Here is a 57,671-nt window from a genome sequence, read left to right as displayed (position 1 = left end):
GCAGTCTCTCCTTGGGCTGGAAGGCTGTGTAGTCGTTGCCCGATAGTTGAACGGCCAGGACCAGCCCTAGTTGTGCCACCAACAGGGCGCCAAGCCATTTGATCCAATGCTTCATCATACTCTCCTCCCCTTAACTCATTTGACTCAGCAAGGCCGTATAACGCCCTTGTGACCGCTGCTTGATCTGGTGGCGAATCAGCCCAACCAACAGCAGCCCAAACAGCGCCAGGCCGTAGTTGAGGTACTCCCAGAATACCCGCTGATCCCGATCCATCGGGTCGAGGGTACGGGAGAAGTGGCCCCGTCCACGCAGGACGAGCAGGCCGCGATCCTCCAGTGCCCAGTCGATGGCGTTCTCCACCAGTTGCACCGGTTTGAGATAGCGGGTGCCCAGGCCGGAGGTGGCTAGGTCCAGCATGGTATCGGTGAGGAAGCTGTTGGAGGCGAAGAGGATGATCCGCGCCGAGTCGGGAGAGTGGTCGATCACCCGGCCAATCACCGGTTTGTCGGCCTTTGCCGCATCCTCCTCTTTGGCATCATCCTCTCCGGCCTTGCTCTCCTCCTGCTTCAGCAGCGGCGACGCCTTGCCCTTGAAGAAGGAGTCGAATTTCCCCTCCACCACCACCGCCAGCAACTGGCGTTCCGTCGTTCCCCCCTGGGGAAAGCCGAGTTCGCCATTGCGCTGGAAGTCGGGCTGGATCTCCAGGTCGCCGGAGGTCCAGGCCTGGCCGGAGCTCTGCAGCAGCCGGGTCACCCTGCGCCCCTGGTTCTTTTGCCCGTCGAGCTGGATCGGCGATGGCCAGGTGAGGGTCACCTGGTTGACGCCGCTGGCGATGCCGCTTTCGCTGTCGATGCCGTCACCCCGCACATCGACAAAGTAGGGGTAGTCCACCATCCGGGTCTCCCGCACCAGGAAGCCGCCGATGCGCCGGTTGACCGGGATCGGGAAGGCCGTGTTTTGCGGATCGAGCACCATCTTCTGCTCCAGTTCGATACCGTTGTGGGCCAGCCACTTGTCCAGGCCCGATTTGTGGGACTTGGCGGAGAGCGCCCCTTTGGTGTCGATATCGAAGGGTGAGGTCGCCACCACCAGGGTGCCGCCGCGCATCAGAAACTGGTCCACGGCAAACAGCTGCTTCTCATCCAGCTTGTCGGGGGCGGCGAGCAGCAACAGGTCGGCCTGATCGGGGATCTGACCGTTTTTTAGATCTGCGTCGGCCAGATTGTGCTCCTCCGCAAGGGTCTGGCGCAGCCAGTCGAAACGCTTGCCGCCGCCCATGCCAAACTGGCCGAGGGCCGGGGCAGCCTTGGGGATGTGCAGAGCGATGGTCTTCTGGAAGCCCTTGGCGAAGCGCTTGATGCCCGCCTGCATGGCCCGTTCCAGCCCCGCCTTGTCGAACTTCTCTGGCAGTGGGATCTGTACGATCCGCTCACCGCTCTCCAGGGTCATGTAGAACCAGAAGGGCTGAGTGTCGAGCAGGCTGGCGACCATCGGGCGGAAGCCATAGTCGCCCTCCAGTCGTTTCGCCAGGGCGCCGCCGTTGGCCTCCGGATCCTCGATGGCGACGCTCAGCTTCTCCCCGGCGCGCTTCCGCCAGTCGGCGAGCAACTCATCGAGCCCTTTCCGTAGCGGTTTCAGCAACTCGGGCAGTTGCGTTTCGGGGGAGATGTAGCCCTTGAAGGCGACCGGCTGGTTCAGGCTGGCGAAGATATCGCCGCCGCCCTGGTAGGCGTAGAGCACCTTCTTCAGCGCCTGGGTTAGGTCATACTCCGGATTGCGCAGATCCACATCCAGATCGGTCTCGCTCTGCACCTTCACGTCGATTAGATCGCGGAAGCCGAGCACCTCGTGCTGGTCCCCATACTGCACCAGGATATTGAAGTAGGAGTTGACCACCGAGGCCTGATACTTGCTGGCGAACTGGAAAGGCACCGGCTTAATGTCGTACTTCTCGTTGGCCTCCCGCTCCAGATCGGGGTGCTCCAGGGGGTCGATGAACTCTACCCGCACCCGGCCCTCGCCGGCCACCGCGTACTCTGCCAACAGATCCCGCAGCCGCGGCACCAGCGGCGCCAGCAGGGGGTGGGTCTGGGCGCTGAAGTAGCCGCGGATCAGCAGTGGCTCTTGCAACTGGGCTAGATAGCTGCGGGTAGCGTCGGAGATCGAATAGAGCTGGCCATCGGTCAGATCGGCGCGCACTGTCGAGACCGGCGCCAGCCAGAAGTTGGCGGCCAGGAAGTTGGCCGCCAGCAGGCCGGTCAGCCAGCCCCAGCGGCGGTGGTTGGGGTTGCCCCGGTTACCGGACCAGCGCAGCCACTCCAAGCTGAAGACGTTGAGGGCGAGGAAGACCCCCACCAGGCTCAGGTAGTAGTAAAGATCCCGCAGGTCGATCACCCCCCGGGTGATGGAGGCGAAGCGGGAGCCGGAGCCGAGCAGTTTGAGCCACTCCGAAGCCTGATTGCCGAACAGTCCGGTGAGGGCGTCGGAACCGAGCAGATAGAAGAAGCCGCAGACTGCCGCAGTGAGGATAAGGCTGACGATCTGGTTGGCGGAGCGGGCGCTGATGAAGAGCCCAATGGCCACGTAGGCCGCCGCCAGAAAGAGGGAGGCGAGGTAGCCGCCGATCACCGGCCCCCAGTCCAGCGGTCCCATCAGGCTGACCGTCACCGGCAGGGGCAGGGTCAGCAGCAGCGCCACCCCCACCAGCCCCAGGCAGGCAAGAAACTTGCCCAGCACCAGTTGGTAATCGGCCACCGGCGCGGTAAGTAGAAACTCCAGGGTGCCGGCGCGGCGCTCCTCCGACCACATCCGCATGGTGATGGCCGCCACCAGGAAGATCAGCAGCAACGGCATCCAGTCGAACAGGGGCCGCACGTCGGCGATATTACGGGCGAAGAAGGTCTCCACCCAGAAGAAGATGAACAGACTCACCGCCAGGAAGGCGCCGAGGAAGATGAAGGCGATGGGCGAGGAGAAAAAACCAGCGAACTCCTTGCGTGCGATACGGATAATGGAATTCATGGTGCCCCTCCTACTGTGCTGAGATCTCGCCGAAGACCGTCTCTAGGTCGCGGCGCTCGGGTTGCAGGCTGTAGAGTTTCATCCCCTGCTCCGCTACCCGGCTGGCCACCTGGGGGGCGGTCTCGAACAACTCACCACCGGTGGCTAGATTGAGGGCGTAGCCATAGCCGCTTTCCTGCCCCTCCAAGGCCTCCACCGCGGCCACCCCGTCCACCCCCTGCAATAGGGGTAGGGCCTGCTCTGGAGCGGCGTCCAACGCCACCAGCAGCCGCTTGCCGGCACGCAGTTCATTCATGCTGGCGTCCAGGGCGATCTGGCCGTTGCGGATGATGATCACCCGGTCGCAGATCGCCTGTACCTCCTGCAACACATGGGTAGAGAGGATCACCGTTGCATGCTCCGCCAGGGCGCGGATCAGGCTGCGCATCTGCTGCACTTGGGTTGGGTCGAGGCCGTTGGTGGGTTCGTCGAGGATCAGTAGCCGTGGCAGATGGAGGATCGCCTGGGCGACTCCCACCCGTTGCCGGTAGCCCCGGGAAAGATTGGCGATAGGATCGGTCGCCTTGGCAGTCAGGTCGGTGCGCTCGATGGCCTCGCGGATACGCGCATTACGCTCGGCTTCGGCGACCCCATGCAGAGAGGCGGCGTAGTCAAGGTAGTCGATTACCGTCATCTCGGGGTAGACGGGGTCATTCTCCGGTAGGTAACCGATGCGGGCCTGCACCGCCTCGCGCGTTTGGGCAATGTCGTGACCGTCGATCTCAATGGTTCCGGCGCTGGGTTCCAGGTAGCCGGTGAGCATCTTCATGATGGTGGTCTTGCCGGCGCCGTTGTGGCCCAGCAGGCCGACGATCTCGCCCTGGCCGATCTCGAAAGAGACCCTATCCACCGCCGTAAAATCACCGTAGACGCGGCTCAAAGCTTCAACTCGAATCATCCGTAAAGCTCCCGTTTGTTATTGATTGACAGATTCCCTAAAGAATCAAACGGTTTTAGTGACCACGGTTTTTACGGAGAGTTCAACTGGTGAGCAACAATAGAGCTAGGAGGGAACTACTATCGATTTGAGGGTTGAATAGGTCGGAGTCAAATCGCTTAACCATGCCGCTTTTATCGCCAAAAGAACTGGTTTCAGAGAGCCGGTTTTTTTGTGAGTTGGCAGAGGGGGAGGGATTCGAATATTGTCCGCGAGATCTCAAGCCTCATGGAATTCCACGTGCCTCGGCGAAGGTTTCGACGACGCACGTCTGGATACTCTGTTCCTTTCATTGCCGGCACCCTGGAAGAGTGCACTCGGGCAAGCACGAAGTCAGATGTGTGAAAGAAGACTTTGTGGCTATCGTGCGATGGGAGTCATGGCGCCACTGCCCAGTCTCTTAACGTCCAGGCTGCGCCATCGGAGGTCTCGCCTTCCGTTTGGGCTATTCGGTTGTCTTGTGCCTGTGCAGCAGCGGAATCAGCCAGCCTGATTTCTGCATCCCTCTCAAAAACAAACCCCGGTAAAAATACCGGGGTTTGTGATCAAGCTGACGGCCTCCGAAGAGGCCGTTTCTGTTTCGGGCGTTTGATGACCCGAAGTTGGCTCAGCTCCCTTTAATAGACATAGGCAGCACCGGAGGTGGCGGCAGTTTCATCGGGGGTCGAATCGACCCCGGTGGTGCCGCTGTCCTCATCCTTGGCGCCGACCACGAGGGTGTTGCCATCCCCGCTCAAGGCTACGGAGTAGCCGAAGTGGTCGCCGATAGTGTCATCCGGGGCCGGATCGTTCACAGGATCGCGGGGACCTGGGTTGGAGGCCTTGACATAGTTGGTTTGGCTCCAGGCTCCAGTACTGTTGGTGAAGATGTAGACGGCGCCAGCATCCGGCCCACCATCATCTTCCAGACGCCCGACCCCGGCATATTTTCCGTTCTCATGGTCTGCGCCAACTGCGAGGATGGCCCCATCACCGCTCAGGGATACAGACTGGCCAAAGTAGTCTAGATTGTCTGGGTTGCTCGCCTTGATGTAGGCCGATTGGAGCCAAGTGCTGCCGCTGCGGGTGAAGATATAGGCTGCGCCCGCACTCTCATGGGTTTCCAGGGCATTGTCTGCCGCAGAGTTGACCCCGGAGGAGTTGCTGTCCTCTCCAGTCGCACCTACGGCAAGGGTGTTGCCATCATCGCTCAGGGCAACGGCGTGGCCGAAGTGGTCTTGCGCGTCGGCGTTGTCAGAGAAGAGCTCGGCCTGCTGTGCCCAGCCGGAGGCCTGGGTGAAGATATAGGCCTTGCCGGTTGAGCTTGCATCCACAGGAGCGCCGGCGCCGACCGCGAGGGTGCTGCCGTCGCCGCTGACGGCGACGGAGAAGCCGAAGCCATCGTTCGCTGTCGGTGTGCCGGCCTTCAGCTTGGTCTGTTGTGACCAAGTGGTGCCAGAGCGGGTGAAGAGGTAGGCGGCGCCGGAGTTGCTGGCGCTGCTGTCCTCCTGATCGGCACCCACGGCCAGGGTGTTGCCGTCGTTGCTGAGGCTGACGGCGATGCCGAACTGATCCCCGGCGCTGGGTGTGGCGGCCTTGATGTAGGCCTGTTGCGACCAACTGCTACCGGTGCGAGTGAAGACATAGGCGGCGCCGGCGTCGGCGGCGCTATCGTTGGCGGCGCTATCGTTGGCGGTGGGGTCGATACCGCCGACACTGCTGTCTTCCAATTGTGCGCCCACGGCCAGGGTGCTGCCGTCGCTGCTCAGGGCGATGGAGAAGCCGAACTTGTCGCCAGCCCCTCCTGCGCTGACCCGGCCTTGCTGTGACCAGACCGGCGGGGTGACGCTGGTGTCTCTGACGAAGATGTAGACAGCGCCACTAGCCTGATCCGGCGCTCCTACCGCCATGGTGGTGCCATCTTCACTCACCGTGGTGCTGTTGCCGAACTGTGCCCCGGCTGTAGTGTCGCTGGCCTTGAAGTAGCTGATGATGTCGACCGAATAGCCGGCGTTGAAGAGCTCGTTCTCTCCCCTGAACCTGCCGAGCGGCGAGCCGAGGCAGTTGTTCTCAGCCGCGTCGCAGGATTCGACCCGGTAGAGGGCATCGTTCCAGTTGAACAGATGAGCGCTGGTATCGACGCTGTGGCTGGTGCCGGCGATGGATCTGGAGGCCGCATCCGCCGCGCTGAAGGTGCCGCTACCATCCCGGTCGAACAGCAGCCGGTAGTGGTCGTGGTTGGCATAGAGGGTGGTGTTGGCGGGCAGGGGCCAGTCGAAGTTCAACTGTTTCTTGCCCGCAGTCATGGTTACCGCCGGGCCGACGATCACCTGTCGGTTCAGGGTGGCGACATTGCCCGCCGCATCGGTAGCGGTATAGACGCGGGTGTACTGGCCCATCACGTTGGTGTCGACATCGTTGGTTTTGGTAATGTCTTTGGGATCAGTGGCGTCGAGCGCGGTGTCGAAGCCCGCGCCATCCATCGCATCGACGCCCTCAGCACCAGGTTCCGTATAGTTTTCGCCAACCGCCACATAGATGGGGTCGTCCCCTCTGAGGCTGATCACCGGTGCGGTGGTATCGACGACGTTGACGGTGCGGGTGACCGTGGTGGCGGCGTTGCCTGCGGTATCGGAGACGTTGTAGGTCAGGGTGTAGTTGCCGACAGCCGTTGGGTCCACCGAGCCGCTGGTCACGACCCTTGCGCTGATGTCTCCGTCCACATTGTCGTTAGCGCTGAAGCCGGGGTCGGTGTAGGTGGCGGCAGCGCTGCCCTCGATGGTTTGTGGATTATCGCCCGTCAGGGTAATGGTCGGCGGGGTTGAGGCTAGCACGGTCACCTGGCGGGTCACCTGTGTGGCGGCATTGCCTGCGGCATCCGTTACATCGTAGGTCAGAGTGTAAGTGCCTGGGGTGGTGGCGTCGACACTGCCGCTGGTCTGGATCGAGGCAGTAAGATCACCGTCGATGTTGTCGTTGGCGGTGGCGCCAGGGTCGCTGTAGGGCGTCGGGCCTGCCTCCAGGGTGACCTCAGCCTCACCGCTGAGGGTGATCACTGGTGCGGCGGCGGCCTGAATGGTGACCGTGCGAGTTACCTGGGCGGCGGCATTTCCAGAGGTGTCTGTTACGTCATAGGTGACGGTGTAGCTACCGGCGGTGGTGGCATCAACCGGGTTATTGATAACGATGTTGGCGGTGATGTCGCCGTCGATGTTGTCGCTGGCAGTGGCGCCGGCATCCGTATAGGCGACGCTGCCGGCCTCTCGTGTCACCGTGGCATCCCCGAGCAGGGTGATGCTGGGTGGGGTCGCGGCAATCACATTGAGTGTACGGGTGACGGGTATTGCGGCGTTACCGGAGGAATCGCTGACATTGTAGGTGAGGGTGTAGCTGCCGGGGGTGCTGGTGTCGTATGTGCTGCTTGTGTCCACATTGTTGGTGATGTCGCCATCCAGAGCATCGATGGCGGTCACACCTGGATCGATGTACTCGTAGGGGCCGGTCTCCCAGGTGTGTGGGTTAGGTGCGTTGACGGTGATGGTCGGCGGAGTCAGGTCGGCGGTGACGTTGACTGTGCGGGTCACCTGGGTGGCGGCATTGCCTGCAGCATCGGTGACACTGTAGGTCAGGGTGTAGGAGCCGACGGTGGAGGTGTCGACGCTGCCACTGATGTCGACGCTGCCACTGATGTCACCATCGAAGCTGTCGTTGGCAGAGGCGCCTGGGTCGGTGAAGGGTGTGGCGCTCGCCTCCAGGGTGATGACGTTGTCGCCGGCCAGGGTAATGGTCGGCGCTGCGGCTGCTACCACAGTTACGGTGCGGGTCACCTGGGTGGCGGCATTGCTGGCGGCGTCTGTCACGTTGTAAGTGACCGTGTAGGTACCAGGAGTGGTGGGGTCGACCGGGTTGTTGACAGTGATGTTGGCGGTTATGTTGCCGTCCGTGTCATCGGTAGCGGTGGCGCCAGCGTCAGTGTAGGTGGCAGTTGGTCCCGCCTCTAAAATGACGGTAGCATCGCCGCTCCGGCTGATGGTGGGTGGTGTAGTGTCGGGGGTTGTCCCCCCCCCGCCGCCACAGCCAGATAGTAGCCCGCTGACGGCCACCCCCAATAAGAGCACTCGCTGATTAGGATAAAACATCGCTTCAATTTCCCCGCTGAATTAACTGAATTTGTGCCTGTCTTTTGTTTTTGTTGTCCAAGCCTGGAAGTAACAGGAGACAGGAGCGATAGCGCCTATCGCGCCAGTTGCTTGGTCGAAAAATGGCGTCCATGTTGCCTTTTGTTCCTAATTACTTCAATGAAATTGTGGCTAAACTCTCCTTTTCCGCGGGGACGGTCAACAAGCTCAAGATAAAAAAATTTTGTATCGTGATTTTATTCACACCTTGAAGAAAAACCGGTGTTGCTTAATCAGGAATTTTTATCTTTAGGGCATAATGTCCGATTTCAGGCAGGGTGCGCAGACAGTTATCTGTTAGATGGGATCTGCGCTTGGGTTTAGTCTAGGCAGGTCCGTTTCTGATGCGGATTGATACGCCGAACAGAAACGATACTTGCATGAAAAATATAGAAATAGTTGCGCTTATCGAGGCATTGATCGAATTACCAGTGTGGCTGTAAGAGGTTGGTTTTTCGTCTTAGGTTAGTGCCGGCTCCGGGTGCCGCTCAGCGATCATGATAGAAGGGCGAATTTCGCTGATTGACCCTCTCCTGCGCTAGCATCGTTGTTTAATCTTTGCCAACATGGCCTTGGTTGATCGGCCGGGATCCGGCTGACAAGGACAGGAATGTTGGGAGCTGGGTGAATTGCTTCAGCGATTCGTTCGGGATGCTGATCAAAGAACAGAAGAAATATTAATATGGATATTCGAGCGCTGAATTACTACAGGGGCCAGATACAGATGAACCAGAGTGAGCCGGTTCGGGTGTTGTTTGTTTGCATGGGCAATATCTGCCGATCACCCACCGCGCAGGGTGTCTTTCGCTCTCTGGTTGAGAAGGAGGGGCTCTCGGAAAATATCCAGACGGACTCTGCCGGTACCATCGGTATCCATGCCGGGGAACAACCTGATCGCCGTGCTCGCAGCATTGCCAAACAGCGTGGTGTTGATTTGAGCGACCTTAGGGGGCGACAGGTTTCAAGCAGCGACTTTGAGAAGTTCGACTATGTGATCGCGATGGATCGTTCAAATTATAACGATCTGACTTCAGTCTGCCCCCGGGGATCGGAAGAAAAGCTTCATCTGCTGATGGATTTTGCCTCTCATGTGGGGGTGCAGGAGGTGCCTGACCCCTATTATGGTGGGGCTGCTGGTTTTGAGCGGGTCTTCGATCTGATCGAGACGGCGTCTGAAGGGCTGTTGCAGATGATTCGCGAGAAGCATCTGCTGGACGGTACGGCAAAGGATCCCCGCACTCGCTGCCAGTAGCTGAATCGCTGTGCGTAACACAGCGCCTCGAGTTTCCAAACAACAATCCGGTCAGGGATGACCGGATTGTCTTTTCTTAGTTACTCACCATCACTGCCTTTTTTCGGGGCAGGTTTTTCCTTGCTCTGATCGGGCGTTGCTGGCTTTTTGGTCTCTATCTGCACCAGTTTGGGGCCGGCCTCTGCAAGTTTTGTTTTGGGTGCCGCGGCGGTCTGCCGAGTGGCGGCTTTTTCGGGTGTCGGCGTGTCTGCTTTTTCGCTGGCCGCCGGTTTGGTCGAACGACTGGCAGCTGCTTTTTCAATCGTCGGTGTGTCTGCTTTTTGACTGGCCGCTGGTTTGGTCGAGCGACTGGTAGCTGCTTTTTCAGACGTGCCAGGGGCGTTATCTGCCGTTGTAGAGGCCGCTTTTTGAGGCTTCTTCTGCACCGGCGGCTTGGGCCGGTCAGCAGTGCTCTTCTGCGGGGCCTCAGCCGAAGATGTGTTGGCCGGTGATGGCTTTTCTGCCACAGCAGGCTTATCTGCTTGCGGCGCTTTAGTTGGCTTCTGTGGCTTTTTGGCTGCCGGTTTTTGCGGTTTGTCTGGGGCTTTTTCTGGCTTGGTTGTTACATCCTTTTGTTTCTCATCACCGCGCTTCTTAGCGGGCTTCTCAGCGGGCTTCTCAGCGGGCTTCTCAGCGGGCTTCTCAGCGGGCTTCTCAGCGGGCTTCTCAGCGGGCTTCTCAGCGGGCTTCTGGGCAGGCCCTGGAGCCTTCTCCTGACCGGGAGTCGGTGCAGTTGTCTGCTTCGTTGAATCGCTGACTTTTTTCTGGGGAGCCGGACGGCGCTGACTGCGTTGACGGCCCTGTCCTTTGTCGCCGCTGGAGGCGGTCGTCTCTTTGCTAACCGCTGCTGCGCTGCTATCAGTTGTGGCAGTGCTGTCTGGAGCGTTTGTTTTGGGGGGGGCGCTTTCTGATTGCTGCCCCTGTTTGGCATCACTCTGGCTCTGCGGCTGTTGCCGTTCGCCTGAGGAACGGCGCCGACGACCACCGCGTCGGCCACGGCGTGCGCCCTTGGGCTTGGGAGCGCTCTTCTCTTCATCTGCCTTGGCTGGCTCGTTCGGCCGCTGCTTCTGCTCCGCTGTGCGGGACTCTTGGCTCTTTGGCTCAGCCTGGGGTCGCTGGCCGGCCTCACTGCTTCCAGCTGGTTTTCTATTGCTGTCGCGTCCACCTTGACGCTGCTCACCGCTGGTTGAGCGCTTGCGTCCTCCACGGGAACGCCCATTGCGTTGGCCCCTGCTGCGGGGCTCACGCTTCTCCTCTTCACTCTTCTCCGGTTTGCTGCTCTCGACGGGCTCGGCTGACCCGCTCTTGGGGGAGAAGATGCTGGTGAAGATTTTTTTCAGGAAACCACTCTCTTCGGTCGTTGGTGGGGGGGGCTCTTGGCGCTGTGGGGTGGGGGCGGGCGCTCTGGGGGCGATCGCCTTTACCGCAGGCCGTTCGCTCTTTTTCTGTTCGGAGCGGGCGAAGCTGGGTATCTCCTTCTCGTGGGTTTCGACCAGGCGATAGCTCGCTTCGGTCTCTTGCTCCTCTGCAAGATCAGCCTGTCGGACCCGTTCGATATTGAAGTGGGGGGTTTCCAGGTTGGGATTGGGGATCAGCACCACAGCGATCCCTTGACGTTTTTCTATATCGTGGATCGGCTGACGTTTTTCGTTCAGTAGGAAGGTGGCCACATCCACCGGCAACTGGGCGATGATCTTGCCGGTATTCTCCTTCATCGTCTCTTCTTCGATGATGCGCAGGATCGACAGGGCCAGCGACTCCACGCTGCGGATGGTGCCGTGCCCGCTGCAGCGTGGGCAGACCTGAGCGCTGGCTTCACCAAGCGAGGGGCTCAGCCGCTGGCGTGACATCTCTAATAGGCCGAAGCGGGAGATGCGCCCGATCTGAACCCGCGCACGGTCCTGCTTGAGGGCCTCCTTGAGGCGGTTTTCCACCTCACGCTGGTTGCGTGTGGGGGTCATGTCGATGAAGTCGATGACAAACAGGCCGCCAAGATCCCGCAGGCGCAGCTGACGGGCGATCTCATCCGCCGCCTCAAGATTGGTGTTGAGTGCGGTCTCTTCGATATCGGCACCCCTGGTGGCGCGGGCCGAGTTGATGTCGACCGAGGTCAGTGCCTCGGTGGGGTCGATCACGATGGCGCCGCCGGAAGGCAGGTGCACCTGCCGCTCGAAGGCGGATTCAATCTGGCTCTCGATCTGATAGCGGCTGAACAGCGGTACTTCGTCCTCGTAGAGACGCAGCTTACTGCTGTACTGCGGCATTACCTGGCTGATGAAGCGCTGAGCTTGGGCGTGAACCTCTGCGTCGTCGATGACAATCTCGCCGATATCCGCGCGCAGGTAGTCGCGGATCGAGCGGATGATGATGTTGCTCTCCTGGTAGATCAGGAAAGGGCCGGGTTTGGCCGTGGCCGACTTTTCAATCGCCTGCCAGAGCTGGATCAGGTAGTCCAGATCCCATTGCAACTCCTCGGCGTTCTTGCCGATGCCGGCAGTGCGTACGATCAGACCCATGCTGTCAGGGATCTCGAGCGTGCTCATCGCCTCGCGGAGCTCGGCCCGGTCCTGGCCTTCGATGCGGCGGGAGACGCCGCCGGCGCGGGGGTTGTTAGGCATCAATACCAGATAACGGCCGGCCAGTGAGATGAAGGTGGTCAGTGCGGCGCCTTTGTTCCCGCGCTCCTCCTTCTCCACCTGGACGACGACCTCCTGGCCCTCTTTTATCGCCTCCTGGATGTTGACGCGTCCGCTGGATTGGCGGGCTGCTTCAGTGAAGTAGCTGCGGGATATCTCCTTCAGCGGCAGGAAGCCGTGGCGCTCAGCACCATATTCGACAAACGCAGCCTCCAGACTGGGTTCGACTCGGGTGATCTTCCCTTTGTAGATGTTGGCTTTTTTCTGTTCCCGGCCGGGAATCTCGATGTCGAGATTGAAGAGCTTCTGTCCATCGACAGTCGCAACGCGCAACTCTTCTGGCTGAGTTGCGTTGATCAGCATTCTTTTCATGTTGTGTTGTGTCCATTATCAACTGTCCGAGCTGGAAAGCAGCAGAGCCTCGGCCATGCGGCGGCCTCATCCAATAAATCTCGGGGCCGGTTGCGCATTGTCTGGATTAAGAGCAGGCCAAATTTCACGGCACAGGCTCCCGATCAGCTAGCTGATTTCATGCTAGCTCGGACAGTTGAAAAACTGTTAAAGTTCGCCGTCTGGGGGCCAGTCCCCTGCTCGGAAAAGGCTCGCCACGGAATGGGCGCGTTTGCGTCCCGGGGCGCTACGGCCGCAATCATGCGGATTTCCGGCGCTTTCCCGACGTGGCGCAGCACTGAAGTTGCAGGGGAGGGTGGCCGGGTCAGACGGCACCTCAATTCTTTTCGGTCGATCCCACGGCGGAAACGGCTGAGGGCGGTACGGGCCTCTGAACAGTGCAAGCAGAGGCTGAGGTACCGGCTCGTTAAGGCCTTCCGGCGCGGCTTTGAAATCGTTCCCTCACTCCAAAATTGCGGAGGCTGGGGGGATGAAGTTTCTTGCCGTGCTGACGCTGGAGAGTGCCTCGCATTCACCAGCGTCAAAAAAATCACCTGGAAATATAACAATCTTCGGCGAGGGCATCAATCACCGTGGAACAAAAGCAGAAGCTAAATGCCAGATAGACAAAAGAAAACCCCGACGGTACGGATGGTCTCGGTGGAACAGGGCAGCGAGGGGCAGCGAATCGATAATTTTCTGCTGAGAGAGCTCAAAGGTGCACCACGCAGCTATATCTATCGCATCCTCCGCAAGGGGGAGGTGCGGGTCAATCGTGGTCGGGTGAAGGCCGACTACCGCCTAAAACTGGGTGACCAGGTGCGTATTCCACCGGTACGGCTGGCAGCTTCGCCCGCCCCTCCCAGGTTCTCGCGAGAACAGCGGGAGCGTCTGGAGCGGTCGATCCTGTTTGAGGATGAGCGCATCATGGTGATCAATAAACCGGCCGGCATGGCTGTGCATGGCGGGAGCGGTCTCAGCTTCGGGGTAATTGAGGCGTTGCGGGCGCTGCGTCCCGAGGAGCGCTCGCTTGAGCTGGTGCATCGCCTCGACCGAGATACCTCGGGTTGTCTGCTGCTGAGCAAACGTCGCAGTGCCTTGCGATCCCTGCATGAACTGATGCAGAAAAATCTTGTCGACAAACGCTATCTGGCTCTGTTGGCCGGAAGTTGGCGCAAGGGTAGACAGGAGGTTGATGCCCCCTTGCTGAAGAATACCCTCAAGGGCGGTGAGCGTGTAGTAATAGTCGATGCGGCTGGCAAGCCCTCGCTGACCCGTTTTACACGGGTTCGGCGGTTTAAGCAGGCCACCCTGGTTGAGGCAGAATTGGTGACCGGGCGTACCCACCAGATTCGCGTTCACAGTGCCTGGTTGGGGTCACCGATCCTGGGCGACACGCGTTACGGGGATGAGATCGCCAACCGTCAGTTGCGCCAACTGGGACTGAAGCGGCTGTTTCTGCACGCCCATTCGATAAAATTCCGCTGGCCGGGCGAAAAGCGTGACCAGGAGTTCAAGGCACCGCTACCAGATGTGCTTGAAGCTGTTTTAAATGAACTTGATAAATAAGATGAAGTTTAAGCTGTTAATATTTGATTGGGATGGGACTTTGATGGACTCAGAGGCCCGTATTGTGAACTGTGTGCGGGCTGCGGTGGATGACCTTGGGCTGACCTCTCCTGGCGATGAGGCGATCCGCAATATCATTGGGCTGGGTCTGCGGGAGGCGATTGATATGCTCTTCCCTGGTGCAGACGATCAACTGCATCACGACATTGTCACCCGCTACCGGGTCCACTTCTTGGGCGAAAATTCTACCCCGTCAGAGCTGTTTGAAGGGGCACGGGAGGTGGTCGAGCGTTTGGCTGCTGAGGATTATCTGCTGGCGGTGGCCACCGGCAAGGGTCGGCAAGGCCTTGATATGGTGCTGGAGAGCAGCGGATTGGGCAGCTATTTCCATACCACCCGGTGTGCCGATGAGGCGTTCTCCAAGCCTCACCCTGAGATGCTGGAGCAGATTCTCGATGAACTCGGGGTCCTGCCCAAAGAGTCGCTGATGATTGGCGACACCGAATATGACCTGCAGATGGCCAACAATGCGGGCACTAAATCCCTTGCTGTGAGCTATGGGGTGCACAGTGTGGAGCGTCTGCGACAGCACAATCCGTTGGGTTGTGTTGACCGGGTTAGCGAGATCCCACAGTGGCTCGAAAGCTTTTCTGCGGATATTGCCTGATAGACGTAATTGAAGATTATCAAAAGGATAAGAGGAGTAGTTTATGTCGGATCAGAGTCACGAAAACCCACAGCCTAAGCAGGGCGACCCCTCCAGGTGGGAGCGGGAGTTGCTCAACAAGGTGGTGATGACCTCCCTCAACGAGGGCCGTCGCGCCCGTCGTTGGGGTATCTTTTTCAAGTCCCTTACCTTCCTCTATCTATTCCTGTTGCTGACGATCTGGTGGTCGGATGATATCGACGTGAAGATGGCCGGCAGCGAAAAACACACCGCGCTGGTGGAGGTCAACGGCATCATCGCCCCTGACACCAAGGCGAGCGCCGACAAGGTGGTGACTGGCCTGCGCAATGCCTTCGAGGATAAAAACACCAAGGGGGTGATCCTGCGCCTCAATACACCCGGCGGCAGTCCGGTGCAGTCGCGCTACATCAATCAGGAGATCACCCGGCTGCGGGAAAAATATCCCGATATCCCGCTCTATGCGGTGATCGTCGATATGTGTGCCTCAGGTGGTTACTACATCGCGGCGGCGGCGGATGAGATCTATGCCGATGAGGGTAGCATTGTCGGCTCGATTGGTGTGCTGATGAACGGTTTCGGCTTTGTCGATGTCATGCAGGAGCTGGGCATCGAACGCCGTCTGATGACCGCCGGCGAACATAAGGGGATCCTCGATCCCTTCTCACCGGTGAACGACTATGAGCGGGAACATATCCAGCGCATGTTGGATCAACTGCATGCCCAATTCATCGAGACGGTGAAGCAGGGTCGAGGTGAGCGCCTTAAAGTGGATGAATATCCTGAGCTCTTTTCCGGGCTCTTCTGGAGTGGCGAGGAGGGGCTGAAGATTGGGCTGGTGGACGCCTTCGGCAGCAGCAGTTACGTCGCACGGGAGGTGATCGGTGCCGAGGATATCGTCGATTTCACTCCGGAAGAGGATATCTGGGATCGTTTTGCTGAAAAGCTCGGAACTGGAGCGGCTCAGGCGATTGCCCGCATGGGAGGACTGACCGAAGGCTGGAGTCTGAGGTGATCCGACTGCCACGTATCTGCTGAGTCATCAGCAGATGCGTGGCAGGGGGTCGTCTTCCAGCTCCTCGAGGATGCGCGCACCCCCCAGTTCCGTCTGCAGGATGACATGGGCATCCTCGGCCAGGAGGGTGCCGATGAGTGCTGCATCGCACCCCTCATCAAAACCCCGCCAGCGTTCCAACGCAGTCTCAGCTTGATCAGGTGAAACAATCGCTACCACCCGGCCCTCGCAGGCCAGGTAGTGGGGATCGTAGCCGAGGATCTCGCACACCGAGCGTACCTGATCCCTGACCGGGATGGCGCTGTCATTCAACCGCACCTGCAGGCCGGTAGCGCGGCAGATCTCATGGGCGACGGTGGCCAGACCGCCGCGGGTCGGGTCGCGCATAAAGTGTAGCCCCGGCAGATCGAGCAGCGACTGGGTTAGCCGCAGCACACTGCCGGCATCTGATCTGAGATCACCGTGCAGGCCGAACTGCTCCCGCGCCAGCATCACCGCGATGCCATGATCCCCCACCGGACCGCTGACCAGCACCCGATCTCCGGCCTGGATTCTGTCCAGTGCGGGCCGCACTCCGGCCGGGCGTAGCCCGACACCGGTGGTGGCGAGGTAGATGCCGCCACCCTCGCCACGGCGCACCACTTTGGTATCGCCGGCGGCAATTCGCACATCGATGGCGTTGGCCGCCGCGGCGATGCTCCTGACAATCCGCTCCAGCTGTTCGATCTCGAAGCCCTCCTCGATAAAGGCGTTGAGGCTGAGATAGCGGGGCAGGGCACCGGCCACTGCCAGATCGTTGCAGGTGCCGTGTACCGCCAGTGAGCCGATATTGCCGCCCGGAAACTCCAGTGGCTGCACGGTAAAGCCATCGGTGGTGAAGAGCAGATCGCCGTCCCGTTCCAACGGCAAGGCCACTGCATCAGCATGCACGTCGAGTTCAGGATTGGCCAGGTGGCGCGCAAAGATCTCTTCGATGAGTTCGCGCATGAAACGCCCGCCGTTTCCGTGGGCCAGTGAGATCTGTTTATCCTGCATCTTGTACTAGTGTTGGCTGCAAAACGGCAGCTTAGCAGTGGCGGGTTGGGAAACAAAAGCCCCGCACTGGGCGGGGCTCTGTTGTGGAGTCGGATGTAGTCGGCTCATTTAGCCTTTGCTGCTGGTTGTGCCGGTGCCGCCGGTGCCGCCGGTGCCGCCGGTGCTGCGGGAGCCGCATAGGGATAGCCGTAGTAGGGGGTGTAACCACCCCAGCCTGGATAGCCGCCGCCATAAGGATAACCACCGTAGTAGGGATAGCCGCCGTAGTAGGGATAACCACCATAGTAAGGATAGCCGCCCCAAGGCCCTCCGCCCCAAGGCCCATAACCATCATCAAACCAGTCGAAAGGTCCCCAGAAGGCAGAGGCAGAAGTGGATGCCATCATTGCGGAACCAGCCAGTGCTGCTGCGGCTACAAGTTGCAGGGTTCGTTTCATCTTGCTTACTCCATTGTCACGATCGAGGGTACAAACGGTCTGCGGTTCCCTGGAAAAATAAGGTCAATTGCTACTTGAGGCTTCTTTGCTTTTCCAATGGGAAGAAGCGGACTACAACAACAAATATAGATAAACCGGGTTCCTTTTTTTTTTGATGCAAATCATTAAATAAGTGGATATTAATGGACCCGCTGTGGCGTGCTTTAGCGGATAGCTTTGGTGATCTGCCCGATGACGTTAAAAGCGTCTCCTATCTCATTGGCTGTATTGTAAAAATGTGGAGAGAAGCGAATCCCGCCGCCACGATAGGCGCAGATCACCTGTTGTTGCATCAAAGCCTGCTGGATCTGCTGATTGTCATGACCGGGGATGCGGAAAGAGAGAATCCCGGCGCGGCGGTCCGCTGCAGCAGGTGTCAGGCTCTCAAATCCGTATTCAGACACCTGCTGCAGGGCGAAATCCATATTATGCCTGATGCGGATCGCCACCTGCTCGATGCCGGTCTTCAGCAGCAGCCGCAGGCTCGCCGCCAGGGTGTGGATGCCGAGCATGTTGGGGCTGCCGCACTCGAAGCGCCGGGCGTCCGGAGCGGGTCTCCAGTCGTGTCGATCGAAATCCATCATCGCCTCCACCATGTGCCAGCCAAACTGCTGTAGGCGGAGATGATCGCGCACCTCAGGCCGTACATAGAAAAGCGCCACGCCTTCCGGGCCGAGCATCCACTTGTGGCCATCCGCCACCACAAAGTCGGCCTGGCACGCCTGCACATCGAAGGGAACAGCCCCCAGGCTCTGGATCGCATCGACGCAAAATAGTATCCCCACCTTGCGGCAGGTCTTACCGAGTCGACCCAGGTCGAGGCGCAGACCGGAGGCATACTGAACCGAGCTGACCGATAGCAGCCGTGTGTTTTGGTCGATTGCCTCGGCGATGGCTTCTTCTGGCTCCCCGCTCGAGTGCTGCAGATCGACCAGCCGTAGTTCGACCCCCTGGGAGGCGAGCGACTCCCAAACGATGCGGTTGGATGGGAACTCCTGGGCGATGCTGACGATGTTCTCCCCTGGTTTCCAGGGGAGTCCGTAGGCGATGATCGAGAGTGCCTCGGAGGTGTTTTTTAGCAGCGCAATCTCTGAGTCATCCGCCGCGTTGATCAGGCGTGCTAGCAGTGACTTGAGAGCCAGTTCCTCCTGCTGCCATGCGGGGTAGTTGGTGGCGCCAAGGGTGCCATTCTCCTGGGCAAAGCGCACCACCGCATCGACAGTGCTCTGTGGCCAGGGGGCAACAGCGGCGTGATTAAGGTAGATGATGTCGGGGGCGAGAGAGAATGGTTGCATGGGGATTGTCTCTTGTGGCAGGGGTATGTGTAGGGGTGGAGAGATGGCCTCTCGAAATCGATCCAAATCGCCGCTTTTCAGCAACAGGAGGGGGCGTTTTCCCTGCGTTTCAGTCGCCTTACAGCAATTTCCCAATAAAGATACGAGAAAACAAGTGGGTATGGTATAGTATGCGGCTTGATAAAATGACTTCCTACAAAAGTTGTTAAGAAACAGCTACTTATGGGGTTTTCGGCGGTGATGCCGGATGCTGGCCGCAGTTGCCTGCCATAGACTGTTTCCTGGTCGTTACGGAAGGAAGCGTTGGATCCCGCTGAGTAACGCTCGAGGGTGGTCTCCAGCAACTTTATTTGGGTTTAACTAGAGAGCAGAAATGACAGACCTTACTAAATACCGGAACATCGGCATCTTTGCCCACGTGGATGCGGGCAAGACCACCACCACCGAGCGAATTCTCAAGCTCACCGGCAAGATCCATAAGACCGGCGAGGTGCATGAGGGCGAAGCCACCACCGACTTCATGGACCAGGAGCGCGAGCGCGGTATCACCATCCAGTCGGCTGCTACCTCCTGTGAGTGGAACGGCCACCGCATGAACATCATCGACACCCCCGGACATGTGGACTTCACCATCGAAGTCTACCGTTCCCTGAAGGTGCTCGATGGCGGTGTGGGCGTGTTCTGCGGTTCCGGTGGTGTTGAGCCCCAGTCCGAGACCAACTGGCGCTACGCCAATGAGTCCGAAGTGGCGCGCATCATCTTCGTCAACAAGCTGGATCGCCTCGGCGCCGACTTCTACCGGGTAGTCGATCAGGTCGAGAAGGTGCTGGCCGCCAACCCGCTGGTGATGGTGCTGCCGATTGGTGTCGAAGAGAACTTTATCGGCGTGGTCGATCTGCTGACCCGCAAGGCTTGGGTCTGGGATGACTCTGGGGATCCCGAGAAGTACGAGATCCAGGACGTGCCTGCCGATATGACCGACGCTGTCGAAGAGTGGCGTGAGAAGTTGATCGAAAAGGCCGTCGAGCAGGACGACGATGCGATGGAGAAATATCTGGAGGGCGAAGAGCCTGACCTCGATACCATCCATGCCTGCATCCGCAAGGGCACCATCGCACTCGACTTCTTCCCCACCTACTGTGGTTCCGCGTTCAAGAACAAGGGCGTGCAGTTGGTGCTGAATGCCGTCGTTGATTACCTGCCCAATCCGACCGAGGTCAAGCCCCAGCCCGAGGTGGACCTGGAAGGTAACGAGACCGGAGAGTTCGCCGTTGTTGATGAAAGTAGGCCGCTGCGCGCCCTGGCCTTCAAGATCATGGACGACCGCTTCGGTGCCTTGACCTTCACCCGTATCTACTCCGGTGTGCTGAACAAAGGCGACACTGTGCTGAACACCTTCACCGGCAAGACCGAGCGTATCGGTCGCATCGTGGAGATGCATGCCGACTCCCGTGAAGAGCTCGACTCCGCCCGGGCCGGTGACATCGTCGCCCTGATCGGTCTGAAAAATACCCAGACTGGCCACACCCTGTGTGACCCGAAGAAGCCCGCTACCCTGGAGCCGATGGTATTCCCCGATCCCGTGATCTCCATTGCCATCGCACCCAAGGACAAGGGCGCTGCCGAGAAGATGGGTATCGCGATCTCCAAGATGATCCAGGAGGATCCCTCGTTCCGTGTCGAGACCGACGAAGAGTCTGGCGAGACCATCATCAAGGGCATGGGCGAGCTGCATCTCGACATCAAGGTCGACATCCTCAAGCGTACCCACGGTGTCGAGGTCAACGTCGGCAAGCCCCAGGTGGCCTACCGCGAGACCATCACCAAGCGCATCGAAGATAGCTACACCCACAAAAAGCAGACTGGTGGTTCGGGTCAGTTCGCCAAGATCGACTATGTTATCGAGCCGGGCGAGCAGAACAGCGGCTTCGAGTTCGAATCCAAGGTGACCGGTGGTAACGTACCCCGTGAATTCTGGCCGGCGGTAGAGAAGGGCTTTGCGCTGAGCATGGAGTCGGGCACCCTGGCTGGTTTTCCACTGCTCGATGTCAAGATCACCTTGATGGACGGTGGCTTCCACGCCGTGGACTCATCGGCGGTTGCCTACGAGATTGCCGCCAAGGCGGCCTATCGTCAGTCGATCCCGAAGGCGGGGCCGCAGCTGCTGGAGCCGATCATGAAGGTTGATGTGTTCACCCCCGATGACCACGTAGGTGATGTGATCGGCGATCTGAATCGTCGCCGTGGCATGATCAAGTCCCAAGAGGCCGGTGCCACCGGCGTGCGCGTCAAGGCCGATGCACCGTTGAGTGAGATGTTCGGCTACATTGGTGATCTGCGTACCATGACCTCTGGTCGTGGCCAGTTCTCCATGGAGTTCTCCCACTACGCGCCGTGCCCTGCCAACGTGGCAGAGGCGGTTATCAAGGAAGTGCAGGAGCGCAACAAGTAGGCAGATGGTGATCTGATCCGGGGTTCAGCCCCGGTGGAATCGCAATAAAAAACCGGGGACAGGCTACTGTCCCCGGTTTTTTTGCGCCCGCATATTTTGTGTGGGGGGAGGTTGGAGGGGCATCTGTCGGGTGTTACTCCCAACGAAAGCTGCGCGCCCCGATGGCGAGAAACAGCGCACTGAAGCCGAACAGAGTGACAATCTCTGTCAACACATCCTGAAAGCCGGCGCCGTCGATCATCACTGCGCGGGCTGCATCCAGCATGTGGGTCAGCGGCAGTAGCAGCGCGAACTGCTGCACCAGCGGGTCGGAACCCTCGAGCGAAAACCAGACCCCGGAGAGCAACATCATCGGCCAGCTGATCAGATTGAGGATGCCGTTTGCCGCCTCCTCACTGCTGAAGCGGGCGGCCACCAGCAGTCCGACGCTGATCATGCTCAGGGTGCCGGCGGTGAGGATCAGAAACAGCAGCCAGTAGGCGCCGTGCATTCTGAAGCCCACCAGCAGATTGGTGCCGGTGTAGACCAGCGAGGTGACCAGCAGGATCATCAGCAGGCGCGAGGCGACTTGGGCAGTGAGGAACTCGAAGGCGGTTAGGGGAGTGGCGTGGAGCCGCTTCAGCACCCCGTTCTTGCGGTAGCGCACGATCACGAAGCCGATCCCGAACAATGAGCTGAACATCACATTCATGCCCAGCACCCCGGGCACCACCCAGTCGACGTAGCGGATCTCCTCACCGCTCACCGCCTGGCGCTGCAGCGGGCTGTCGCCCAACAGCCGTTCGAGCACATAGCCGTTGGCGGAGTTGCTGTTGATCCAGTATTGCGCGTCCTGCAGGTCGAGCAGCATGTCGAGTTGATGGCGATCGACCTTGCTGATCGCGGGCTCCAGGGATTGCAGCGCAATGAACTGGATGTGGCGGGTCTGCAGAAAACGCTCAAGCGCCGGCTCCCCGCTGTCATCACCAAATACCCCGACCTTGAAGAGGTGCTGGTCGCCGCTGGTGAAGGCAAAGGCAAAGCCGATCACGATGAAGACCGGCAGCAGGATGTTCCAGGCCATGGCGGTGCGATCGCGCAGAAACTCATTGTTGCGGGCGACAAAGATGGCAAACAAGCGGCGTGGCGACATGTCAGGACCTGAGGTGGTGGCCAGTCAGTTCGAGAAACAGATCCTCCAGGGTGGGGGAGCGGACCTGCAGTTGTCTGAGTGAGATGCTCGATTCGACCAGACGCCGGATGGTGCGGTCAGGATCCTGTGAGAGGATCTCCAGACGATCCCCGACCGGGTGACGCGTCTCACCGTTCTGCAGGGGAAAATCGGCGGGCAGCGCGTCGAGGGGCAGGGTCAGAATGGTATTGTCGTAGTGGTGATCGAGCAGTGCCCGCGGCGAGCCCTGACTGATGATTTTGCCGTGATCCATGATCACGATCTCATCACACAGTTCATAGGCCTCTTCCATGTAGTGGGTGGTCAGCACCAGGGTCTTGTTCTCCGCCTTGATGCGTTCCACCTGCTGCCACAGATTACGCCGGGATTGCGGATCGAGGCCGGTGGTTGGTTCGTCGAGGAACACCACCTGGGGATTGTTGATCAGGGCGATGGCGAGTAACAGACGCTGTTTCTGTCCGCCGGAGAGCTTGTGGGTGTCGCGATCGAGAAATTCCTGCAGGGCGCAGATCTCGATCAATTCGTGCAGCGGCCGGGTTTTTTCATAGAAGCGACTGAATAGCCGCAGTACTTCATCGACCCGGATATACTCCTGCAGCGCGGTGTGCTGGAACATGATGCCGGCTTCGCTGCGGAACCGCTCACCCAAGGGTTCGCCGCGATAGCGGATGCTGCCGGAGCTAGGTTTTTTGATCCCCTCAAGCATCTCCACGGTGGTGGTTTTGCCTGCCCCGTTTGGGCCAAGCAGCCCAAAACAGATGCCTTGGGGGATAGAGAAACTGATGCCGTCCACAGCACGCACGCCGGCATAGTGCTTGCTAAGGTTCTCTACCTCAATCATGCTGATCGGATCCGTGCAGCCTCATCCGAGAAAGATCACCTCGACCTCGGCCACATCCTTTGCCACGCCCTCGATCTCGATTACGCTGACCTCGGGGTCGATGCCAACTTTGGCGAAGGAGGGGATCCTGCTCCAGTCGAGCTTCGCGAGTGGGTGGTCGCTGCCCTGCAGAGTCTGCAAGCGGGCTACCTGGACCACATCGACATAGTTGGCCAGCTCGCCGCCATCATAGCTGAGATCCTGATAGCTGCCCGGCACCTTGATCAGTGACTCGGGGAAGCCCCAGGACTGCAGGATACGCTGCCCAATGGGTGCGCTGATCAGTTCGATTAACCGCTCTAGCTCTTCCCGGTCGTCGATCAGCTTCGCGTCGTGCTCAGCCATGGTGAGGATCGGCAGGGTACCGATATTGTGGATCAGGCCGGCGAGCATCGCCTGCTCCCGGTCTAGGTGCTTGAGGTTGGAGGTGAGCACCCGGGACAGGGCCGCCACCTGAACACTCTCCTCCCAGGCCTGGCGAAAGCGCTGGTCGAGCTGCTCGCTGGTGGGCTGAAAGATCTGCTGCATGATCAGGCTGACCACCAGACTGCGTACCATGCGCGTGCCGAGTCGCGCCACTGCCATCTGCAGATTGTCGATCGCTACCCGGCCACGGTAGAGTGGGCTGTTGGCGACTTGCAGCAGACGTGCGGAGAGGGCCGCATCGGTGGCGACGATATCGGCGATTGACTTGGCCGTGCTCTCCTCGCGCTCGACCGAGTCGCGTACCCGCAACGCCACTTCGGGCAGGGTCGGCAGAGTCAGTTTGTGATTGTCAATCGCCTTGAACAGCGACGTCAGAAAGGCGTGTTCGTCTATCATCTCATTCCTTGGTTACGACTTCCTCAGTGAACGGGTAGGGCAGCTCGCGCAGCTGCAGTGCCGGCCCCGTCTTGCCCAATAGCACCCGATCGCTTTCTGCACTGGCGATCTCGATCACCGCCAGCATCTCATAGCCGCCGTTGGTGGGGCGGGCATCCACTACCTTGCCGGTGCCCTGGCCGGAACTGCTCTGCTCGGCGAACAGTTCATCGCCAGGCTGTGGCGGCTGATCGCTCTCCAGATGGGCAAGATACATGCGGCGTTTCAGCTTGCCAAGATAATGCATGCGCGAGACCACCTCTTGGCCCACGTAGCACCCTTTGGTGAAACTGATGCCGTCTACCAGCTGCATATTGAGCATCTGCGGCACGAATGCCTCGCTGGTCTGGGGGAAGATGGTGGGCTGGCCAGCCCGGATCTCCTGTAGCGCCCAAAAAGATTCGTCCGCGATGGCGGCCTGGGATTCAAACTTCTGCCAGAGTTCCCGCATCGTCGCCGTCGGACCAACCAGTTCGAAGCGGGGACGGCTGCCGGGCAGGCGGATCAGGGTGACCCCATCCTCCATTACCACATCGTTCTCTTCCCAGGGGATGGAGGAGAAGTGCTCCCCCAGCAGATCGAGCGCACAGCCACCGCTGAGTCCGATCCGTACCAGATCCTCGGTGAGGTCGTTGATCTTCACCTTGGCGCGCAATACGTACATACGCAAGCGCTTGACCAGCGCGTCGAGATTACCCGTCGGGGTCTGCAGCAGAAACGTATCGCCGCGGCGGAAGACGCGGAAACAGGCCATCATGCGCCCCTTGGCGGTGCACCAGCCGGCCAGCTGGCTGTGCTGTTCGGTGACTTCCCGGATATCGTTGGTCAGCTGACCCTGCAAAAACTGCTCTGCGTCTTCACCCTCCACTTGGATTAGGGCGAAATGCGAGAGATCGTTCAGTGCGCACCCCTCAATCTGAGGGGCTTTGGTGAGCGGCTCGCTGTTTGCCTCGTCTGTTGCGGCACTGCGCTCACGCATAAATCTTATCCATTGACTGTTCATCTGACTCCGTAGGTTTGTGGGTTTGATTGTCCGCAGCCGGTATCATACCCCATCGTCCTGACGACGGCAGGCTCCCTGTCGTTGCGGTTATTTGTCTCTTTGGCTTGGAAGAATTGAATGAGTAAACCCTCTGTCGGCAGCCTTGTCCTCTACAAAATCCGTCCTGCAAAGGTAATTGAGATCAGCGACAAGATCGAGATCGAGCTGGAGGGCGGCAAGCGCAAGCGGGTCAGGGACAAAGACGTTGTACTGCTGCACCCTGGCCCGCTGACCAGTTTCAAGGACCTTACCCCGCAACAGGGTGAGATCGAGGAGAACTGGGAGCTGCTGGATGGCAGCGAGACCGAGATCGGCGAGTTCTCCGAGCTGGTGTTTGGTGACTACACCCCCGCCACTGCCTGGGCCGCCTGGGAGCTGGTTACCGATGGCCTCTATTTTGAGGGCACGCCCGGCGCGATTCGCGCCCGTCCGGCGGATCTGGTGCATGCGGAGCGTGAGCAGCGGCAGGCGAAGGCGGCTGAGGCGCAGGCCTGGGAGGCGTTTGTCGAACGGGTGGAACAGGGGCAGCTGCTGCCGGAGGATAACAAAGCGATGGGTGAGGTGGAGGCGCTGGCGTTGAGGCGTCGTGAAAACAGCCGCATCCTCAAAGCGCTGGGTTTTCAGGAGTCACCGCTGAATGCCCATCGACTGCTGGTGAAGACTGGTTATTGGTCGCAGAATGAAAACCCCTATCCGAGACGGATGGGTGTCCAGATGGAGACGCCGCAGCAGCCGGTGCCGGCGCTGCCTGAGGAGCAGCGTCTCGACCTGACCCATCTGACCGCCTATGCCATTGACGACGCGGGCAACCAGGATCCGGACGACGCGGTGAGCCTCGATGACGAGCGCATCTGGGTACATGTGGCCGATGCTGCGGCGCTGGTGGCGCCGGAGAGTGAGATCGATATCGAGGCGCGCTCTCGTGGTTCCAACCTCTATTCACCAGAGCAGATCGTGCCGATGCTGCCGCTGGGCATCACCCATCTGCTGGGCTTGGGGCTGCAGCAGGAGTCGCCGGCGCTGTCGATTGGCTTTCTGCTCTCTGAAGCTGGCGAGGTGATGGACGTGCGGCTGCAACTCACCCGCCTGAAGGTGGAACGTCTCTCCTATGATGAGGCCGATAAGCGTCTGGAGGAGCCGCTGCTGGCGGCGCTGCAGCAGAAGGCGGCCTGTTACCGGGCGCGGCGGAAGGCAGCCGGAGCAGCCTTCATCCAGCTGCCGGAGGTGAAGATACGGGCAACCGAGGAGGGGGTGGCGATCACCCCGCTGCCGGCACTGAAGAGCCGTGAGATGATCACCGACCTGATGTTGATGGCGGGAGGGGCGGTGGCGATCTACTGTAGCGATAATGAGATCCCTGTGCCCTTCGCCACCCAGGCACCGCCTGACACGCCGGCCTCGCCGCAGGATTTGGCGGCCATGTACGCCTATGTGCGCAAGTTCAAGCCGACTCAGGTGAAGACCCAGCCGGAGCCCCACAGCGGCCTCGGCCTGCAGCGCTACACTCGCGCCACCAGTCCGCTGCGGCGCTACTCCGATCTGCTTACCCACCAGCAGCTGCGTGCGCATCTCAAAGGTGAGCCGCTGCTCGACATTCACACCATCTCCGAACGCATCAGTCAGGCGGAACTGGGGAGCATGTCGATCCGCAAGGCGGAACGCCAATCCAACAACCACTGGCGCATGGTCTATCTGCGTGACCACCCCAAATGGCAGGGGGAGGGGGTGGTGGTCGCCATTGAGGGGGAGCGGGCCAGTGTGCTGATCCCGGAACTGGCGATGGAGGCGCGAGTCAGAATGAAGAGCAAGCCTGCACTAAACTCGGTGGTGAAGATCGCGCCTCGCGAGGTCGATCTGCCCGATCTGGCCTGCTATTTCCGGGTTCTGGGCTAGCTTCATACAAACCGGGGGTGAGCATGAAAAACAGCGTGCTGTTCTGGGCGTTTCTGTTTCTCACCGGATGTGCCATGGGTGGGGGCAAGCAGGATTCGTCGAATATCTACTCTGCGCCGCCGGTGGGATCGAACATCGAGCTGAAAACCGCATTGACGGTGCCAGGAGGAGAGACCCGGGTCTATCTGCAGCGCGGCGTCGTGGTCACAAAAAAGGCGCTGGATCGCTACTATCCAAGCTGCAATTTTGAGCTGAAAAAACTGAGCGAAACCGACAGAACTATCCAGCCTGAAGCCTTCCTGGTGGTAAGGGTTCAGCCGCAAACTTCAGAGATCGTCTACCATCCGCAGCCACTACAGTTGGCTGGGCTCAGATCCGCCGGAATGGATGGCAGCGGGAGACCGATGATCATGCGCGCGCTACATCTCTGGATTGGCTCAGACCGACAGCCTGATGTGATGCGGCTGACCTGTCGTGGTGGGCTGGATGACATGGCCTGGGCCAGCCCACCTTCCATCGATGCGATGCGTCAGGCGTTGGGAGGTTATGCGTCACTGATTCTGCCCTAGCGCTTGCGCGGCACCACAAACTTTTTTCTATCCCATTCGTGACTCAGTGGTGACAGCTTGCTCGTTTCAAGCGATGGTTACCTCCGGCGATAGGTAGACGTCCTGGATGGCGTTAAGCAGGGTCACGCCCTCGGTCATGGGCTTCTGGAACGCCTTGCGCCCGGAGATCAGCCCCATGCCGCCAGCCCGTTTGTTGATTAGCGCAGTGCGTATCGCCTGGTGCAGATCATCCTTGCCCGAGGGCCCACCTGAGTTGATCATGCCGATACGCCCCATGTAGCAGTTGGCAACCTGGTAACGCACCCGGTCGATGGGGTGGCTGCCGGAGAGCTCCGCATAGATCCGGGGGTGGGTCTTGCCAAAGTTGATGGCGGTGTAGCCGCCATCCAGGGTCGCCTGTTTCTGCTTGATGATATCCGCCTCGATGGTGGCGGCCAGGTGATTGGCCTGACCGGTGAGATCCGCCGCCGAATGGTAGTCGCTACCCTCGTGTTTGAAGGCTGGATTGCGCAGGTAGGCCCAGAGTACGGTCACCATGCCCAGTTCATGGGCGGCCTGGAAGGCCTCGCTGATCTCTGTGATCTGGCGGCGCGACTCAGCTGAGCCGAAATAGACCGTGGCGCCCACCGCCGCTGCCCCGAGGTCGAAGGCCTGTTCCACACTGGCGAACAGAGTTTGGTCGTAGATGTTGGGATAGGTGAGCAGCTCGTTGTGGTTGAGCTTCACCAGGAAGGGGATCTTGTGGGCATATTTGCGGCCGACCGAGCCGAGCACGCCCAAGGTGGAGGCCACCGCATTGCAGCCCCCTTCGATGGCGAGCTCAATGATCTTCTCCGGGTCGAAATAAATCGGATTGGGGGCGAAGGAGGCGCCGCCCGCATGCTCCACCCCCTGGTCCACTGGCAGAATGGAGAGATAACCGGTACCGCTGAGCCGGCCGTGGTTGAACATGGCCTGAAGATTTCGCAACACGCCGAGCTTGCGGTCAGATTGGGCCACCACCCGGTCGATGAAGTCCGGCCCCGGCAGGTGCAACTGCTCGCTGGGAATACCGGCACAGCGGTGCTGTAGCAGATCTTCAGCCTCGTTACCCAGTATGCTTTGGATATTGGACATTTTCAGGCCTCCTGAATTGCTTACGGTATTTTTTGGCTCCTCTTATTGGATAGGAGAAAAATACTGAAAAGGAAAGGGCCGCACTGATCGAAGCTCTGCTTGCAAAATGCCGGTGATGTTTTGCGCGAAATCGGGTCAGAGAGCAATTTCCGCCAATATCGTCAAAGGGTGTAAATCGATAACAAAATCAGGTCAGAGAACAATTTCCTGAATGGACTCTGTTTGATCTAATGTAAGTCCTGTTTGTAGAAAAACACCCGTGGACTTGCGACATAGTCCACGGGTGGTTGAGAGGTCGGGGAGTTCAGCATCTAGTCGCAAAACAAATCACCGTTCGAGTCACTACCATGTGACCAACTCCAGTCTGAGCAAACCACTTCACCAATTACTTCCATGGTGCCTTCTTGTTCGTTCCACCCACCGCCGACTGTTTCAACTGAAGTTGCGTTGCAGATCATGCATGTGCCGGGTTCGGTGAACCATTCATTCGCTGCGTTTTTAAGCAGCTCTAGTTGATCGTAGATGTCAGCAATTTCTTCCGCAGTCCCAGGAAGCCCAGTTGTTACACACCCAGTTAACTTGCCCGTCAGGTCATCGGCAAGTGCACCTGCGACATTGCAAGCGTTGCCGACAATATAACCACCTGCCAACGTGATACCACCGAGTGTGGTAAGGCCGGCGACTCCGCCCGCAATCGGGTTCTCTGTCTCGATAGTGACAGCAGCAAATACTGGTAGGCTGGCTTTTATGGCGGCTGCAGCCACAATGCCTCCGCCGATTGAATTGCAGCCTGTTGTTACCGTCCACTTCACCGCATCACCCGCCATAACTTCACTGGCCATGCACTGCTGACGAATGCTGGGGCCGCTGCTGCTCGCTATGACTCCTATTGAATGGCAACCGCTGTCGCCTGATTCGCCGGAGTTGGTGAGATACTGGTTGCTGCGGCAAATCGTATCTCTCCAGCGCGAAGGTCCATATTGGCGATACTTGCTGTAATATAGGGTCAGATCACCAGTAGGCTTGGGTGTGGCAATCTCATAGTACATGTTCGACCAACCGCCATGCATGCCTCGGGTCTCCGTGACCCTGCTCAGTAGTTTAAAGCCCTTGAAATCCCCTGCCTGTAGAATCATTGGTGTATCTACATGAGTGATTGGGGGCGTAACTTTAGCACCAGTTGTTTTTCTCTTGATGCTCCGGCTGTCTGATGCTTTGCCTCCAGTGTTCTTTACTTCTAAACTTCTGGAGTCCTTGGCTTTAGTAGTTTTATCGCTTGTTCTTGCCGCCTCCCTAGAGCGCTCAGCAGAGATGTGGTACTGATGAGCGACTGCATCGCTATCCACTGTAAAGAGTACGATTGAACCCGGGCCTTCAGACCGTAGTCGCGATCCGAAAACGCTAACAAATGCTTCGCCCTTCGGAACCATTTCCACGAAGAAATTTCTGCGTTGGCATCCTATTGTTAAACCACAAACCTTTACCGCACATATTTAGTCGAACTGTCGGAGGCGTACCCAGCGTCTCCTTTCCTACGTCTTTGATCGCTGATTCTTTGGCTTCTGATTTATGCAGAGAAAGTTTTTGAGATGCCTTGAGTTCCGTCGCCTCGGCCGATAGTGGGAAGTAAAGCATGAGAGACAGGTATACATATCCAATCAGTCTTTTCTTGGTCATAAGCAAATCCCTTCAATAAGATAAATAGTCGATTGCGCAGTGAGTGGGTCTCCCTTGGCGAAACTACGAAAAACCGGGTCAGAGAACAATTGATCTGCATCCATAGCCGCTAGCGGCTGAGCCCCCTGATGCCGGCTGAGCCGGCATCAGGCCAAGAGGTAGGGGGCACTGTTTCCTAGAAATAACGTGCCAAACTTAGCTCAACATAGTCATCCCGGCTGAAGGCGTAGAGCTGATCATCTTCTGGGACGTTGCTCCAGATACGGATCTGCGCCGCAGCCTTCCAGCTGTCGCCGAGGCGTCGGCTTGCTTCCAGGTTGAATAGCAGCGCACCGGAATCGAGGTCGCGGATCACGCCGGTGAGCAGTTCGCTGCTCTGCACGTCGTTGGCAGTGAGGCGCAGGCCAATGAAGAGGTCGTTTTCAAAGGCGATGGGGGCGGCATCGCCGCGTTCGTCGTAGAGATACTCCATCAGTACCCCCAGGTCCATATCGCTCTGCAGCACTCCCACGTAGGTGTACTCAAAACCGCCGGTGGCGGCGCTGTAGGCGTCACCCTGGCCGCTGCGGTAGGCCGCCTCCAGTTTCCACAGCCAGTCGCCCTTGGTGGCCTGCAGATCGAGGCTAGTCTGGTCGATCAGCGGGTAGAAGGGGGCGAGCACCGTTTCGCCAGCGGTATTGCTCGTGGGGGCCAGGTCTGGGGTGCGGCTGGTGCCGTGGAAGTGGGCCAGGCCGATGTCCCAGTCACCGAGGCTGTGGGCCCAGCGGATCGCTAGGTCGATGTGGCGATCCTCTTTGTCCGATTCGTAGCGGGTCAGGTCACGATCGACCCGGGGCTGGCTGCGAAACCGCCCGTGGATCCCCGGAAAAGTCCGTTCACGAAAGCCGGGCAGCACGAACAGATCGAGCAGCCCCCAGTCGCGCTCGCTAGAGAAGCGGATCATCGGCTGGCCCAGTTTCTGCTCGCCATCCAGGTTCTCCACCAGATCGGTCTGGTTGATGATGTCGACCAGGTGACGTGCCTCGGTCACACCCCAGAAGACTTTGCCGATGCCGGCTTGCAGCTCCCAGTTTTCTGCGGCGTAGGTCCAGAGCAGCTCGCGGATGTCGCCGTGGCTGCGCTCGCTGTCGGCTGAGTCCCAGCGGTAGAAGGGGCGGAACACCAGGCTCTGCCGGTCGTCATCCCAAGCGTGGTAGAACTCCGGTTCGGCGGCGAGGGAGAGCAGGCTGCTGCGTTGCTCAGGTTCCAGCGGGTGCTGACTGAAATAGCGGCCTTGGGCCTCGATATAGCCCGACCACTCCCCCGCTAACAGGGGGAGTGGCAGCAGAGCGAAGAGGATGAAGAGCCGTCGCAGCGCGCGCTGCATTAGGCGACCGGCTGGAACTCGGTCGGCTCTTGTTCGGCCATGTGTTCGTAAGTATCCCATCGTAGATCGACCAACTCTTGTGCCACCTGGATCAGGTGCTCCGCCTCGTCCGGGTGGGTACGGGTCAGCAGCTTATAGCGCATCTCGTTGTAGGCGTAGTCCTTGAGGCGGATCCGCGGCCGCGGCGAATCGAGCACGAAGGGCCGGTGGCCCGCCTTGCGCAGCGCCGGGCTGTAGCGGATTAGCGGCCAGTAGCCGCTCTCCACCGCCAGTTTCTGCTGCTCCAAGCCCTGGCGCAGGTCGTATCCGTGGGCGATACAAGGGCTGTAGGCGAGGATCAGCGAGGGGCCATCGTACTCTTCAGCCTCACGCATCGCCAGTAGGGTCTGCTGGGGACTGGCGCCCATCGCCACCCGTGCCACGTAGACGTTGCCGTAGGAGATCGCCTGCATTGCCAGATCCTTCTTGCCGATGCGCTTGCCCGCTGAGGCGAACTTGGCCGTGGCGGCGGTGGGGGTTGATTTCGACATCTGCCCGCCGGTGTTGGAGTAGACCTCAGTATCGAGCACCAGCACGTTGATATTGCGCCCGGATGCGAGCGCATGATCGAGACCGCCGGAGCCGATGTCGTAGGCCCAGCCGTCGCCGCCCACCAGCCAGACCGAGCGGCGCACTAGGTGGTCGACCAGCGACAGCAGGTTTTTTGCTCGCGGATCGTTGATGGTTTTCAGCTTTTGTTTCAGCTGGACGACCCGCTCGCGCTGGGCGCGCAGCTCACTACCGACCCGCTGGTCGGTGCTGAGCAGGGCATTGACGCACTCCTTACCCAGCTGTGGAGCCAGTTCTTTGATCAGCTTCTTCGCCATCGTGGTGTGGTGGTCGGAGCTGATGCGCATGCCGAGGCCGAACTCGGCGTTGTCCTCGAACAGAGAGTTGGACCAGGCCGGGCCCTGGCCCTCTTTGTTTTTGGTCCAGGGGGTGGTGGGTAGATTGCCGCCGTAGATCGAGGAGCAGCCGGTGGCGTTGGCCACCAGCAGGCGAGGGCCGAATAGCTGGGAGAGGAGCCGCACGTAGGGGGTTTCGCCGCAGCCGGAGCAGGCGCCGGAGAACTCGAATAGCGGCTCTAGAAACTGCGCGCCGCGCACCGAGGAGAAGTCGACCTTGGCGCGGTCGTTGACCGGCAGGCTCTCGAAGAATCCCACATTGGTCTTGCCCGCCTCGAACACCGGCGCTTTCGGCTTCATGTTGATCGCTTTGGTGGTTTTATCCTCGAAGTCGTACGCGGGGCAGGCCTCGACGCAGAGGCCGCAGCCGGTGCAGTCCTCCAGATAGATCTGCAGGGTGTAGCGGGTCTCGGGGAAGCCGCGGGCGCTGATCCGGGCCGAGGGGAAGGAGTCGGGCGCGTCCGCCAGCTTCTTCTCATGGAAGAACTTGGAGCGGATTACGCTGTGCGGGCAGACGAAGCTGCAGTTGCCGCACTGGATGCAGATATCGGGCTCCCACACCGGGATGAAGTCGGAGATGTTGCGCTTCTCCCACTGGGTGGTACCGCTGGGGTAGGTGCCGTCCACCGGCAGTTTGCTTACCGGCAGCTCATCACCGCGGCCGAGTAGCATCGGTGCGGTGACCTCCTGTACGAAATCAGGGGCCTGGGGCGGCACCACTGGATCGAGCTCGCGCTGGCTGCTGACCTGATCGGGGTAGTCGACTTTGTGCAGATGATCGAGAGCGGCGTCCACCGCCTTGAAGTTCTGCTCGATCACCGCCTTGCCTTTGGTGAAGTAGCTCTTCTCGATCGCCTGTTTGATCTGTGCGATCGCCTCGTCCCTCGGCAGCACCCCGGAGAGGGCGAAGAAGCAGGTCTGCATCACGGTGTTGATGCGTCGCCCCATGCCCGCCTCTCGGGCTACGGTGGAGGCGTCGATCACATACAGGGCGATCTGCCGGTCGATTAGGATCTGCTGCACTGGCCTGGGTAATTTTTCCCAAACCTCGTCCGGGCTGTAGGGGCTGTTTAGCAGGAACACCGCACCTTCTGCGGCCTCGCGCAGTACTTCCACCTTGGAGACGAAGTCGAACTTGTGGCAGGCGATGAAGTTAGCCGACTGAATCAGGTAGGGGGCCTTGATCAGCTGCGGGCCAAAGCGCAGGTGGGAGACGGTGGTTGAGCCCGCCTTGCGCGAGTCGTAGACGAAGTAGCCTTGGGCGTTCAGCTCGGTGTTCTCGCCGATGATCTTGATGCTATTTTTGTTGGCGCCAACCGTACCATCGGAGCCGAGGCCGAAGAACAGGGCGCGGGTGACATCCTCGCCCTCGATGTTGAACTTGGGGTCGAATTCAAGGCTGGTATGGGTCACATCGTCTGTGATGCCGATGGTGAAGTGGTTCTTCGGCGCTGCCTTGGCCAGCTCATCGAACACCGCCTTGGCCATCGCCGGGGTGAACTCCTTGGAGGAGAGGCCGTAGCGGCCACCGATCACCCGCGGTAGGTTGCTGATAGTGCCCTGGGTGTAGGCCTCCATCAGCAGCGTCATGATCTCTTGATAGAGCGGTTCGCCGTTGGCGCCGATCTCCTTGGTGCGGTCTAGTACCGCGAGCGACTTTACGCTGCTGGGCAGCACCGCCAGCAGATCATCGGCGGGGAAGGGGCGGAACAGGCGAACCTGCAGCACACCCAGCCGCTCATCCTGAGCGTTGAGCTGCTCGACGGTCTGCTGCACCGTCTCGATGCCGGAACCCATGATGATGACCACCCGCTCCGCCTGTGGATCGCCAAAATACTCATAGAGGCTGTATTGGCGGCCGGTGAGCTCGGCGAAGCGGTTCATGGTCTGCTGCAGGATGCCGGGGATGCGCTCGTAGTAGGGGTTGGCGCTCTCGCGGCCCTGGAAATAGACATCCGGATTCTGTGCAGTGCCGCGGATGAAGGGGTTGTCTGGGTTGAGGGCGCGCTGGCGGTGGGCGATCACCAGGTCTTCATTGATCATGGCGCGGATCTGCGCGTCGGAGAGCAGCTCGATTTTGTTTACTTCGTGGGAGGTGCGGAAGCCATCAAAGAAGTGGATAAAAGGTACCCGGGTCTCGAGGGTGGCGGCGTGGCTGATCAGCGCCAGGTCATGGGCCTCCTGCACCGAGGCGGAGCAGAGCATGGCGAAGCCGGTGGTGCGTGCTGCCATCACGTCCTGATGGTCGCCGAAGATCGACAATGCCTGGGCCGCTAGCGAGCGGGCCGCCACATGGAACACCGTGGAGGTGAGCTCGCCGGCGATCTTGTACATGTTCGGCAGCATCAACATCAGCCCCTGGGAGGAGGTGAAGGTGGTGGTCATGGCGCCGGCCTGCAGGGCACCGTGGGCGGTGCCGGCAGCGCCTCCCTCCGACTGCATCTCGAACACATCGGGTACCTGACCCCAGATGTTGGTGGTGCCCTTGGCAGACCAGACATCGGCCGACTCCGCCATCGGTGAGGAGGGGGTGATCGGGTAGATCGAGCAGACCTCACTGACCCGGTAGGCGACGTGAACCACCGCCTCGTTGCCGTCGATGGTGACAAATTTTTTGTTGTTCTCGCTCATGGCTCAGCCTCCGCTCATGCCGACTTTTTCATAGATCGAGCCGGGCTCCGGCACCATCTCGATGGCGTGGCAGGGGCACTGCTCGTAACAGACCGCGCAGCCAGTGCAGCGCGAGTAGTCGTAGCGGTAGCGTTTGCCGGGGCCAAGTTTGATCACGGCGCCTTCTGGACAGGAGCCGAGGCAGCCGTCGCACTCGAAGCAGTTGCCGCAGGAGAGGCAGCGCTGCGCCTCGAACTGCGCCTCGCCCTCGCTCAACCCCTGCAGGATCTCGTCGAAGTTGTCCATGCGCTCCACCAGCGGCAGCTGCTGCTGTTCCCGCTGGGGGGCGTTGGTGCGGTACCAGAGATGGAGCTTTTCGTGATCGACCAGTGGATGTTTTCTGGCGGGTTGGTAGGGCTTGCCGCGCAGGTAGCCGTCGATGAAGCGGGCCGCCTTTTTGCCGTGGCCGACCGCAATGGTCACCGAGCGTTCGCTGGGCACCATGTCGCCGCCGGCGAAGATGTCGGGGGCGCCGGTCATCATGTCCTCGCCAACGATCACGGTGCCGTCGCGGTTGAATTCAATGCCTGGCACTGAGTCGAGGAAGCCGGTATCGGTGTCCTGACCCACTGCCAGGATCAGGGCGTCGGCCTGCAGCTCTTCGACCTCACCGGTGGGTTGGGGGCGGCCATTCTCGTCCAGCTCCATCACCTCGACCTTGAAGGTGGTCTGGTCGATCTCTTTGATGGTGCGCAGCCACTTAATCTTTACGCCCTCCTCGAGGGCCTCGTCGGCCTCGAAGTCGTGGGCCGGCATGCTGGCGCGGTCGCGGCGGTAGATAATCATCGCCTCGTCGACGCCCAGGCGCTTGGCGGTGCGGGCCGCGTCCATGGCGGTGTTGCCGCCGCCGTAGATCGCCACCCGGCGACCCAGCTTGGGCGGGTTGTCGCTGTGAGCCTGGCGCAGGAAACTGACCGCGTCGAGCATCTTGCCGGCATCCCGGGCAGGGATCTCGATCTTCTTGCTGATGTGGGCGCCGACGGCGATGAAGACTGCATCGAAGCCACCCTCCTGCTTCTCTTTGAGCAGATCCTCGACCCGGTGGTTGAGGCTGATCTTGACCCCGATTTCCTCGATGCGGCGGATCTCGGCGGCCAGCTCGTTCCGCGGCATGCGATAGGCGGGGATACCGAAGTGGATCATACCGCCGGCGATCGGGCCGGCCTCACGGATCTCCACCTGATGACCGAGGCGGGTCAGGTGGTAGGCGGCGGAGAGACCGGAAGGCCCGCCGCCGACCACCAGCACCTTGCTGCCGCCGGGCTTCGCCTCGAACTTCGGTTTCCAGCCCTGCTCTAGCGCCATGTCACCGAGGAAGCGTTCCACCGCGTGGATGCTCACGGTGCTGTCGGTGAAGTTGCGGTTGCAGCCTGTCTCGCAGGGGTGGTAGCAGACACGGCCGTGGATCGCCGGCATCGGGTTGTTCTCGATCAGCAGCTGCCAGGCCTCTTCGTAGCGCTGCTCCTGAGCCAGTGCCAGCCAGCCCTGGATATCTTCCCCGGCGGGGCAGGCACTATTGCAGGGGGGCAGGAAGTCGAGGTAGACGGGGCGGTGGGTACGCACCGCGCCTGTGCCCTTGTCGAACCGGGTCAGATCGGTGCTCCCGGTCATGTCCTTTACGGTCATTGGTAGTTGTCCTGTAGTGAATAGCAGGATGCAGGATTAGGAAGGCGTCCTATCCTACTGTTTATTCTTTGGAAATCTTGTTGCTGGCAGGCGTGCCGCAGGGGCCGCTGCCGGGGTTGGTTCCGCAACTCAATGGCGGCACAGGATAGAGAAATCGACCGGGGATTTCCACAGAAAATTAATGCTTAGTATTGGTTTTTCAGTGGCTCTTGTGTGCTGGGACCGGGAACTCCAGCAGCGCCTCCAGCTGCTCAGCAGGCATCGGGCGGTAGAAATAGTAGCCCTGTGCAAGATCACAGCCGATCTCAATGGAGAGGGCGTGCTGGGCCTGATTTTCAACGCCCTCCACCACCACTTTCATACCGAGCCGGTGGCCGACTGCAACGATCGCTTCCATAATCGAACGGTCATCGCTGTCGTGGGGGGCGTCGCGCACGAACGCTCGGTCGATCTTGAGATTGTCGACCGGAAAACGTTTCAGGTAGCTAAGGGAGGAGTAACCGGTGCCGAAGTCGTCGATGGCGATCTGCATGCCGGCCTGGTGGAGCCGTTTCAGGTCGGAGAGGATCTTTTCATCCGCCTTGATCAGCACGTTTTCGGTTAGCTCGATGCCAATATCGGTAGGAGAGAGCCCGTATCTCTGCAGCGTTTTGGTGATGACCTGGTAAAGATCGTGAAACAGGAACTGCCGCCCGGAGATGTTGATGTCGATCTGGAAGTCGCGCAGCCCGCGTGCTTTCCAGGCGGCTCGTTGCCGGCAGGCGGCGTTGATCACGCACTCGCCGATGCGGATGATCAGTTCCGAGCGCTCTGCTACCGGGATAAACTCGGCCGGTGAGATCGGCTCGCCATCTTCGGGCAACCAGCGCAGCAGCGCCTCACAGCTTTTGATCTTGCCGCTCCGCAGGTCCACTTGTGGCTGGTAGTAGAGTTGCAGGACCTCGGTCTCAAGGGCACGCCGTAGCTGGGTCTCGATCTGCTGGTAGCGGCGCAGTTCGTCGTTCATCGTTTGGGTAAAGAACTGATAGCGGTTGCGCCCGGCATCTTTGGCTCGATACATGGCGGCATCGGCATTTTGCAGCAGTTCGCCGGTAGTCTGGCCATCATCGGGAAACAGGCTGATGCCGATGCTGGTGGTGACAAAGGCCTCCTGTTCTTTGAGATCGAACACCGTGGCAAACTCACGGATGATCTTCTTGGCTACAGCAGCGACCTCACTATTCTCCTGGATCATCGGCATCATCAGCACAAACTCATCACCGCCAAAGCGCGCCACAGTGTCGTACTTCCGCAGTTGGCTGGAGAGGCGTTTGGCCACCTGCAGCAGCAGGATGTCGCCATACTCGTGGCCCATCGAGTCGTTGATCACCTTGAAATTGTCGAGGTCGATAAAGAGGATCGCTAGTTTCTGGCCGAACCGCTCGGCCTCTTTGATGCGGTTGCTGAGTTCACTCTCTAGCAGGTAGCGGTTGGGCAGATGAGTCAGCTGGTCGTAGGTGGCGAGGTGTTCAAGTTTGTCTAGCGCCCGCTTCTGCTCTGACTGATCGACATCGATGCAGAACATCTCGGGATTATCTGTGTCCTGGTTGAGTAGCACATGACTGGAGAAGACCGGCAGCAGATGGCCGTCCTTGTGCAGCAGCTCCAGCTCGCCGGGGGGGATCGGCTGCCCCCGCTCGAGCCAGGCGTGGTGGGCTTCGACTAGGCAGTCGTACATCGACTCGGGGATGATCAGGTCCTGCAACTGGGCGCCGAGCGCCTCCTCTTCCGTGTAGCCGTAGAGTCGCGAGCTGGCGGCGTTCCAGTAGATCACCCGGAGCTCTCTGTCGTAGCCCTGTACTGCCACGTTGGGCAGGCTCTCGATCAGTTCGCGAAAGCGCCTTTCACTCTCCCGCAGATAACTCTCGGCCTGTTTGCGTTGGGTGATGTCGCGGTCGATGCCACGATAGCCGGCCAGTTCGCCGTTGGCATCGAAGAAGGGCATGCCGCTGGTGTCGAGTATTACCTGATGGCCCTGTTTGTGCAGATTGAGGTTCTCCAGGGAGCTGAAGGGACGCCGCTGTTGGATAATGGCCGTGAACTGGCTGGAGACCTGATCAGCAACCTCAGGGGGCATGAAGTCGAAGGGGGTTTTGCCGATCAGCTCCTCGGGCTTGTAGCCGAGAATCGTTTTTGTCTGGGGGCTGCAGTAAGTGTAGCGGCTTTGACTGTCGGTCTCCCAGACAAAGTCCTGGGTCGATTCGACCAATGCCCGGTAGCGCTCCATGTTCTCTTTGAGGGAGCGCTCGGTGCGCCTGCGCAGGATCTCGGCGCCGGCCTTGGCGGCGATAATGTTCAGGGCATCCTCCCAGTGGGTGGGCACGTTGAGCGGCTGGCGCGATATAACCCAGACGATACCAATGACCTTGTGATGCTGGTCACGAATTGGTGTGCCGGCATAGCCTTGGACGCCGAGTTTTTCCAGCTCCGGGTCTTCAGGAAACTGCTGTGCGACATCCTGAGGATAGAGGCAGGTGGTAGTGTCAGCCACCTCCCTGCAGGGTGAGCCGGCCAGTGGATAGCCGTAGTCGGAGATCAGCTCGCCATCGAGTGTCAGTGCAATCGCCTGTACCCACTCATCATCTTCGATTACCCCGATGCTGGCGCCATCGGCATTGAACCAACGGCAGAGCGCACTGACTGTTTTGTCGAAGAAGGCCTGACCAGTCAGACCAACCATGCTTTCGACCAGGATGTGTAGTGCGTCGTCAGTCTGTTTACGCTCGGTGATATCGAACAGAGCGCCATCCAGACAGAGGATCTTCCCATCCTGCCCCCGGCTTGCTGTGCCGCGGTCTGCCAGCCAACGGATTGCCCGGTCATGTTGGCGGATGATGCGAAATTCGAGGTAGTAGTCGTCGTGATCCCAGAGCCGTTTGTCGAGATAGTCGAGGCTCGGTTCGATATCGGCCGGGTGGATCAGCTCCAGAAATGAGATTGCGGCGTTGTTGATGAAATCATCTGCCGGGTATTCCGTCAGTTGTTTGATATAGTCACTGATAAACAGCATGCTACGGCTGTGATCGTACATGCAACGGTAGATAGCGCCGGGGATGTTGGCGAGCATCGACTGGTTGCTTCGCTGCTGCTGCAGAGCGGTGTTCTCCGCTTTGATGCGCTGGGTGACATCCTGGGTAACACTGAGCAGGCGGCTGATCTCGCCATTGGCTTCGCGGAAGGGAACGGCGTGGGTCTCCAGCCAGAGTTTGTGCCCCTTCAACCCGGTGGCGCGGAACAGCAGGCTCCCGGAGTGGCCGGTAAAAACCTGCTTAATGAGTTCGATGAACTGTTTTCGATAGGGCTTATCCACTAGTTCGGTGATCGGATGGCCGCATACTTGCTCGATCCTGTCTGCATCGATCATCGCCAGGCCGGCTCTGTTCATAGTAAGCAGGCGCCCCTTGCGATCCAGAGTCTTGACGCAGGCGGGCTCCATATCGATCAGGGTGCGCAGAGAGTGTTCGCTCTGGGCGAGTTCGGCGGTGCGCTGGCGGATCAGGCGGCGCATCTGCAGATTGAACAGCAGCAGCACCGCGACTAGGAAGAGGACCAGGCCAGCGAGCAGGAGGTTCCAGTATTCGACCAGCCAGCGCGCCCAACTGCTGGCCTGGTCATCTTCGGCGTAGATCAGTCCTGCGATGCGGCTGCCCGGCGGGATGAGTTCTAACTCGGTGAAGACGTCGCGGATATGCTCCCAGCGGGCCGGATTCATATGACCGATCCTGACCAACAGTGGCTGGATCAGTTCACGGGAGGTGCGTGCCTCATACTCCAAATGTTTACGGCTCAATTCCTGAGTGTTGTACTTGGCCAGGATCAGATCAATCAGCTCATCCGGGTGGTTGAGGGCGTACTCCCAGCCCCTGAGACTCGCCTTGAGAAAGTTACGCAGCCGTTGCGGATGCTGCTCTGCCTCGGCTTCAGTGGTGGCGAGAACATCGCCATAGAAGTCGATTCCATACTGCTTGGGCAACAGATAGCGACCCTCGATGCCTGTCTCTTGCAGGGCAAAGCCCTGATCGGTGACATAGGCATTGAAGACGTCGGTATCGCCTCGGATCAGTGAGCGCACATCGAAACTGGTAGGTAGAATGGTGAGATCATCGAGGCTCAGGCCGGCGCGACGCAGGGTGGCACGGAGCGCAGCATCCTGGATGCCCGACCCCAGCATCACCCGCTGTCCAACGAACCCTGTCACACTGTTTATGCCTGACTCCGCCTTGACCAGAAAGGCGTAGGGGCTGTGCTGGAAGATGCTGGCGAGGGCTACCACTGGTTTGCCCTGGGTACGGTGGATGAGAATATCGGCAGCGGTAACCGCGTATTCGGCCCTGCCCTCTAACAGAGCCTCGATAGGTGAATAATCCCCCTGATGTTCAAGGATCCTGACCTCCAGCCCTGCATTGCTATAGAAGCCTTTCTCGAGAGCAGCGTAGTAGCCGGCGAACTGGAAGGCGTGCTTCCATTTGAGCTGCAGGGTAACCGGTACCAGGTGGTTATCTGCAAAGCTGGGAGGAGGCAGCCAGCAGAGAAGGATGATCAGCAGCCGTGACAGGAAAGAGAGAGCAGTGTTTGGTGTGGACGGATGAAGAGGAGGCATGCGAGGCGCCACTATGGCTGCTTGCCGTCAACTCTAGGTCGGGCTGATCCTGGTGCCAGATTAGATAAATGCCTCCAGCGCGAGAATCTACTGGCCGATCTAGCCGCGTCGATCATCCTGATACTACCTCGATTTCCTGAGTTGCTCCAGATTGTCCAGAATTCGCTGTGCTCGCTCGATCTTCTTCACCACCCGATCGTCGTTGGGGTCGAGCTTCTGGGCGGCCTCCCAGACCGCAATAGCGCCGGCAACCTCTCCCTGTGAGTATAGCTGGTCGCCTGTCTTGAATAGGTTCTCCAGATGAATCTGTAGCTCTTTCTGCACCAGCTGCAAAAGCTCTCGTACGGCGCTGTTTTTCGGCTCTTTTTGCAGCAACTTCTGCAGCAGCATCTTGGCTTTGCTCAACTCATTCTTCTCAAATAGAACCTGAGCCTGCTTGAACTTGTTGGCGGATGCCTTCTTTGAGATCGCGGCGCGCTGCGACTTTTTAATTTTCCGGGCCTGCTTAACCGCTTTGGAGGAGCGGGAGTTGAGTAGCTTCAATAGGCGCCGATCATCTTCATCCTCCTTAATCGACAGCGCCACTGTCAGGCAGCGGGTCGCTAGTTTGGGTTGGTGGCGCCACTCCCGCCAGCCGCAGCGGGTCAGGTAGAGGTGTTGCTGCTCCTGCTCGGACTGGGCATCGAGGAGTTTGGAGTGGAGGTGGGCGTCTCTCGGCCGGTTTTCTGCCAGCTTCGCCATCAGGGGCAACTGTTTTTGCAGTGCATCGTACTGTTGCAGCAGCAATTGATCCTCAAGCTGCTCCTCCCGACGGGTCTGGATGGCGCTTAGTTTGTTGTGCAGCCTGACCACGGCCTTGTCCTTCTCGCCCGCCATGATCGCCTTCTCCAGCAGGGCCACTGCTTCACCCAGTTCACCCTTCTTCAGCAGCTGGTTGGCCGTTTTTAATGGTTTTTCGACCTTCTTGGGTTCGGGTTCGCCCAACTGTGGCAGCTTCAGTTCAGGCGGCAGGCTGGCGCAGCCGCTCAGGGCTGCTGTCATGATCAGGGCCGTCCATGTATTGCTTTTTTTCATGCTGTTTCTTGGCTGTTTCTGATTTTTTTCACGGTGGCCGCCAGCCGGCGGGCGAACTTGTCTTTGGGTGCGTTGACCAGCAGTGTGCTGACGGGCTCTTTTCTGCCTTTGACGTTGATCGGTGCTTGTAGGGTGAGATCCACCGTATTCCTGACCGCATGGGGCGATGCGGTGGCCTCGCTGATCAGGATGCCGCTGGTTGGCGCCCGGTCGCAGAGGCGCGAGGCGACGTTTACGGTGTCGCCGATTACGGTGTATTCGAGTCGCTCTGGGATACCGATGTTACCCGCCAGCATATCACCACTGTTGATGCCGATGCGCACCTGGATCGGCTGCTCATGGTTGAGGTGGCGGTTGCGGTTGATGCGGTCGATCAGCGCCACGATCAGGCAGGCGCAGCGCACCGCATGGGTGGCGTGGTGTGGGTCCGGGTCGGGGGCGCCGAACAGAATCATCGCAGCATCACCGATGAACTTGTCCACCATGCCGTGGCTGTGCTGGGCCGCCTCGGCGATGTTGCCTAGGTAGAGATTGAGCAGCTCAGCGACCTGGTCCGGCGGCAGATGCTCCGACATCCTGGTAAAGCCGACGATGTCGCAGAACAGCACACTACCCTTGATCTGACTGTTGGCGAGGCGTGTGTCGGAGAGGTTGGCGAGGATCTTCTCCGCTACCTTGGGGGAGACATAGCGGGCCAGTGCCTCTTCAACCTGCTGCTTCTGTAATAGGCCGGTGCTCATGCGCTGAAAATGGGAGTAGACCTGGCCGATCTCATCGCGGCGGTCAGTGTAGGTAGAGTAGGCCGGCTCCTCAGAGGATTCAGACTGGCCCGCCTCTGCCAAGCGGCTGATTGGTCGCGCCAGCTGCCGGCTCAATCCATAGGTGAGAAACGAGGCGATCACGATCAGCAGTAGGGTGGCGCCGGCGATGACGTTGATAATGGTCTGCCGGTAGCTGTCGAGAAAGGCTCTGTCTAGGGTGATGTAGGCCTCGCCCGCCTTGATCTTGTTGAACAGGATGGGGTTGCTGAAGGTGACCAGAGGACGCTTGATATTGGGTTTGCTGCGGTCAGTCCAGTAGTAGGGCTTGCTTGGGTCGGGGAGTTTTTCTGGATTTGTACCAGCAGCGATGTGCAGTTGTTTGATCCCTGAGACCACCGCTCCCACCAGATTCCGGTTTTTTAGCTGGCGATTGACCAGGCCCTCCAGGGCGAGCTGGTCCTCTGCCAGCAGTGGCTCGCTGGCGGAGTGGGCGAACTGCTGCACGATGGTCCCGCCAAAGATCTCGATCTCCGCTGTGTGTACCCGGTCCTGCAGGGTGATCAGCAGCCAGCCTAAGACGCTCATGACCAGCGCAATCAGAGCACCGATTACCATCGTCCACTTCACCGCAAGGGGCAGGGCAGCTTTGCGAAAGACACCGCGTATCTGGCGAAAAAAGGGAGCTGGCATGATGGCTCAGGTTACAAAAAGGTTGAGATGGCTTGGGATATTTTTCTCAGTTTCTCCACGCTAGTTAGTATGCGGTTGATCGCATCATTTGCCAAAACATTAAGTGATTGGGAAAGAAAAAAGCCCCTCGTGGAGAGGGGCCAAGGCTACGGCGGGGGATGGGTTGGCTTTAGAGCTTATTTTCGTGACACAAGGTGCAACTCACCTCGGTACCTCGGCTGAGGGTGATCTGCTTGCTCCCGTCGGGTTGTTTGTCATGGCTCTCCAGGATACGCAGGTCGGCGGTGCGTGCCAGCACACTGCCCTCACCGTTGCTGCCGTGGCAAGCGCGGCAGCTGTCGGGGTTCTGCTCGGCGACGCTCTCGTGGCGATGGGTCCAGTTGGGATTGTTCACCGGATGCATGCCGTGGGGACCGTCGAGGGTCAGGCCGAGACTGCCAGGCGCATGGCAAGTGTCGCACTCGGTGATGGTACCGGTATGGCCCTGTAGGCCGATGGCGGCCAGATTGTCATTGGCGAGGAAGGGCGAGTTGACATCATCACCATCCGGCTGCACCGGCCAGATGGCGTAGGTGCTGCCGTGGCAGCCTTCACACATCACGCCGCCGTGGCCTTTGCTCAGACGATAGAGACCTTGGTCTTCGGCGAAACGCGAGCCGGGTGCGCTGATGAAGGGGAGGCTGGCGGCCATGGCATCTGACTTGCGGTAGGTCTGGCGCAGGCGGATGCCGTCGACGGCGAGTTCGAAGTCACTGGTGTCGGCTTGGGCGATGGTTAGCACGTCGCCGATGTGGCAGGCCTGGCACTGAGGTTCGTTGGCCCAAGGTACCCGTCGGGTGAGGTCGAGGCCGGTACCGCCGGGCAGTCCTTTGCTGAAGTCATTGCCCACCTGCTTCATGTTGCCGTGGCAGTCCTGGCAGACCACGCCGCCGCTGGCCATTGCACCGCGCAGACACTGGGTGCGCTTGCCTGGATGGCACTGGTAGCAGCTCTCCTGCAGCACTTGGGCCTGCAGTTCGGGGGTGCGGGCGGGATCGCTGGGGGCAGGCATCTCGGGGAACAGATCGGTGAACTCACCGTGATGGCCATGCATTGCCCGTGACATGCTGATGTGGCGGGTCTGTTGGCGGCCATGAATACCCTGCTCGGGTTCGTCCACCGGCCCGATCTGGGCCAGGTCGAGGGCCGGTGAGTAGTGGCACTGGGAGCACTGGATGTTGCGGCGCACATCAAGGCATGAGACCTCGCTGCCACTTGTGCAGGGCAGCGGGCTGGCATCGACGCTGGAGGTGTAGTTGGCGCCGTGTTTGGTGTCATGCAGCCGCAGGACGTTGATCTTGGCGGCGTTGAGCAGCGGCTCGGGTCCGGGGGCATCTGCCGTCAGCATCACCTCCCAAGGGGTGCCGTCGGCGTAGTTGGAGACCGAGGCGAAGTTGGCCGCCGCGCCATTGCCGAGGTCGGCTGGATCGGCGTGACAACCCTGGCAGTCGGCCTCCGAGGCCACTGGTAGCACCACCTCGGTGCTGGCGAGTACGTTGTTCGTGATATGGGGGGGCGTACCCTTGCTGATCGCCAAGACCTTCATCAGTGGGTAGGCGTTGCTCTGCCCAAGGTCATCCACCGGCAGCATCGGGATGCCGTCCGCGGCGAACCAGTTGACACCCAGTACGGTGGTGCCGATCGGCAGGGCGGTAAAAAAGGGCAAGTCGACATCGAATCGGTCGAATGGCTGGGGTTCGTTGGCGGAATAGGGCGAGGTGATGAAGGGTGCATGGTTGACCGCACTGGGCATCGCCTGCTGCCCGACCACCAGCCCTGGCAGATGCGCCGGATCTGGCACCGGGATTCCAAGGTCGCCGGGGATCGGGTCGAAGGCGGCGGTTAGCACACTGGGACAGCCGATGGCCGGATTGGGATCGCACAGGCTGTCGAGTCCCACGGCCAGCACACTCGGATAGAGCGAGGCGTAACCGAGGGCACCCTGGGTGTTGCCCGAGTCGGTGATCTCCCAGAAGTTGGATTTGAAGATCCCCGGCCCGTTGAAGCTGGTGGTGTTGATGGAAGCGGGGCCGACAGGGTCTCTCAGGTTGCTGCTGGCAGAGTAGACCAGATCCACGTCGGTGTCGCTGAGGATGCGGGGGGGCTGCCGTCGCTGCCCATCTCGATTACCTGGGCGTGGACCACGTTGAACGGCGGCAGGATGCTAAAGATCTGGTAGTCCTGATCAGCGCAGTGCATGCCGAGGTCGTTGGCGGCCAGCACCCGGAGTGGGCTGGTCTGCACTGTTCCTCCGCCTCCGCCTCCAGCACCTGTGTCGCAGTCAGCCGGGGCTTTACGTACATCGCGTTTTTGGACGAGCCCAGCCGACTCGGCGTGGATCCGGCAGGGCACGGTTGCCAAGTCGTTGAGGGTGAGTTCCCATTTACCCGTCTGGTTGACGGTGACACTGCCGATGATCATACCAGACCCAGCATTGCTGATGCTTACCTTCTCGTTGTGTTGGCCTTTACCCTTTATTTTTAACTGGTTGTCTTCTGCATCCCATTGACTTCGCTTGATCTTGAATTCGTCGGCCCATGTGGTCGTTGAGACGGCCAGGCAGAGAGCCAGGCCAGTGGTGATGGAAGGGAGTATGAAGCGCCTTGGATCTTTCATTCTGATCTCCTCGCTTGGAGAGCACGGCGATAGGCCGTTCTTCCGTTGCTGCCTGGGTCGTTAGGGCAGGTGGCTGTGCACAGTCTGTCGGGTGTGAGGGCTTTCTGCAGCCTTCTACTGTCCCCGCAACTGGCAAGCTAGCAGGCGAAGATTAAGATTCGTTAAGAAACCAGAATTTTTTAAGAATCACTGTCGAGAAAGGTGATCTGGATGCGCAGCCCTTGCTGGCCTGGGCTGGCCTTGATTTTGGCGCCATGAAGCTCCGCGATGCGCTGCGAGATGGAGAGGCCCAGCCCGAATCCCTCGCGTTGGTTGTCAGGATGGCGGTAGAAGCGGTCGAAGATCCGCTCCAGCTCCGCTGCTGCGACCCCGGGGCCGGTGTCCTCCACGCTTAAGTCGACCCGGTTTTGCCGCCGCTCCAGGCGGACCTGGATCCGCCCCCCGGAGGGGGTGTGGGCAATGGCATTGCCGATCAGGTTGCCCAGCAGCAACTTCATGAGTTCGAGATCGCCAGGCACACTGACTGATTGTGGCGCCTCCAGCTGCAGTTCGAGCCCCTGCTCAGTGGCTTTTGACCTCATTTCATCCACCACTTCGGGGGCGGCCTGGCGTAGGTTGATCGGCTTGAACGAGGTGGCAATCGCATTCGGATCGACGCGGGCCAGCAGCAGCATCTGTTCTACCAGATGAGCTGCCCGGTCGCTGCCCTTCAATACCTGCCGCAGTGCATGCTCCCGCCTCGCCTTGTCGGGGCTGCGCAGGGCGACGGTGGCCTGGGCGCGGATGCCGGCTAGCGGCGTGCGCAGTTCGTGGGCAGCATCGGAGGTGAAGCGGCTGAAACGCATGTAGGCGTTGTCGAGGCGTGAGAAGAGGGCGTTGAGCTCGCGCACCAGGGGGGCGACCTCCTGCGGCACATCGCGCATGCTGACCGGACTGAGGCAGTTGTAGTCTCGATCCGGGATATCGGTGGCGAGACGTCTCAGCGGCGCCAGTCCACGCCCGACGCCAAACCAGATCAGCACGGCGAGTAGGGGGGATACCCAGAGGAAGGGGCGCAGCATCCAGGCCGCTCAATCAGGTAGCCGATACCGCGGACGGTGCGTATCAGACCGGGGCCAACCTTTTTACGCAGATGGTGGATGAAGACCTCGACCGCATTGCTGTCGATGCTGTCGTCCCAGCCATAGAGCGACTCGATCAGCCGTTGACGCGACAGCACGCGCCCGGCGTTCTCCAGCAATACCTGCAGCAAAGTGAACTCCCGCGGTGACAGGGTTACCGGGATGCCGTTGATCTCCAGCCTGTGGGAGGAGAGATCGAGCTGGATGTTGTCGTGTTCGATGATCGTGTTCACCACCCGGTAGAAACGCCGCTGCATGGCGCGCAAGCGGGCGCAGAGTTCGTCTGTGTCGAAGGGTTTGACCAGATAGTCGTCTGCTCCGTTGTCGAGCGCGCAGACGCGATCCTGAATCTGATCCCGGGCGGTGATGATGATCACTGGCACCTGATTGCGCTGTCTGCGCAGCTGCTCCAGGATCTGCAGACCGGAGCGGTAGGGCAGATTGAGATCCAGCACTACCGCCTCATAGGCTGTGCCCGCCAGGTTGGCATCCGCTGCCCTCCCATCTTTGACCCAGTCGACCGAATGGCCTTCCAGCGAGAGTATCGTTTTGAGGCCATCCCCCAGCAACGCGTCGTCTTCTACCAACAATAAGCGCATTGCCATTATTCCTTTCTGTGCGGAAAGGAAAGCAATATTTTTTTGTTATGTCATTGCCACCCTGCCTGGAGGCTATGCTAACAAGTCCGGTAAACTAAGTCTGGAGAGACTTGCGTAACATCCTGCGAACGATTGAAGGGGGGGCTCAGGTACGTCTTTTGGGCCTTGTTTGCGATGCCACTAGCCGGGATCAGAAAATCTGAAAAGGCCCAAAAAAGCTCATATCGGTACACGTGAGACGCTTCTTGACGAAAAAAAGAGGTGTTACTCCTGTTTTTTGATCAAAAACGAATCTTTTTTCCCTGACTTGACCTGTCGCCATTAATCCAGCCGACTCTCCTGTCCGGCCTCTTGCAGCAAGCGGGCGGCAATCTCCTCGATCGACATGGCAGTGGTATCGAGAAACCTGATGTTGTGGCGTTTGAACAGCCGTTCGGCCCGCTGCACCTCACTCAGGCACTGCTCGAAGGAAGAGTAACGGCCGTTGGCGCGGCGCTCTTTGCGGATGCGCTGCAGCTGTCGGGGGTCGATGGTGAGCCCGTAGAGTTTCTCGACGTAGGGTTGCAGCACCCTGGGCAGGTTCTGATCGTCCAGATCATCGTCGGTTAGCGGGTAGTTGGCGGCGAGGATGCCGTGTTGCAGCCCCATGAAGAGGCAGGTGGGGGTCTTGCCGCTGCGTGACACACCGATCAGGATCAGATCGGCGCTGTCGTAGTTGCGTGTCACTGCGCCATCGTCGTTGGTCAGGGCGTAGTTCACCGCATGGATGCGCTCGTTGTAGGCGTTCTGTTTGCCGATGCTGTGGAGGCGCCCCAGGGCGGGGGCGGAGGGGATCTGAAGCTCCTCTTCGATGGGCTGGGTAAAGTGCTCGAAGAAGTCGAAGATCAGCCCGGCGCTGTCACGGAAGCAGGCGCGCAAGGTGGGATCGACCAGGGTGCTGAAGACCAGCGGTCGAGCGCCGGAGCGCATTGTCTCCTGATTGATCCGCCCAGCTGCCCGCTTGGCCTTCTCGATGGTGTCGATGAAGGGCCAGTGCACCGTGTCGTACTCCAGCGCCGGGAACTGGCTGAGTAGTGATCGCCCCATCGCCTCGACGGTGATGCCGGTGTGATCGGAGAGAAAAAAGACACTGCGCTTTGTCATTGGGGCTCACCAAATCGGATCAAGGGATAGGCCACAAGATCGCATTCCAGACCTCACCTGGCAAGGGTATCGATTCGTTATAATTAGTCTGCCAGCCGGAGCTTGGGTTCTTTGCTGCTGCCGCTTTCTGTAAATGGCGCTCATGCAGAAACTTCACCGCCTCAGCACGAGAGTGATTGAATCGGGGGGCCTCCGCCAGAACCAGGTGTTCTCGTGGCCGCGGCAGACCACCTAAGGATTTCATCGATGGCCGATGAAAGAGATGAACTTGCCCTTTTTCACGAGCGTTTATCGACCCGCAGTACTGAAATTAGATGCTGAAACAATTAGTTAACGGATGATGAAATCTGCCGATGTGGAATTAGAGTCCCCGATAGGGAATGTCCCAGGGGGCGGAGTCAGTCGCTAATCTCCCGGCCAGTGCTGGCCAGGGAGACGGGCTGGCCGTGAGCGTCGCGTACCACTGAGAGACTGAGTCGGATTCTGTGTCGGCTTCCATCCCTGCCGATGCGCCAGGTCTCGAAGGGCTGAACCTCTTCGTTGAGCGCCAAGCGTCCGATGATCTCCCGCAGGGGGGGCTGCTCTTCTGCCGGAATCAGCTTAAATACACTCATGCCGACAGCCTCATCCGCGCTGTATCCGTAGAGTCGCTCGGCGCCCCGATTCCAGCTCAGGATGGTGCCGTTGAGATCCTCGAGAATGACTGCCTCGCCGGAGTTTTGCAGAAATGTCAGTAGCAGCCGCTCGTGCTGCTCCAATTCGCGATAGGGTCGCAGGTCGATGAATCGCAGCACCAGCCCGTCCAGCGCCCCCTGTTCGTCGAAGAAGGGCAGGATGCTCAGGGACCAGGGGTTGCGCTCGCCGTCCTCGATCCCCAGAGTACGGCTCTGGCGGTTGTGGATGACATCATGGAGCTCCGCCTCCAGACTGGGTGAGTGGAAACGGGGTTGGAGGTCGCTCAAAGGACGGTTGAGATCGCCGGGTAGCAGGTTGAAAAGCCGCAGGGCCGCCGGGGTGTATCGGCGTAGCCTGAGTTCGCGGGTCAGCATCAGGATCGGCAGTTCCACGCTTTCCAGCAACTGACGCAGCTCCTCATTGAGCCGGTGCAGCTCCTCGTTGGCAGCCAGCAGCTCATGGTTGAGGGTACTCAGCTCCTCATTGCTCGATTGCAACTCCTCCTTGGCAGTCTCCAGCTCTTCATTGGTGGACTGGAGCTCCTCATTGGCGGAGAGATTCTCCTCGCTGACCGTGTGCAGCTCCTCATTGGTGGCCCGTAGCTGCAGGATCATCTGCTCGGTGTGCTGCCACACCCGGGTTAGTTCCTGCTCCAACTCAGCGATGCGGCTGTCGCTGGAACCGTCAGCTGCGGGTGATGGTGTCTCGCATCTGCCAAGATCCTGAAACAGCAACAGAAACAGGGGCTCCTGGTGGTCGCTGCGGGGAACCGGCTCGAAGCTGAGAGAGATCGTGTGCTGTTGGCCATCGGGCATGGTGTGGCGGAGGGTGCGTGTCTCGGCCTTGGCCGATTCGATCACCCGATAGACCATTAGATTGAGTTCCGTGCGTAACTCCCCCTGGACCATCCGTAGCAGTTTAAGATCAGGCCTGCCAGGGGGGTGAGTGAGATAGGGCGAGACATCGCCGTGAAAGGCCAGGATATTGTGTGTCCTGTCAAGCGTCACACCAGGAGGGCAGCGGCGTTCGCGCAGGGTGCTGATCGCCATCTCGGCGCTGTTCGGAGTGGGGGGATCGGAGACCGGTTTTACCGGTTCCAACGGCAGGCTACCCTTGGTTCGTAGGAACTGCTGCGAAAGCTCGCCTGGCAGTGTCTTCTTATGGTAGAGGCGGGTGCGCTTGTCTGCCACCTGAAACAGGTCGGAGGAGGCGCCGATGGATTCGGAACCGCCGAGCATGAGGAAGCCGGTGGGGTTCAGGGAGCGGTGGAGGGTCTGCAGCAGCTGTTGCTGGGGCTTGCGTTTGAGGTAGATCAGTAGGTTGCGGCAGCAGATCAGGTCGATACGAGAGAAGGGTGGATCACATAATAGATCCTGCACCGAGAAGACGCAGAGGTCGCGCACCTCCGGGTTGATCTGGCAACCCTGGGGCGTCCGGTTGAAGTAGTACTCCAGCCGTCGCCGGGAGAGGTGGGGGACCACCTGATCTGGGGCAAAGATGCCGCGCCTGGCCTGTTTGATGGCAGCGGCGTCGATGTCGGTGGCAAACAGTTGCAAGGGGCGGTCGATCTGCGCCTGTTCGAGGAAATCGAGCCAGGTGATGGCGACGGAGTAGGCCTCTTCACCGCTGGAGCAGGCCGGAACCCAGATGCGGATCGGCTCACCTTGTCTCTTCTGTTCCACGAGCGCGGGGAAGACAGACTGCTCCAGGGTGCGAAAACTCTCCGCTTCGCGGAAGAAATGGGTGACGTTGATCAGCAGATCATCGAATAGATGCTCCAGCTCCTCAGGCTGTTGCTGGATCAGCTTCAGGTAGTCGGCCAGCCGATTCAGGTGGTGCAGCATCAACCGCCGCTGCAACCGCCGCTGGATGGTGCTGGGTTTGTAGAGGCTGAAGTCGGTGCCGGTGCTCTGACGCAGTAGCAGAAAGAGCTTCTGCAGGGATTGTCTGGAACTGGCGAAGGGGAGCTGTTGCCGCTTGCCGAGGGTGAAACGTGGGCTTCGCGCCAGCCTCCCAAGTTCACTGGCGATGGCCGTTGGCGGTAGCACATAGTCCGCCAGTCCACGTTCGATGGCGCTGTGGGGCATGCTGTCGAAGGCTGCCGAATGCTCGCTCTGGGCGAAGGCGACGCCGCCGGCGGCGCGGATCGCCTCCAGTCCCCCACCGCCATCCGAACCGGCACCAGAGAGGATGACCCCCACGGCCTTGGGGCCGGCATCGGTAGCCAGGCTCTTGAAGAACTCATCGATCACCACCGGCGCTCCCGGCTTGTGGTGCAGTGGTAGTAGCTGTAGCCGACCATGCAGCAGGCCGGGCTGTGTGGCCGGTGGGACAATATAGACGTGGTCTGCCTGTAACTGCTGGCCGTCTTTGGCCGGTTTCACCGGCATGCTGGTGGTGTCGGCGAGCAGTTCGGCCAACTGGCTGGAATGATCTGGCGATAGGTGCTGCAACAGCACAAAGGCCATGCCGGTGTCGAGGGGCAGGGCGCTCAGCAGCTCGCGGAAGGCCTCGAGACCGCCGGCAGAGGCGCCGATGCCGACCACGGGAAAAGCCGTCGAATCGCTTGTTTGGGTCTCGTCTCGTTTTATCATTCGCCCATTATGATGACTTTCCCAGGGTTGGAGTCAAACCGAGCTACCCCGTTCTGTTTATCTGGAGCGTTGCCTGGTTTGACTCCGACCCTCTCTTTCGAACGGGTGTGTCTTCCCATGTGAGCGCGCAGTGCCACTCGCCTTCAGCAGTTCCTGCACCAGTGCTCGCAGATTGGCTGCATCCACCGGCTTTTCTAGGAAGCGATCAGCCCCGAACGCATTGGCATTGGCGGCGTTGACTACCTCGCTGTAGCCACTGCAGAGAATGATCGGCAGCTTGGCATAGTCAGGACGCAGATGCTGGATCAATTCGACGCCGGTCAACCCGGGCATGGTCTGGTCGGTGATCAGCAGGTCGGGGGTGTATTTGCCCGATTCCAGATCCTGCAGCAGGGTCGGGGCATCGGTATGGACGCTGACCTGGTAGCCGGAGGCGGTGAGCAATTCCCCCAGCAGCCGGGCGATGGCTGGCTCGTCATCCAGAACGATGATCTGTTGGCCACCAGCCGGAGGCGGTGAGGTGGATGAGATTGTTCCTGTCGTTTCCGGAGTGCTGCCGAGCGTTGCTTCCACCGGGGGGAACAGCAGCCTGAAGCGGCTGCCCCGGCCGGGTCGGCTCTCCAGCAGCACATGGCCGCCATGCTGTTTCAGGATGCTGTAGACCATCGAGAGCCCCAGGCCGGTCCCCTGTCCTGGGGGCTTAGTGGTGAAAAAGGGGTCGAAGAGCCGGTGCCGATCACTCATCGGGATGCCACTCCCGGTGTCGCTGATGCTTATCTCCACCCACTCTCCCGTGAGCGGGTGGTGACAGGCATCGCATTCGCTATCGCTGAGCTGTTGCCGGCAGAGTTCAATCAGCAGACGACCCTGTCCCTCCATGGCGTCCCGGGCGTTGAGACAGAGGTTCATCAGTAACTGGTCGAGGGCCACGGGAGCGATCTGGATGGCGGGGGTATCGGATCGCAGGCGGGTCTGCAGCTCGATGCTGCTGGGGAAGGTGGCCCGCAGCAGCGGCAGCATGTCGGCGATCTTGCGGGCCGGGGCCAGCGTAGTGGGTGGGGCCTCCCGGCGCTGGCTGAAGTTCAGCAGGTCAGCGATCAGGTCACGGGCCCGTCCACTTGCCTCCAGTACCTGTTCCAGCCGCTCGCCCTGTCGTTCTGGGGGATCGATGCCAAGCCGCTCCTGGATGAGCTGGGTGTGTCCGCGAATGATCGCCAGCAGATTGTTAAAGTCATGGGCGATGCCGCTGGTGAGCAGGCCGATGCTCTCCATCTTCTGCGCCTGTTGCAGTTCACGCTGTAGACGTGCCTTCTCCTCACGGGCACGGATCTCTTCAGTGATATCGAACAGCACCGAACGGCACTCTTGCTGCTCCCCCTCTCCACTGATAACCAGGCTTTCCATGCGGAGCTGGCGTTGTTCGCCTTCGGGCTGGGTGATAGAGAGCAGCTGGTTCTGTGTGCCGTTGCTGTGGAATACCGCTCGCAGGTGGCCGAAGAAGATCTCCGATTCCATCGGCGCCAGGTAACGGGAGAAGGGAGTCTGCAGCAGCCGGCCCCGTTCCCGGTTGAGCAGCCGGGCGCCTGTCAGATTGATTTGGCGAATAATGCCCTGGGCATCAAGGCTGAGATAACCTACCGGCGCGAAGTCGTAGAGCGCGGCGTAACGGTCGCGGCTCTCCTCCAGCTCTACCTGGGCCGACTGCAAGGTGCGGTTCTGTAGTTCCAGCTCGATCTGATGGACCTGAAGATCGTGCAACAGCTGGGAAAGGTTCTGTTTTTCCCCCGACGGTAAAAGCGTGGATTGCAGGCGTTCGAGACGCTCAAGCAGTTGTTCATTGTTTGTGCTCTTGAAGTCGTCGTTTGACATGGTTCCACCTCTCACCCTCCATCTATAATACCCGCAACCGCGAGTAACAAAACCGAGGTTTGCCCCATTGGGAAACGTTTCCAAGCAAAAGCCATCGACTCTATCTCATCTGACACGCCATGGAAAAGACAGCAGAATACCCGTCAAATCAGCGCCCACTCAGGCGTCATACTTGGATGGCTGCACTTCTATGGACGGGCGTGGTGGTTACACCTCCCCTCTTCCTGTTCCTTCTCAACCGTGCTGGGGACATAGAACTTAAGTTTCAGAGCGTTTTTGTCGATCCTGGCTGGATTCATACTGCGCTTGATCTCCTGATATGGTTGGTTGGCCTGTTGGGTATTATCGTGGTTATGAAGTGGCGGCAGAGGGAGGACTGGCAGCTGTCCAGGGTGCAGCAGGAACTGCAGTTAACCCAGGCTGCGGTTGAACAGATGCACGACAGCCTGTTTCTTCTCGGGAAGGACGGCTGCATCAGGTATGTGAATAGGGCAGCAATACGAAATCTCGGCTATACGCGTCAGGAGTTGCTGCAGATGCGCGTGATGGATATCAACCCGGATGCGGATAAAACTCTCTGGATGAAACACTGGGAAAGGATGCCTCAGACTGGCTCCTGGACCTTTGAAACCCACCATCGACGTAAAGGTGGGGAGATCTTTCCGGTAGAGGTGATCAGTTCCAGACTCTGGCATGGTGGCAGGGAGTACCTGCTCAGCATCGTCCGTGATATTTCTCAGCACAGAAAAACCGAGGCACTGCTTGAGCGGCGCCTCCAATATGTCACCCGTCTCTCCGCTTTCTCACGGGGGCTTCTGCAGCCGTCTCCAGATGCCATACCCCGTGCCTTGAAGCATCTGCTGGAGGCCACTGTTGCCAGCCGGGTCTATCTGGCGCAGGTGGGAGATACACCGGACCAGGGAGTCAGCATTGCTTCAAGCCATGAGCAGTGTGCCCCGGCCGTCGAGCCCCGGTTCAAAGAGCCAGAATGCCAGAGCGGTTCCCTTCAGGTCAGCTCACCGCAACGCTGGCTGCGGGTGCTGAGACAGAACCAACCCGTTTTAGGCCTGGTGGATGACCTGCCTGCGGAGGAGCAGGCCTGCCTTTTGGAACGAGGGGTCCTGTCGATTCTGATTATGCCGATCTGGATCGATAAGAAATGGGGGGGGTACATTGGTCTGGACGATGTCTGGAAAAAGCGGGACTGGCTGGATGGGGAGGTCGATGTCCTGCGCACGGCAGCTGAAATGCTGGGTGTCTATCTGTCCCATGAAAAGGCGGAGACCACGCTGCGCAACAGTGAACAACGCCTGTCAGAGGCCCAGCGAATCGCCCACATTGGGAGCTGGGAGTGGTGCCTGCATGACAATTCGCTGGTCTGGTCCGATGAGACCTACAGGATCTTTGGCGTGGACCCGGACAGGTTCGTGACCAGTTACGAGGGCTTTCTGGAATGCGTCGCCCCGGATGACCGGGACCGGGTGAGAGCGGCGGTGGATGCCGCCTTGTGGGAAGGGGCTGTCTATTCGATTGATCATCGAATCCAACATCCGGATGGGGCCATGCGAGAGGTGCATGAGCAGGGCGAAGTGATCTTCGATGGTTCGAACAATCCGCTGGGCATGAGGGGGAGTGTACAGGATGTCACCAGACAGAAAGAGACCGAACAACAGTTGCAACAACTCCTGAAACAGAACCAGCGGCTTCATCGTCGCAGTATGCGCATTCAGGAAGATGATCGAAAGCGGCTGGCCCACGAACTCCATGACGAGATGGGGCAACTGTTGAGCGCAATCAAGATGGATGTCGCCTATATCCAGAAGAAGTGGGGTCATAATTCGACCGAACTGGCATCGGTGACAGCGGATATTCAGGATATCGTGTTTCAGGGCATCCAAGGCATCCGGGAAATTACCCAGCGGTTGCGACCGCCGATGCTGGACCAGTTTGGTCTTCTGGATGCCATACAGGAGCTGGTGGATAAATGGCGACAGCGCAATCGTGATACCGAGATCAGCCTGTCGATGGTGGATGAGATACCGAGGCTGTCGGATCTGCAGGAGATATCCCTCTATCGCTGTGTGCAAGAGGGTCTCACCAATATCAGCCGACATGCCCAGGCCGATTACGTAACTGTAAGCCTGCGGTTCGAGGATGAATGGCTGGTATTGGCCCTGGAGGACAATGGGCGTGGTATGGACCCCGCTTCGACCCATGATGGCCTTGGACTGTACGGATTGAAGCAGCGTGCCGAGGCCGTTGGTGGTTCTGTATGCTGTCGGTCTCTGGACGGGCAGGGTTTCTGGTTGAGTATGATATTGCCACTCGCCCCGGCGAGGTTGGACGGCAATGACTGATGAGCTGTTGCCGGTTTGGCTGGCCAATGCATCGTCGTTGGTCACTCTGGGAGTGGGTTATTGTCCAGAAGAGGCGCCGGCTCCCGGGCATGCAGCGTTTGCCAATCATCCAAAGCAGTGATGACTCTTATGAGTGCAGGAAAAACATACTATTCTTTTGAAATGCCCCATCAGAAAACCACTATCATGCTGGTCGATGACCATTCCGTGGTTCGAGCCGGTTATCGGCGTCTTCTGGAGATGCAGCCGGAATTCCAGGTGGTGGCTGAGGCAGGCGACGGACCAGAGGCCTGTCGACAGTATCACAAACATCACCCGAATCTGGTGATTATGGACCTCTCCCTGCCGGGCATGGGCGGGATGGAGGCCGCCAGACGGATGCTTTCTCACCACCCGCAAGTGCGTATCCTGATCTTCACCATTCATGACAGCAGCGTCTTTGCAGAACGTGCCCTGAGGATGGGGGTGTCGGGATACATTACCAAATCCAGCGATCCGGACGTCCTGCTGGAGGCAGTGGCTCAGGTAGCGGCAGGTGAGACCTATCTGGGACCGGATATCGCGAAAGAGCTGGCACTGCGCCAGATTATTAATCGTTCCGAAAGTATTGGCAGTGTATACTGCTTTCCATGGCTACGATAAAAGAACAGCGTGATCAGAAAAGGAAAGATGTAGTGGAG

Annotated in this window: 36 protein-coding genes and 1 pseudogene (1 of these 37 only partly in view); 9 read left to right on the top strand and 28 right to left on the bottom strand. The window is 59.6% G+C overall.

What is annotated here, in order from left to right; all coding sequences use genetic code 11:
• From Ga0074115_RS04085 to Ga0074115_RS04070, 4 genes are all read right to left on the bottom strand, one after another.
• Positions 1 to 115 carry the beginning of a DUF4340 domain-containing protein gene (locus Ga0074115_RS04085; RefSeq protein ID WP_232432896.1) on the bottom strand. It extends 842 nt beyond the left edge of the window, so 115 of the gene's 957 nt are visible here — the first part of the coding sequence; it begins with the start codon at positions 113 to 115; the stop codon falls past the left edge of the window.
• Positions 116 to 130: 15 nt separating this feature from the next.
• The gene (locus Ga0074115_RS04080; RefSeq protein ID WP_057956470.1) at positions 131 to 3,022 is read right to left on the bottom strand and encodes a Gldg family protein; all 2,892 of its coding nucleotides are present in this window, start codon (positions 3,020 to 3,022) and stop codon (positions 131 to 133) included.
• Positions 3,023 to 3,032: 10 nt separating this feature from the next.
• Complete coding sequence (locus Ga0074115_RS04075) at positions 3,033 to 3,959, bottom strand: ABC transporter ATP-binding protein (RefSeq protein WP_057956469.1); 927 nt, start codon at positions 3,957 to 3,959, stop codon at positions 3,033 to 3,035.
• 656 nt (positions 3,960 to 4,615) lie between these two features.
• Positions 4,616 to 8,116: an immunoglobulin-like domain-containing protein gene (locus tag Ga0074115_RS04070; protein ID WP_057956468.1), complete on the bottom strand. Its 3,501-nt coding sequence runs from the start codon at positions 8,114 to 8,116 to the stop codon at positions 4,616 to 4,618.
• A gap of 763 nt (positions 8,117 to 8,879) precedes the next feature.
• On the opposite strand from Ga0074115_RS04070, the gene Ga0074115_RS04065 reads away from it, so the two are divergent.
• A complete protein-coding gene (locus Ga0074115_RS04065) occupies positions 8,880 to 9,407 on the top strand; it encodes a low molecular weight protein-tyrosine-phosphatase (protein WP_057956477.1) in 528 nt (175 codons plus the stop codon).
• Positions 9,408 to 9,487: 80 nt separating this feature from the next.
• On the opposite strand, the gene rne is transcribed toward Ga0074115_RS04065, so the two are convergent.
• Positions 9,488 to 12,454, bottom strand: coding sequence for a ribonuclease E (rne, locus tag Ga0074115_RS04060; RefSeq protein WP_232432895.1), 2,967 nt, complete (start codon positions 12,452 to 12,454; stop codon positions 9,488 to 9,490).
• Between the two features lie 633 nt (positions 12,455 to 13,087).
• On the opposite strand from rne, the gene rluC reads away from it, so the two are divergent.
• The 3 genes from rluC to sppA are packed head-to-tail and all read left to right on the top strand — an operon-like array spanning position 13,088 to position 15,741.
• Positions 13,088 to 14,041, top strand: a complete 954-nt coding sequence (gene rluC, locus Ga0074115_RS04055; protein WP_060528236.1) for a 23S rRNA pseudouridine(955/2504/2580) synthase RluC — start codon at positions 13,088 to 13,090, stop codon at positions 14,039 to 14,041.
• Positions 14,042 to 14,084: 43 nt separating this feature from the next.
• Positions 14,085 to 14,708 carry an HAD-IA family hydrolase gene (locus Ga0074115_RS04050; protein WP_232432894.1) on the top strand — a complete coding sequence of 208 codons (624 nt, stop codon included), beginning with the start codon at positions 14,085 to 14,087 and terminating at the stop codon, positions 14,706 to 14,708.
• A gap of 43 nt (positions 14,709 to 14,751) precedes the next feature.
• Entirely contained in the window at positions 14,752 to 15,741 is a 990-nt protein-coding gene (gene sppA, locus Ga0074115_RS04045) for a signal peptide peptidase SppA (protein WP_005965306.1), read from the top strand.
• 27 nt (positions 15,742 to 15,768) lie between these two features.
• Here the strand turns inward: sppA and hypE are convergent, their stop codons facing one another.
• The 3 genes from hypE to Ga0074115_RS04030 form a co-directional block, all read right to left on the bottom strand.
• On the bottom strand, positions 15,769 to 16,776 hold the full coding sequence (hypE, locus tag Ga0074115_RS04040) for a hydrogenase expression/formation protein HypE (protein WP_057955169.1): 1,008 nt from the start codon (positions 16,774 to 16,776) through the stop codon (positions 15,769 to 15,771).
• A gap of 104 nt (positions 16,777 to 16,880) precedes the next feature.
• Complete coding sequence (locus Ga0074115_RS04035) at positions 16,881 to 17,213, bottom strand: hypothetical protein (protein ID WP_057955168.1); 333 nt, start codon at positions 17,211 to 17,213, stop codon at positions 16,881 to 16,883.
• A gap of 203 nt (positions 17,214 to 17,416) precedes the next feature.
• Positions 17,417 to 18,547, bottom strand: a complete 1,131-nt coding sequence (locus tag Ga0074115_RS04030) for an aminotransferase class V-fold PLP-dependent enzyme (RefSeq protein ID WP_057955167.1) — start codon at positions 18,545 to 18,547, stop codon at positions 17,417 to 17,419.
• Positions 18,548 to 18,920: 373 nt separating this feature from the next.
• On the opposite strand from Ga0074115_RS04030, the gene fusA reads away from it, so the two are divergent.
• Entirely contained in the window at positions 18,921 to 20,999 is a 2,079-nt protein-coding gene (gene fusA / locus Ga0074115_RS04025; RefSeq protein ID WP_060528235.1) for an elongation factor G, read from the top strand.
• 133 nt (positions 21,000 to 21,132) lie between these two features.
• Here the strand turns inward: fusA and Ga0074115_RS04020 are convergent, their stop codons facing one another.
• Genes Ga0074115_RS04020 through ygfZ form a run of 4 tightly spaced genes read right to left on the bottom strand, consistent with a single transcriptional unit; the run spans position 21,133 to position 24,890 of the window.
• Positions 21,133 to 22,131: an ABC transporter permease gene (locus tag Ga0074115_RS04020; protein WP_057955165.1), complete on the bottom strand. Its 999-nt coding sequence runs from the start codon at positions 22,129 to 22,131 to the stop codon at positions 21,133 to 21,135.
• Between the two features lies 1 nt (position 22,132).
• Positions 22,133 to 23,011 carry an ABC transporter ATP-binding protein gene (locus Ga0074115_RS04015; protein WP_057955164.1) on the bottom strand — a complete coding sequence of 293 codons (879 nt, stop codon included), beginning with the start codon at positions 23,009 to 23,011 and terminating at the stop codon, positions 22,133 to 22,135.
• A 21-nt stretch (positions 23,012 to 23,032) separates the two neighbouring features.
• Positions 23,033 to 23,872, bottom strand: a complete 840-nt coding sequence (locus tag Ga0074115_RS04010) for an HDOD domain-containing protein (protein WP_060528234.1) — start codon at positions 23,870 to 23,872, stop codon at positions 23,033 to 23,035.
• 1 nt (position 23,873) lies between these two features.
• Entirely contained in the window at positions 23,874 to 24,890 is a 1,017-nt protein-coding gene (gene ygfZ / locus Ga0074115_RS04005) for a CAF17-like 4Fe-4S cluster assembly/insertion protein YgfZ (protein ID WP_232432893.1), read from the bottom strand.
• A 141-nt stretch (positions 24,891 to 25,031) separates the two neighbouring features.
• On the opposite strand from ygfZ, the gene Ga0074115_RS16440 reads away from it, so the two are divergent.
• Complete coding sequence (locus Ga0074115_RS16440) at positions 25,032 to 26,846, top strand: RNB domain-containing ribonuclease (protein ID WP_060528233.1); 1,815 nt, start codon at positions 25,032 to 25,034, stop codon at positions 26,844 to 26,846.
• 23 nt (positions 26,847 to 26,869) lie between these two features.
• Positions 26,870 to 27,415: a hypothetical protein gene (locus Ga0074115_RS03995; RefSeq protein ID WP_232432892.1), complete on the top strand. Its 546-nt coding sequence runs from the start codon at positions 26,870 to 26,872 to the stop codon at positions 27,413 to 27,415.
• Positions 27,416 to 27,481: 66 nt separating this feature from the next.
• Here Ga0074115_RS03995 and Ga0074115_RS03990 read toward each other — a convergent pair whose 3' ends face one another.
• The 16 genes and pseudogenes from Ga0074115_RS03990 to Ga0074115_RS03920 form a co-directional block, all read right to left on the bottom strand.
• Positions 27,482 to 28,531 carry a class I fructose-bisphosphate aldolase gene (locus Ga0074115_RS03990; RefSeq protein ID WP_060528232.1) on the bottom strand — a complete coding sequence of 350 codons (1,050 nt, stop codon included), beginning with the start codon at positions 28,529 to 28,531 and terminating at the stop codon, positions 27,482 to 27,484.
• 311 nt (positions 28,532 to 28,842) lie between these two features.
• On the bottom strand, positions 28,843 to 29,967 hold the full coding sequence (locus Ga0074115_RS03985) for a hypothetical protein (protein WP_157292638.1): 1,125 nt from the start codon (positions 29,965 to 29,967) through the stop codon (positions 28,843 to 28,845).
• Between the two features lie 416 nt (positions 29,968 to 30,383).
• Entirely contained in the window at positions 30,384 to 31,574 is a 1,191-nt protein-coding gene (locus Ga0074115_RS03980; RefSeq protein WP_057955156.1) for a hypothetical protein, read from the bottom strand.
• On the bottom strand, positions 31,574 to 35,149 hold the full coding sequence (gene nifJ / locus Ga0074115_RS03975; protein ID WP_057955155.1) for a pyruvate:ferredoxin (flavodoxin) oxidoreductase: 3,576 nt from the start codon (positions 35,147 to 35,149) through the stop codon (positions 31,574 to 31,576). Before nifJ ends, Ga0074115_RS03980 begins: the two co-directional genes overlap by 1 nt.
• A gap of 3 nt (positions 35,150 to 35,152) precedes the next feature.
• Positions 35,153 to 36,814 carry an NAD(P)-binding protein gene (locus Ga0074115_RS03970; protein ID WP_057955154.1) on the bottom strand — a complete coding sequence of 554 codons (1,662 nt, stop codon included), beginning with the start codon at positions 36,812 to 36,814 and terminating at the stop codon, positions 35,153 to 35,155.
• Positions 36,815 to 37,013: 199 nt separating this feature from the next.
• Entirely contained in the window at positions 37,014 to 41,453 is a 4,440-nt protein-coding gene (locus tag Ga0074115_RS15665) for an EAL domain-containing protein (protein WP_087959725.1), read from the bottom strand.
• Positions 41,454 to 41,576: 123 nt separating this feature from the next.
• Entirely contained in the window at positions 41,577 to 42,527 is a 951-nt protein-coding gene (locus tag Ga0074115_RS03960) for a tetratricopeptide repeat protein (RefSeq protein WP_060528231.1), read from the bottom strand.
• A complete protein-coding gene (locus Ga0074115_RS03955) occupies positions 42,524 to 43,903 on the bottom strand; it encodes an adenylate/guanylate cyclase domain-containing protein (protein WP_232432891.1) in 1,380 nt (459 codons plus the stop codon). The genes Ga0074115_RS03960 and Ga0074115_RS03955 overlap by 4 nt, the downstream gene beginning before the upstream one ends.
• Positions 43,904 to 44,147: 244 nt before the next feature.
• Positions 44,148 to 46,094 carry a hypothetical protein gene (locus Ga0074115_RS03950; RefSeq protein WP_057955152.1) on the bottom strand — a complete coding sequence of 649 codons (1,947 nt, stop codon included), beginning with the start codon at positions 46,092 to 46,094 and terminating at the stop codon, positions 44,148 to 44,150.
• Entirely contained in the window at positions 46,061 to 46,633 is a 573-nt protein-coding gene (locus Ga0074115_RS16575; protein ID WP_232432890.1) for a hypothetical protein, read from the bottom strand. The genes Ga0074115_RS03950 and Ga0074115_RS16575 overlap by 34 nt, the downstream gene beginning before the upstream one ends.
• Before the next feature lie 179 nt (positions 46,634 to 46,812).
• Entirely contained in the window at positions 46,813 to 47,694 is an 882-nt protein-coding gene (locus Ga0074115_RS03940; protein WP_057955150.1) for an ATP-binding protein, read from the bottom strand.
• Positions 47,649 to 48,353, bottom strand: coding sequence for a response regulator (locus tag Ga0074115_RS03935; RefSeq protein WP_198295034.1), 705 nt, complete (start codon positions 48,351 to 48,353; stop codon positions 47,649 to 47,651). The genes Ga0074115_RS03940 and Ga0074115_RS03935 overlap by 46 nt, the downstream gene beginning before the upstream one ends.
• A 321-nt stretch (positions 48,354 to 48,674) precedes the next feature.
• Positions 48,675 to 49,496, bottom strand: a complete 822-nt coding sequence (gene ppsR / locus Ga0074115_RS03930; protein WP_005959176.1) for a posphoenolpyruvate synthetase regulatory kinase/phosphorylase PpsR — start codon at positions 49,494 to 49,496, stop codon at positions 48,675 to 48,677.
• Between the two features lie 97 nt (positions 49,497 to 49,593).
• Positions 49,594 to 49,722 (bottom strand): annotated as a pseudogene (locus tag Ga0074115_RS17215) (ABC transporter ATP-binding protein); the annotation flags it as partial.
• A 172-nt stretch (positions 49,723 to 49,894) separates the two neighbouring features.
• On the bottom strand, positions 49,895 to 52,765 hold the full coding sequence (locus tag Ga0074115_RS03925) for a chemotaxis protein CheB (protein WP_060528228.1): 2,871 nt from the start codon (positions 52,763 to 52,765) through the stop codon (positions 49,895 to 49,897).
• Between the two features lie 57 nt (positions 52,766 to 52,822).
• Entirely contained in the window at positions 52,823 to 54,634 is a 1,812-nt protein-coding gene (locus Ga0074115_RS03920; RefSeq protein WP_232432889.1) for a hybrid sensor histidine kinase/response regulator, read from the bottom strand.
• A gap of 353 nt (positions 54,635 to 54,987) precedes the next feature.
• Here Ga0074115_RS03920 and Ga0074115_RS03915 point away from each other — a divergent pair, with 353 nt between their 5' ends.
• Both Ga0074115_RS03915 and Ga0074115_RS03910 read left to right on the top strand, forming a co-directional pair.
• The gene (locus Ga0074115_RS03915) at positions 54,988 to 56,991 is read left to right on the top strand and encodes a PAS domain S-box protein (RefSeq protein WP_232432888.1); all 2,004 of its coding nucleotides are present in this window, start codon (positions 54,988 to 54,990) and stop codon (positions 56,989 to 56,991) included.
• A gap of 129 nt (positions 56,992 to 57,120) precedes the next feature.
• Positions 57,121 to 57,633, top strand: a complete 513-nt coding sequence (locus tag Ga0074115_RS03910; protein WP_157292636.1) for a response regulator — start codon at positions 57,121 to 57,123, stop codon at positions 57,631 to 57,633.
• Positions 57,634 to 57,671: the final 38 nt, after the last annotated feature.

Source organism: endosymbiont of Ridgeia piscesae, assembly GCF_001443665.1.
Lineage (GTDB): Bacteria > Pseudomonadota > Gammaproteobacteria > Chromatiales > Chromatiaceae > Endoriftia > Endoriftia persephonae.
Note: the sequence above shows the minus strand (reverse complement) of the source record. Positions and strands in the feature narration are given on the sequence as shown.

Coding starts and splice junctions, on each gene's coding strand:
- Ga0074115_RS04080 (WP_057956470.1), bottom strand. CDS start 3,022: ATGAATTCCATTATCCGTATCGCACGCAAGGAGTTCGCTGGTTTTTTC.
- Ga0074115_RS04075 (WP_057956469.1), bottom strand. CDS start 3,959: ATGATTCGAGTTGAAGCTTTGAGCCGCGTCTACGGTGATTTTACGGCG.
- Ga0074115_RS04070 (WP_057956468.1), bottom strand. CDS start 8,116: ATGTTTTATCCTAATCAGCGAGTGCTCTTATTGGGGGTGGCCGTCAGC.
- Ga0074115_RS04065 (WP_057956477.1), top strand. CDS start 8,880: ATGAACCAGAGTGAGCCGGTTCGGGTGTTGTTTGTTTGCATGGGCAAT.
- rne (WP_232432895.1), bottom strand. CDS start 12,454: ATGAAAAGAATGCTGATCAACGCAACTCAGCCAGAAGAGTTGCGCGTT.
- rluC (WP_060528236.1), top strand. CDS start 13,088: ATGCCAGATAGACAAAAGAAAACCCCGACGGTACGGATGGTCTCGGTG.
- Ga0074115_RS04050 (WP_232432894.1), top strand. CDS start 14,085: ATGGACTCAGAGGCCCGTATTGTGAACTGTGTGCGGGCTGCGGTGGAT.
- sppA (WP_005965306.1), top strand. CDS start 14,752: ATGTCGGATCAGAGTCACGAAAACCCACAGCCTAAGCAGGGCGACCCC.
- hypE (WP_057955169.1), bottom strand. CDS start 16,776: ATGCAGGATAAACAGATCTCACTGGCCCACGGAAACGGCGGGCGTTTC.
- Ga0074115_RS04035 (WP_057955168.1), bottom strand. CDS start 17,213: ATGAAACGAACCCTGCAACTTGTAGCCGCAGCAGCACTGGCTGGTTCC.
- Ga0074115_RS04030 (WP_057955167.1), bottom strand. CDS start 18,547: ATGCAACCATTCTCTCTCGCCCCCGACATCATCTACCTTAATCACGCC.
- fusA (WP_060528235.1), top strand. CDS start 18,921: ATGACAGACCTTACTAAATACCGGAACATCGGCATCTTTGCCCACGTG.
- Ga0074115_RS04020 (WP_057955165.1), bottom strand. CDS start 22,131: ATGTCGCCACGCCGCTTGTTTGCCATCTTTGTCGCCCGCAACAATGAG.
- Ga0074115_RS04015 (WP_057955164.1), bottom strand. CDS start 23,011: ATGATTGAGGTAGAGAACCTTAGCAAGCACTATGCCGGCGTGCGTGCT.
- Ga0074115_RS04010 (WP_060528234.1), bottom strand. CDS start 23,872: ATGATAGACGAACACGCCTTTCTGACGTCGCTGTTCAAGGCGATTGAC.
- ygfZ (WP_232432893.1), bottom strand. CDS start 24,890: ATGCGTGAGCGCAGTGCCGCAACAGACGAGGCAAACAGCGAGCCGCTC.
- Ga0074115_RS16440 (WP_060528233.1), top strand. CDS start 25,032: ATGAGTAAACCCTCTGTCGGCAGCCTTGTCCTCTACAAAATCCGTCCT.
- Ga0074115_RS03995 (WP_232432892.1), top strand. CDS start 26,870: ATGAAAAACAGCGTGCTGTTCTGGGCGTTTCTGTTTCTCACCGGATGT.
- Ga0074115_RS03990 (WP_060528232.1), bottom strand. CDS start 28,531: ATGTCCAATATCCAAAGCATACTGGGTAACGAGGCTGAAGATCTGCTA.
- Ga0074115_RS03980 (WP_057955156.1), bottom strand. CDS start 31,574: ATGCAGCGCGCGCTGCGACGGCTCTTCATCCTCTTCGCTCTGCTGCCA.
- nifJ (WP_057955155.1), bottom strand. CDS start 35,149: ATGAGCGAGAACAACAAAAAATTTGTCACCATCGACGGCAACGAGGCG.
- Ga0074115_RS03970 (WP_057955154.1), bottom strand. CDS start 36,814: ATGACCGTAAAGGACATGACCGGGAGCACCGATCTGACCCGGTTCGAC.
- Ga0074115_RS15665 (WP_087959725.1), bottom strand. CDS start 41,453: ATGCCTCCTCTTCATCCGTCCACACCAAACACTGCTCTCTCTTTCCTG.
- Ga0074115_RS03960 (WP_060528231.1), bottom strand. CDS start 42,527: ATGAAAAAAAGCAATACATGGACGGCCCTGATCATGACAGCAGCCCTG.
- Ga0074115_RS03955 (WP_232432891.1), bottom strand. CDS start 43,903: ATGGTAATCGGTGCTCTGATTGCGCTGGTCATGAGCGTCTTAGGCTGG.
- Ga0074115_RS16575 (WP_232432890.1), bottom strand. CDS start 46,633: ATGAAAGATCCAAGGCGCTTCATACTCCCTTCCATCACCACTGGCCTG.
- Ga0074115_RS03940 (WP_057955150.1), bottom strand. CDS start 47,694: ATGCTGCGCCCCTTCCTCTGGGTATCCCCCCTACTCGCCGTGCTGATC.
- Ga0074115_RS03935 (WP_198295034.1), bottom strand. CDS start 48,353: ATGCGCTTATTGTTGGTAGAAGACGACGCGTTGCTGGGGGATGGCCTC.
- ppsR (WP_005959176.1), bottom strand. CDS start 49,496: ATGACAAAGCGCAGTGTCTTTTTTCTCTCCGATCACACCGGCATCACC.
- Ga0074115_RS03925 (WP_060528228.1), bottom strand. CDS start 52,765: ATGATAAAACGAGACGAGACCCAAACAAGCGATTCGACGGCTTTTCCC.
- Ga0074115_RS03920 (WP_232432889.1), bottom strand. CDS start 54,634: ATGTCAAACGACGACTTCAAGAGCACAAACAATGAACAACTGCTTGAG.
- Ga0074115_RS03915 (WP_232432888.1), top strand. CDS start 54,988: ATGAAGTGGCGGCAGAGGGAGGACTGGCAGCTGTCCAGGGTGCAGCAG.
- Ga0074115_RS03910 (WP_157292636.1), top strand. CDS start 57,121: ATGAGTGCAGGAAAAACATACTATTCTTTTGAAATGCCCCATCAGAAA.